This window comes from Nitrospirillum pindoramense (assembly GCF_007827955.1).
Taxonomy (GTDB): Bacteria; Pseudomonadota; Alphaproteobacteria; order Azospirillales; family Azospirillaceae; genus Nitrospirillum; species Nitrospirillum amazonense_B.
In genome coordinates, this window is the sequence record NZ_VITR01000014.1 from 57,246 (window position 1) to 112,738 (window position 55,493).

The 55,493-nt window shown below is 68.5% G+C and carries 52 protein-coding genes (1 of these 52 only partly in view); 21 read left to right on the plus strand and 31 right to left on the minus strand.

Annotated elements, in window-relative coordinates; all coding sequences use genetic code 11:
• The 6 genes from FBZ90_RS21320 to FBZ90_RS21345 all read left to right on the plus strand — a co-directional run.
• Positions 1-587, plus strand: partial view of a type 1 glutamine amidotransferase domain-containing protein gene (locus FBZ90_RS21320; protein WP_145735007.1) — the 3' portion only. Its footprint begins 94 nt before the window's first position; only the last 587 of its 681 coding nucleotides appear in the window; its start codon lies off the left edge, out of view; its stop codon occupies positions 585-587.
• Positions 588-635: 48 nt separating this feature from the next.
• On the plus strand, positions 636-1,736 hold the full coding sequence (locus FBZ90_RS21325) for an NADH:flavin oxidoreductase/NADH oxidase (RefSeq protein WP_145735008.1): 1,101 nt from the start codon (positions 636-638) through the stop codon (positions 1,734-1,736).
• 153 nt (positions 1,737-1,889) lie between these two features.
• Complete coding sequence (locus FBZ90_RS21330) at positions 1,890-2,192, plus strand: putative quinol monooxygenase (RefSeq protein WP_211102239.1); 303 nt, start codon at positions 1,890-1,892, stop codon at positions 2,190-2,192.
• A 115-nt stretch (positions 2,193-2,307) separates the two neighbouring features.
• Complete coding sequence (locus FBZ90_RS21335; RefSeq protein WP_145735009.1) at positions 2,308-2,685, plus strand: ACT domain-containing protein; 378 nt, start codon at positions 2,308-2,310, stop codon at positions 2,683-2,685.
• Positions 2,686-2,758: 73 nt separating this feature from the next.
• Complete coding sequence (locus tag FBZ90_RS21340) at positions 2,759-3,040, plus strand: type II toxin-antitoxin system RelE/ParE family toxin (protein WP_145735010.1); 282 nt, start codon at positions 2,759-2,761, stop codon at positions 3,038-3,040.
• 13 nt (positions 3,041-3,053) lie between these two features.
• A complete protein-coding gene (locus tag FBZ90_RS21345; protein WP_145735011.1) occupies positions 3,054-3,362 on the plus strand; it encodes a HigA family addiction module antitoxin in 309 nt (102 codons plus the stop codon).
• A gap of 79 nt (positions 3,363-3,441) precedes the next feature.
• On the opposite strand, the gene FBZ90_RS21350 is transcribed toward FBZ90_RS21345, so the two are convergent.
• The 3 genes from FBZ90_RS21350 to FBZ90_RS21360 are packed head-to-tail and all read right to left on the minus strand — an operon-like array spanning position 3,442 to position 6,271.
• The gene (locus FBZ90_RS21350) at positions 3,442-4,377 is read right to left on the minus strand and encodes an electron transfer flavoprotein subunit alpha/FixB family protein (protein ID WP_145735012.1); all 936 of its coding nucleotides are present in this window, start codon (positions 4,375-4,377) and stop codon (positions 3,442-3,444) included.
• A 2-nt stretch (positions 4,378-4,379) separates the two neighbouring features.
• The gene (locus FBZ90_RS21355; RefSeq protein WP_145735013.1) at positions 4,380-5,129 is read right to left on the minus strand and encodes an electron transfer flavoprotein subunit beta/FixA family protein; all 750 of its coding nucleotides are present in this window, start codon (positions 5,127-5,129) and stop codon (positions 4,380-4,382) included.
• Between the two features lie 14 nt (positions 5,130-5,143).
• Positions 5,144-6,271: an acyl-CoA dehydrogenase gene (locus tag FBZ90_RS21360; protein WP_145735014.1), complete on the minus strand. Its 1,128-nt coding sequence runs from the start codon at positions 6,269-6,271 to the stop codon at positions 5,144-5,146.
• A gap of 134 nt (positions 6,272-6,405) precedes the next feature.
• Between FBZ90_RS21360 and FBZ90_RS21365 the strand changes: the two genes are divergently transcribed.
• A complete protein-coding gene (locus tag FBZ90_RS21365; RefSeq protein WP_186455971.1) occupies positions 6,406-7,419 on the plus strand; it encodes an AraC family transcriptional regulator in 1,014 nt (337 codons plus the stop codon).
• Here the strand turns inward: FBZ90_RS21365 and cheB are convergent.
• The 8 genes from cheB to FBZ90_RS21405 all read right to left on the minus strand — a co-directional run bounded on the left by cheB (position 7,416) and on the right by FBZ90_RS21405 (position 18,968).
• Positions 7,416-8,474, minus strand: coding sequence for a chemotaxis-specific protein-glutamate methyltransferase CheB (gene cheB, locus FBZ90_RS21370; RefSeq protein WP_145735016.1), 1,059 nt, complete (start codon positions 8,472-8,474; stop codon positions 7,416-7,418). The genes FBZ90_RS21365 and cheB overlap by 4 nt on opposite strands.
• A 12-nt stretch (positions 8,475-8,486) precedes the next feature.
• A complete protein-coding gene (locus tag FBZ90_RS21375) occupies positions 8,487-10,733 on the minus strand; it encodes a hybrid sensor histidine kinase/response regulator (protein WP_145735017.1) in 2,247 nt (748 codons plus the stop codon).
• 10 nt (positions 10,734-10,743) lie between these two features.
• Positions 10,744-12,360, minus strand: a complete 1,617-nt coding sequence (locus tag FBZ90_RS21380) for a methyl-accepting chemotaxis protein (protein WP_145735018.1) — start codon at positions 12,358-12,360, stop codon at positions 10,744-10,746.
• Positions 12,361-12,448: 88 nt separating this feature from the next.
• Positions 12,449-13,066 carry a chemotaxis protein CheW gene (locus tag FBZ90_RS21385; RefSeq protein ID WP_186455972.1) on the minus strand — a complete coding sequence of 206 codons (618 nt, stop codon included), beginning with the start codon at positions 13,064-13,066 and terminating at the stop codon, positions 12,449-12,451.
• A gap of 33 nt (positions 13,067-13,099) precedes the next feature.
• Positions 13,100-14,581, minus strand: a complete 1,482-nt coding sequence (locus FBZ90_RS21390) for a CheR family methyltransferase (RefSeq protein WP_145735020.1) — start codon at positions 14,579-14,581, stop codon at positions 13,100-13,102.
• The gene (locus FBZ90_RS21395; RefSeq protein ID WP_145735021.1) at positions 14,562-15,089 is read right to left on the minus strand and encodes a chemotaxis protein CheW; all 528 of its coding nucleotides are present in this window, start codon (positions 15,087-15,089) and stop codon (positions 14,562-14,564) included. Before FBZ90_RS21395 ends, FBZ90_RS21390 begins: the two co-directional genes overlap by 20 nt.
• On the minus strand, positions 15,082-17,151 hold the full coding sequence (locus FBZ90_RS21400) for a response regulator (protein WP_145735022.1): 2,070 nt from the start codon (positions 17,149-17,151) through the stop codon (positions 15,082-15,084). Before FBZ90_RS21400 ends, FBZ90_RS21395 begins: the two co-directional genes overlap by 8 nt.
• Positions 17,148-18,968, minus strand: a complete 1,821-nt coding sequence (locus FBZ90_RS21405) for a response regulator (protein ID WP_145735023.1) — start codon at positions 18,966-18,968, stop codon at positions 17,148-17,150. The genes FBZ90_RS21400 and FBZ90_RS21405 overlap by 4 nt, the downstream gene beginning before the upstream one ends.
• A 312-nt stretch (positions 18,969-19,280) precedes the next feature.
• Here FBZ90_RS21405 and FBZ90_RS21410 point away from each other — a divergent pair, with 312 nt between their 5' ends.
• Positions 19,281-21,326, plus strand: coding sequence for a M3 family metallopeptidase (locus FBZ90_RS21410; RefSeq protein WP_145735024.1), 2,046 nt, complete (start codon positions 19,281-19,283; stop codon positions 21,324-21,326).
• Between the two features lie 153 nt (positions 21,327-21,479).
• Here FBZ90_RS21410 and FBZ90_RS21415 read toward each other — a convergent pair whose 3' ends face one another.
• From FBZ90_RS21415 to FBZ90_RS21440, 6 genes are all read right to left on the minus strand, one after another.
• Entirely contained in the window at positions 21,480-22,847 is a 1,368-nt protein-coding gene (locus FBZ90_RS21415; protein ID WP_145735025.1) for a GntT/GntP/DsdX family permease, read from the minus strand.
• Positions 22,848-22,970: 123 nt separating this feature from the next.
• A complete protein-coding gene (gene egtD / locus FBZ90_RS21420) occupies positions 22,971-23,939 on the minus strand; it encodes an L-histidine N(alpha)-methyltransferase (RefSeq protein ID WP_145735026.1) in 969 nt (322 codons plus the stop codon).
• Positions 23,936-25,276, minus strand: a complete 1,341-nt coding sequence (gene egtB / locus FBZ90_RS21425) for an ergothioneine biosynthesis protein EgtB (RefSeq protein ID WP_246130649.1) — start codon at positions 25,274-25,276, stop codon at positions 23,936-23,938. Before egtB ends, egtD begins: the two co-directional genes overlap by 4 nt.
• A 237-nt stretch (positions 25,277-25,513) precedes the next feature.
• Entirely contained in the window at positions 25,514-25,771 is a 258-nt protein-coding gene (locus tag FBZ90_RS21430; RefSeq protein WP_145735028.1) for a hypothetical protein, read from the minus strand.
• A gap of 122 nt (positions 25,772-25,893) precedes the next feature.
• Positions 25,894-26,169, minus strand: a complete 276-nt coding sequence (locus FBZ90_RS21435) for a hypothetical protein (protein ID WP_145735029.1) — start codon at positions 26,167-26,169, stop codon at positions 25,894-25,896.
• Positions 26,170-26,223: 54 nt separating this feature from the next.
• Complete coding sequence (locus FBZ90_RS21440) at positions 26,224-26,379, minus strand: DUF3309 family protein (RefSeq protein ID WP_145735030.1); 156 nt, start codon at positions 26,377-26,379, stop codon at positions 26,224-26,226.
• A gap of 200 nt (positions 26,380-26,579) precedes the next feature.
• Between FBZ90_RS21440 and FBZ90_RS21445 the strand changes: the two genes are divergently transcribed.
• The 8 genes from FBZ90_RS21445 to FBZ90_RS21480 all read left to right on the plus strand — a co-directional run bounded on the left by FBZ90_RS21445 (position 26,580) and on the right by FBZ90_RS21480 (position 35,451).
• Positions 26,580-26,771: a DUF3008 family protein gene (locus FBZ90_RS21445; RefSeq protein ID WP_145735031.1), complete on the plus strand. Its 192-nt coding sequence runs from the start codon at positions 26,580-26,582 to the stop codon at positions 26,769-26,771.
• Positions 26,772-26,833: 62 nt separating this feature from the next.
• Positions 26,834-27,229 (plus strand): hypothetical protein, encoded by a 396-nt coding sequence (locus FBZ90_RS21450; protein WP_145735032.1) that lies wholly within the window; start codon positions 26,834-26,836, stop codon positions 27,227-27,229.
• A 73-nt stretch (positions 27,230-27,302) separates the two neighbouring features.
• Positions 27,303-27,551: a hypothetical protein gene (locus FBZ90_RS21455; RefSeq protein ID WP_145735033.1), complete on the plus strand. Its 249-nt coding sequence runs from the start codon at positions 27,303-27,305 to the stop codon at positions 27,549-27,551.
• Complete coding sequence (locus tag FBZ90_RS21460) at positions 27,548-28,969, plus strand: TolC family protein (protein WP_145735034.1); 1,422 nt, start codon at positions 27,548-27,550, stop codon at positions 28,967-28,969. Before FBZ90_RS21455 ends, FBZ90_RS21460 begins: the two co-directional genes overlap by 4 nt.
• Positions 28,966-30,324, plus strand: coding sequence for a multicopper oxidase family protein (locus FBZ90_RS21465; RefSeq protein WP_145735035.1), 1,359 nt, complete (start codon positions 28,966-28,968; stop codon positions 30,322-30,324). The genes FBZ90_RS21460 and FBZ90_RS21465 overlap by 4 nt, the downstream gene beginning before the upstream one ends.
• A gap of 81 nt (positions 30,325-30,405) precedes the next feature.
• Positions 30,406-31,836: an MFS transporter gene (locus FBZ90_RS21470; protein WP_145735036.1), complete on the plus strand. Its 1,431-nt coding sequence runs from the start codon at positions 30,406-30,408 to the stop codon at positions 31,834-31,836.
• Positions 31,837-31,932: 96 nt separating this feature from the next.
• Entirely contained in the window at positions 31,933-33,645 is a 1,713-nt protein-coding gene (locus FBZ90_RS21475) for a flavin monoamine oxidase family protein (RefSeq protein WP_145735037.1), read from the plus strand.
• Positions 33,646-33,732: 87 nt separating this feature from the next.
• Positions 33,733-35,451, plus strand: coding sequence for an alpha-keto acid decarboxylase family protein (locus FBZ90_RS21480; RefSeq protein ID WP_145735038.1), 1,719 nt, complete (start codon positions 33,733-33,735; stop codon positions 35,449-35,451).
• A gap of 125 nt (positions 35,452-35,576) precedes the next feature.
• On the opposite strand, the gene FBZ90_RS21485 is transcribed toward FBZ90_RS21480, so the two are convergent.
• Positions 35,577-36,521, minus strand: a complete 945-nt coding sequence (locus FBZ90_RS21485) for an NAD-dependent epimerase/dehydratase family protein (protein ID WP_145735039.1) — start codon at positions 36,519-36,521, stop codon at positions 35,577-35,579.
• Positions 36,522-36,781: 260 nt separating this feature from the next.
• Between FBZ90_RS21485 and FBZ90_RS21490 the strand changes: the two genes are divergently transcribed.
• On the plus strand, positions 36,782-37,432 hold the full coding sequence (locus FBZ90_RS21490) for a TetR/AcrR family transcriptional regulator (protein WP_145735040.1): 651 nt from the start codon (positions 36,782-36,784) through the stop codon (positions 37,430-37,432).
• Here the strand turns inward: FBZ90_RS21490 and alkB are convergent.
• From alkB to FBZ90_RS21510, 4 genes are all read right to left on the minus strand, one after another.
• Complete coding sequence (gene alkB / locus FBZ90_RS21495; RefSeq protein ID WP_145735041.1) at positions 37,427-38,080, minus strand: DNA oxidative demethylase AlkB; 654 nt, start codon at positions 38,078-38,080, stop codon at positions 37,427-37,429. The genes FBZ90_RS21490 and alkB overlap by 6 nt on opposite strands.
• A gap of 8 nt (positions 38,081-38,088) precedes the next feature.
• Positions 38,089-38,838: a DUF72 domain-containing protein gene (locus FBZ90_RS21500; protein ID WP_145735042.1), complete on the minus strand. Its 750-nt coding sequence runs from the start codon at positions 38,836-38,838 to the stop codon at positions 38,089-38,091.
• Positions 38,839-38,974: 136 nt separating this feature from the next.
• Positions 38,975-39,832, minus strand: coding sequence for an S-formylglutathione hydrolase (fghA, locus tag FBZ90_RS21505; protein ID WP_145735043.1), 858 nt, complete (start codon positions 39,830-39,832; stop codon positions 38,975-38,977).
• A 65-nt stretch (positions 39,833-39,897) separates the two neighbouring features.
• Complete coding sequence (locus FBZ90_RS21510) at positions 39,898-41,007, minus strand: S-(hydroxymethyl)glutathione dehydrogenase/class III alcohol dehydrogenase (RefSeq protein ID WP_145735044.1); 1,110 nt, start codon at positions 41,005-41,007, stop codon at positions 39,898-39,900.
• A gap of 165 nt (positions 41,008-41,172) precedes the next feature.
• On the opposite strand from FBZ90_RS21510, the gene FBZ90_RS21515 reads away from it, so the two are divergent.
• Positions 41,173-42,114 (plus strand): LysR family transcriptional regulator, encoded by a 942-nt coding sequence (locus FBZ90_RS21515; protein WP_145735045.1) that lies wholly within the window; start codon positions 41,173-41,175, stop codon positions 42,112-42,114.
• A 125-nt stretch (positions 42,115-42,239) separates the two neighbouring features.
• Here FBZ90_RS21515 and FBZ90_RS21520 read toward each other — a convergent pair whose 3' ends face one another.
• From FBZ90_RS21520 to FBZ90_RS21550, 7 genes are all read right to left on the minus strand, one after another.
• Entirely contained in the window at positions 42,240-42,473 is a 234-nt protein-coding gene (locus FBZ90_RS21520) for a phage tail protein (protein WP_145735046.1), read from the minus strand.
• Positions 42,474-42,676: 203 nt separating this feature from the next.
• The gene (locus FBZ90_RS21525) at positions 42,677-43,768 is read right to left on the minus strand and encodes an ATP-binding protein (RefSeq protein ID WP_145735047.1); all 1,092 of its coding nucleotides are present in this window, start codon (positions 43,766-43,768) and stop codon (positions 42,677-42,679) included.
• Between the two features lie 13 nt (positions 43,769-43,781).
• The gene (locus FBZ90_RS21530; protein ID WP_145735048.1) at positions 43,782-44,471 is read right to left on the minus strand and encodes a response regulator; all 690 of its coding nucleotides are present in this window, start codon (positions 44,469-44,471) and stop codon (positions 43,782-43,784) included.
• A 33-nt stretch (positions 44,472-44,504) separates the two neighbouring features.
• A complete protein-coding gene (locus tag FBZ90_RS21535; RefSeq protein ID WP_246130651.1) occupies positions 44,505-45,923 on the minus strand; it encodes an efflux transporter outer membrane subunit in 1,419 nt (472 codons plus the stop codon).
• Positions 45,923-49,072, minus strand: a complete 3,150-nt coding sequence (locus FBZ90_RS21540; protein ID WP_145735049.1) for an efflux RND transporter permease subunit — start codon at positions 49,070-49,072, stop codon at positions 45,923-45,925. The genes FBZ90_RS21535 and FBZ90_RS21540 overlap by 1 nt, the downstream gene beginning before the upstream one ends.
• Before the next feature lie 6 nt (positions 49,073-49,078).
• Positions 49,079-50,242 (minus strand): efflux RND transporter periplasmic adaptor subunit, encoded by a 1,164-nt coding sequence (locus FBZ90_RS21545; RefSeq protein WP_246130653.1) that lies wholly within the window; start codon positions 50,240-50,242, stop codon positions 49,079-49,081.
• 207 nt (positions 50,243-50,449) lie between these two features.
• Positions 50,450-51,628: an MFS transporter gene (locus FBZ90_RS21550; RefSeq protein ID WP_145735051.1), complete on the minus strand. Its 1,179-nt coding sequence runs from the start codon at positions 51,626-51,628 to the stop codon at positions 50,450-50,452.
• Here FBZ90_RS21550 and FBZ90_RS27955 point away from each other — a divergent pair.
• The 3 genes from FBZ90_RS27955 to FBZ90_RS21560 all read left to right on the plus strand — a co-directional run bounded on the left by FBZ90_RS27955 (position 51,627) and on the right by FBZ90_RS21560 (position 53,715).
• Complete coding sequence (locus FBZ90_RS27955; RefSeq protein ID WP_186455973.1) at positions 51,627-51,776, plus strand: hypothetical protein; 150 nt, start codon at positions 51,627-51,629, stop codon at positions 51,774-51,776. The genes FBZ90_RS21550 and FBZ90_RS27955 overlap by 2 nt on opposite strands.
• 98 nt (positions 51,777-51,874) lie before the next feature.
• Positions 51,875-52,669, plus strand: a complete 795-nt coding sequence (locus FBZ90_RS21555; RefSeq protein ID WP_145735052.1) for an SDR family NAD(P)-dependent oxidoreductase — start codon at positions 51,875-51,877, stop codon at positions 52,667-52,669.
• A 20-nt stretch (positions 52,670-52,689) separates the two neighbouring features.
• On the plus strand, positions 52,690-53,715 hold the full coding sequence (locus FBZ90_RS21560) for an alpha/beta fold hydrolase (protein ID WP_145735053.1): 1,026 nt from the start codon (positions 52,690-52,692) through the stop codon (positions 53,713-53,715).
• A 32-nt stretch (positions 53,716-53,747) separates the two neighbouring features.
• Here the strand turns inward: FBZ90_RS21560 and FBZ90_RS21565 are convergent, their stop codons facing one another.
• The gene (locus FBZ90_RS21565; RefSeq protein ID WP_145735054.1) at positions 53,748-54,113 is read right to left on the minus strand and encodes a hypothetical protein; all 366 of its coding nucleotides are present in this window, start codon (positions 54,111-54,113) and stop codon (positions 53,748-53,750) included.
• 99 nt (positions 54,114-54,212) lie between these two features.
• Positions 54,213-55,325 (minus strand): glycoside hydrolase family 43 protein, encoded by a 1,113-nt coding sequence (locus FBZ90_RS21570; protein WP_145735055.1) that lies wholly within the window; start codon positions 55,323-55,325, stop codon positions 54,213-54,215.
• Positions 55,326-55,493: the final 168 nt, after the last annotated feature.

Sequence of the window (55,493 nt, forward strand, 5' to 3'; positions counted from 1 at the left end):
ACGTCTTCAAGGACGCCGGGGCGACCGTCACCCTGGCCTCGCCCAAGGGCGGGCAGCCGCCACTGGACCCCAAGAGCAGCGATCCCGGCTTCCAGACGGACGCCACCCGCCGGTTCGAGGCGGACGCAGCGGCGAAGCAGGCCCTGGCCAATACCCGGATCTTGGCCGAGGTCGGACATGAGGGCTTCGACGCGGTGTTCTATCCCGGCGGCCACGGCCCGCTGTGGGACCTGGCGAACGACGCCAACTCCATCCGCCTGATCGAGACCACCATCGCGGCGGGCAAGCCGGTCGCCCTGGTCTGCCACGCCCCGGGCGTGCTGCGCGACGTGAAGGCGGCGGACGGCACCCCCCTGGTGCAGGGCCGCGCGGTCACCGGCTTCACCAACAGCGAGGAAGAGGCCGTGGGCCTGACCAAGGTGGTTCCCTTCCTGGTTGAGGACATGCTGACGGCCAAGGGCGGCGTCTACAGCAAGATCGGCGACTGGCAGCCCTACGCCGTTCAGGACGGCCTGCTGATCACCGGGCAGAACCCGGCCTCGTCCGAAAAGACGGCCGAGTTGTTGCTGGCGGCGCTTCGAGGCTGATCGCTGCCCCCTAATCCCATACCGTTCCCGTTCATCCGGAGCTTCCCCATGCCCACCTTGTTCGATCCCCTGAAGATCAAGGACATCACCCTGCGCAACCGCATCGCCGTGCCGCCGATGTGCCAGTACAGCGCCACCGATGGTCTGCCCAACGACTGGCACCTCAGCCACTATGCCACCCTGGCCCGCGGCGGTGCCGGTCTGGTGGTGGTAGAGGCCACCGCCGTGGCGCCGGAGGGGCGCATCACCCCGGCCTGCACCGGCCTGTGGAACGACGCGCAGGCCCAGGCCTTCGTGCCGGTCGTCCGCGCCATCAAGGCGGCGGGCGCCGTCCCCGGCATCCAGATCGGCCATGCCGGCCGCAAAGCCAGCGCCAACCGCCCCTGGGAGGGCGATGACCATATCGCCGAGGGCGATCCGCGCGGCTGGGGCACCATCGCGCCGTCGGCCATCGCCTTCGGCGCCAACCTGCCCAAGACCCCCAAGGCCATGACCCTGGACGACATCGCCCGGGTGCGGGAGGAGTTCGTGGCCGCGGCCAAGCGCGCCCGCGATGCCGGCTTCGAATGGTTGGAGCTGCACTTCGCCCACGGCTATCTGGCCCAGAGCTTCTTCAACCGCGACGCCAACCAGCGCACAGACCAGTACGGCGGCAGCGCCGAGAACCGGGGCCGCTTCCTGGTGGAAACGCTGGCCGCCGTGCGCCAGGTCTGGCCGGAGCACCTGCCCCTGTCCGCGCGCTTCGGCGTCATCGAGTATGACGGCCGGGATGAGGAGACGATGGCGGCGTCCATCGCCCTGACCCGCCGCTTCCGCCAGGAAGGGCTGGACCTGCTGAGCGTCAGCGTCGGCTTCTCCACGCCCAAGGGCAATGTGCCGTGGGGCCCCGCCTTCTTGGCGCCCATCGCCGCCCGCGTGCGTCAGGAGGCCGGCATCCCCGTTTCCTCCGCCTGGGGTTTCGCCAACCCCGAGGTCGCCGACCGCGCGGTGCGGGAGCAGCAGCTGGACCAGGTGCTGGTCGGCCGCAACCACCTGGCCAACCCGCACTGGCCTTACGCCGCCGCCTTGAAGCTGGGGATCGAGCGCCCGTCCTGGGTGCTGCCCGCCCCCTACGCCCACTGGCTGCAGCGCTACGCCGTCGAAGCCTGAACCAACAACGGCGGCATGGGAGGACCCATGCCGCCGTAGGACGCGACCGCGTCCGCCGGAGATTTCCGGGGAGCCGAAGGCGGACTGGAAATCGAGGATAAGCCCAGCCGGCGGATGCTGGCGCCCGGCGCCTGAGGGCGCAAATGGAGTTAGATGATGAGCATTTCCCTAATCGCCACCGTCACGCCCAAGCCCGAAGCCGTGGATAAGGTGGAAGCGCTGATGCGCGACCTGACCGGCCATTCGCGCGCGGAGCCGGGCAACCGCCGCTACGACCTGTTTCGGGGCACGGACACGCCGGTCCGCTTCCATGTGTTCGAGATCTATGCCGATGAGGCGGCCATCGAGGCCCACCGTGCCAGTCCGCACTACACCGCCTTCCGCGCGGCGGTGGGCGACCTGCTGGCCGAGGCGCCGGTGGTGGTAGCCGCCACTCCGGTGGACACGGTGGAATAAGGCGCGGGGCGGTGGCCGGGTGTGGCCGCCGCCATCCCCACCTGTAAGATGGGGGACTTTCCGGTAAGGTGGCGCCGTCATTGGCGCCACCGCTTCGTCATTCGGAAAGCACCCCATGGGCATCACCCTGCAGCACCTGGATGGCCGCTACGCCATCGTCCAATTTCCGCCCGATACCCCTATCCCCGCCTGGTGGGAGGGCGAGGGCTTCACCGCCCTGGCCCGGGATGATGAGGAACTGTCGCTGATCTGCCGGGAAGAGCGGGTGCCACAGGACGTGAAGGCTGATCGTGATTGGGTGTGCCTGAAGTTCATCGGCCCCTTCGCCTTCGACCAAGCGGGCATCCTGCTGTCCGTCATCCGCCCCCTGTCGGAGGACGGCATCGGCATCTTCGTCACCTCCACCTTCAACACCGACCATTTGATGGTGAAGGCGGAGAACCGGGACCGTGCGCTGTCGCTGCTGCGGGCGGCGGGGCACGTCGTATCATAGAAAGATACGCGCGGCCCTTGTTCCATGTATCTGTCCATGATACATGATTGACCCTGGCCTATAAGCGGCGGCGATGATCAGAAGCACCAAAGGCAAGCTTAGCCAGGAACTGCTGGCCGGCACCTTGACCAAAGGCTTTCCCGCCGACTTGGTGCGCACGGCGCAGCGGAAGCTGGCGATCATTCATGCCGCGGCCACTGTGGAGGATCTGCGCGTTCCCCCCGGCAATCGCTTGGAAAAATTGTCTGGAGACCGTGAAGGCCAGCATTCCATCCGGATCAACGACCAGTGGCGCGTGTGCTTCCGCTGGGAAGGCCGTGATGCCTACGATGTTGAGATTGTCGACTACCATTGAACGGATAGGCCCCATGACCACCGATGCCCTCATCACCATGCGCCCCATCCATCCCGGCGAAGTCCTGCGGGAGGAGTTCATGGAGCCCCTGGGCCTGACGGCGGGCAAGATCGCCAAGGCCTGCGGCGTCCCCCGCACGCGGATCGAGCGGGTGGCGACTGAGCAGACGGAGGTCACGGCGGATACCGCCCTGCGCTTGGCCAAAGTGCTTGGTACCACTGCAGAGTTCTGGCTGAACCTGCAGACCACCCACAATTTGGCGGTCGCCCACCAAAGCGTGGACCTGTCGGCTGTGCAGGTGCTGCACCACGCAGCGGAATAAAATTGGCCGGGTGCCCTTGCGAGCGCCCGGCCAGGTCACGGTGTTATTCCTTGAAACTTAAAGAGAAACTGAAGCGACCTCAGACCTGGCCGGTCAATTCCGGCACGGCTTTGAACAGGTCGGCGACCAGGCCGTAGTCGGCCACCTGGAAGATGGGCGCCTCCTCGTCCTTGTTGATGGCCACGATGACCTTGCTGTCCTTCATGCCGGCCAGGTGCTGGATGGCGCCCGAAATGCCGACGGCGATGTACAGCTCCGGCGCCACGATCTTGCCCGTCTGCCCGACCTGGTAGTCGTTGGGCACGAAGCCGGCGTCCACCGCCGCGCGGCTGGCGCCCACGGCCGCGCCCAGCTTGTCGGCCAGGGCCTCCAGCAGCGGGAAGTTGTCGCCCGACTGCATGCCCCGGCCGCCCGAGACGATGACGCGGGCGCTGGTCAGCTCCGGCCGCTCCGACTTCGACACTTCCTGGCTCACGAACGTGGACAGGCCGGCATCCGCCGCACCCGACACGGCCTCGACCGCAGCACTGCCGCCCGTGGCCGCCACCGCCTCGAACGCCGTGCCGCGCACTGTCGCCACCTTCACCGGGTCGGACGACTGCACGGTGGCGATGGCGTTGCCGGCGTAGATCGGCCGGGTGAAGGTGTCCGCACCCTCCACCCCGGTGATGTCGCTGATCTGCGCCACGTCCAGCAATGCTGCGATGCGCGGCGCCACGTTCTTGCCGAAGGTGGTGCTGGGCGCCAGCACATGGCTGTAGCCGCCGGCCTTCACCAGGTTCACCACCAGCGGCGCCACGTTCTCCGCCAGGCCATGCGCCAGCTCGGCGGCGTCCGCCGTCAGCACCTTGGCCACACCGGCGACCTGGGTGGTGGCGTCAGCCACGGCACCCACGCCCTGACCGATGACCAGGACGTGGACGTCGCCGCCCAGCTTGGCGGCCGCCCCCAGCGTGGTCAGCGTCGGGGCCTTCACGCCCTCCACCGAGGGCTCAGCAATCACAAGAGTCGTCATGGTCAGATCACCCGCGCTTCGGTCTTCAGCTTGGCCACCAGCTCCTCGACGGAGCCCACCTTCACCCCGCCGGCGCGCTTCGCCGGCTCCGCCACCTTCAGCGTCTTCAGGCGCGGCGTCAGGTCCACACCCAGGCTGGCCGGGTCCACCGTCTCCAGCGGCTTCTTCTTCGCCTTCATGATGTTGGGCAGCGAGGCGTAGCGCGGCTCGTTCAGGCGCAGGTCGGTGGTCACCACCGCCGGCAGCTTCAGCTCCACCGTCTCCAGACCGCCGTCGATCTCACGCGTCACGGCAACGGTTCCTTCCGCCGGCACCACCTTGCTGGCGAAGGTGCCCTGGGCCCAGCCCAAGAGGGCCGCCAGCATCTGGCCGGTCTGGTTGGCGTCGTCGTCGATGGCTTGCTTGCCCAGGATCACCAGGCCGGGTTGTTCCTTCTCGGCCAGCGCCTTCAGCGCCTTGGCCACGCCCAGCGACTGCGTCTCCGCGTCCGTCTGCACCAGGATGGCGCGATCCGCACCCATGGCCAGCGCCGTGCGCAGCGTCTCTTGCGCTTGGCTCGGCCCCACGCTCACCACCACGATCTCGGTGGCCTTGCCCGCCTCTTTCAGGCGCACAGCCTCCTCAACCGCGATCTCGTCGAACGGGTTCATCGACATCTTGACGTTGGCCGTCTCCACACCCGTGCCGTCCGCCTTCACGCGAACCTTCACGTTGTAGTCAACGACCCGCTTGACCGCGACCAGCACTTTCATCGCTTACCGATCCTTTAGAGGTTGCGGGAAATCACCAGCTTCTGGATATCGCTGGTACCCTCGTAAATCTGGCAGACGCGCACATCGCGATAGATGCGCTCCACCGGGAAATCCTCGACATAGCCATAGCCGCCCAGGGTCTGAATGGCGTCGGAGCACACGCGCTCCGCCATTTCCGACGCGAACAGCTTGGCCATCGACGCCTCCTTCAGGCAGGGCTGGCCCGCCTGGCGAAGGCTGGCAGCATGCAGCACCAGCTGGCGCGCCGCCTCGATGCGGGTGGCCATGTCCGCCAGGCGGAAGGCCACGGCCTGATGCTCGATGATGGCCACGCCCATGCTGGTGCGGCCGCGCGCGTAATCCCGCGCCGCCTCGAACGCGGCCTGGGCCATGCCCACCGCCTGCGCCGCGATGCCGATGCGCCCGCCTTCCAGGTTGGCCAGGGCGATGCGATAGCCTTGGCCGGGTTCGCCCAGCAGGGCGTCAGCCGGCACGCGGACGTTATCGAACACAATCTGCGCCGTGTCGCTGCAACGCTGGCCCAGCTTGTGTTCCAGCCGGGCCACGGTATAGCCGGGCGTGTCGGTCGGCACCAGGAAGGCGGAGATGCCCTTCTTGCCGGCGGCCGGATCGGTGACGGCGAAGACAAGGGCCACGCCAGCGTTCTGGCCATTGGTAATGAACTGCTTGGCGCCGTTGATGACCCAATGGTCGCCATCGCGCACGGCGCGGGTCTTGAGCGCGGACGCGTCGGAGCCCGCCTGCGGTTCCGTCAGGCAGAAGGCACCCAGCATCTGGCCGGTGGCCATGGCCCGCAGATAGCGGTCCTTCTGCGCCGGGGTGCCGAACTTCAGGATGGGGGCGCAGCCGACGGAGTTGTGCACGCTCATGATGGTGGAGATGGCGCCGTCGCCGGCCGCGATCTCCTCGATCGCCAGGACATAGGACAGGATATCCGTGCCGGCCCCGCCCCATTCCTCGGGCACCAGCATGCCCATCAGGCCCAGTTCGCCCATGGCCCTGATCTCTTCGGCCGGGAAGGCGCTGGTGCGGTCACGCTCCGCCGCCCCGGGGGCCAGCCGCTCCCGGGCGAAGGCGCGCGCCATGTCGCGCACCATGGCCTGTTCCTCGGTGATCACCATCGGGACGCTTCCTCCACATTCTTGGGGCCGGCTTGCCAGCCGCGATCACACTAGACATGATCGAACCAATCGGGAATGACCAACCGGATCAAATCCGGTGATCGTTTTTGTCAATCCGTCTTGGGTGTGGTCGCGTGGACAAGTTCCTTCAGGACAAGAACAGTGTCGCCCCCTATTTCGTGGCGGCGGCGCTGGCCTGCGCCACCGCGCGCGGCCTGGACGCCACGCCCCTGCGGCGCAAGGCCGGGTTGGATGGCGTCCCCGCCGGCGCCCGTGTGCCGGTGACCACCTACGGTACGCTGCTGCGCCTGCTGGCCCAGGTGATGGATGACGAATTCTTCGGCCTCGACACCCGTCGCATGAAGATCGGCACCTTTTCCGTCATCTGCCTGCTGGCCTTGGGTGGCCGGGATCTGGGCCGGGCACTGGATCTCGCCTGCCGGGGATACAATAGCGTTTTCGACGGCATCCGGGTGGGCCTGCGCCGCCAAGGCCGCCTGGCCTGCCTGGAGATCCGCCCCACCGTCCCCGACGCGCCCTTGGCCTTGTTCGCGCAAGAGACGCTGATGACCTATCTGCACGGCCTGGCCTGCTGGCTGGTGCGGCGGCGCATTCCCATCGACGCCGCCGATTTCATCCCCCCGGCGCCACCGCATGCCGAGGAATACCGCGTGGTGTACAGCTCCACCCTGCGCTTCGGCCAGGAGGCCGCCCGCCTGTGGTTCGACGCCGCCCTGCTGGCCCTGCCGGTGGCGCAGGACGCGCGCACCGCCGTCACCTTCCTGAACCGCGCGCCGGAGAATTTCCTGGTGCGCTATCGCAATCCCGACAGCTACGCCCGCCGCGTCGCCCAGTTGCTGGACCGCCGGCCCCCCGCGGCTTGGCCGGATTTCGACAGCGTCGCGCGCACCCTGCGCTGCTCCCCCGCCACGCTGCGCCGGGGGCTGCGGCAGGAGGGTCGCCCCTTCCAGGCCATCAAGGACGAATTGCGCCGACGCGCGGCCGAAGCGGCGCTGGCAGCGGGGACGGAAGCCATCCCCGACCTGGCGGCCCGCCTGGGCTTTGCCGAGACCAGCGCGTTCCACCGCGCGTTCCGTAAATGGACGGGGCTGGCGCCCGGCGCCTTCCGGGCGCAGCGGCAGGCCTAGCTCTCCTCCACCTTGCGGGTCAGCGTGACGAGACGCGCGGCGATATCGGACGGCTTCAGTACGGCGGTGGCGCCACCCAGGGCGATGGCGGCGCCGGGCATGCCGTGGACGATGCTGCTTTCCTTGTCCTGCGCGAAGGTGACCGCGCCGGCGTCACGCATCTCACGCAATTCCACCGCCCCGTCCACGCCCATGCCGGACAGCAGCACCCCCACGGCGCGGGCCCCATGCACCCGGGCCACGGAACGGAAGAAGTGCGACACGGCGGGCCGGGCGCTGTTTTCCGGCGGCCCGTGATCCAAGGTGATGGCGCCGTCCGCGCCCAGACCCATGTGGGCGTTGTCGGGCGCCAGGTAGAAGTGGCCGGGGCGGGGCACCTCCCCCGCCTTGGCGACCTGCACCGGCAGGGCGGAGCCTCCGGCCAGCCACTCGGCGAAGCCGCCGACGAAGCCGGGGGAGATGTGCTGGACCGCCATCAGGGGAATGGGGAAATCGGCGGGCAGGCCCGCCAGGATGGCCTGCAAGGCCACCGGCCCGCCGGTCGAGGCCCCGATGGCAATGACCGCGGGCCGCACGCCGCCAGGCAGGCTGGTCTCCGGCATGGGGCGGGCCACGGCCGGACGGGGCAGCTTGGCCGGGTTGGCCCAGCGCCGCACCACCTTGACCTCGGCCATCAGGCGCACGGTCTGCGCCAGGTCCGCCGCTTCAATGGCCTGGCGGGGATGGCCCAGCCCCACCGGGCGGTGGACAAAGGCCACGGCGCCGGCGTCCAGGGCGCGGAAGGTGGCCGCCACCTGGTCGCTCATGGTGCTGCTGACCACCACGATGGGGCAGGGCGTTTCCTCCATGATGCGCCGGGTGGCGGCGAGGCCACCCAGGCGCGGCATGTGGATGTCCATCGTCACCACATCGGGACGATGGCGGGCCACGGCCTCCACCGCCTGAAGGCCGTCGATGGCGGTGGCCACCACCTCGATATCGGGTTCAGCCGACAGGATGGAAACCAGATATTCGCGCAGGGTGGGTGAGTCTTCGGCGACGACGACCCGGATCATGAGAGGCTTTCCTTAAACCAAATGACTGACGATTTGCAGCAGGTTGCCCTGGTCGAAACTGTCCTTGACCAGATAGGCGTTGGCGCCGGCATCGATCCCCCGTTCCTTGTCCTCGCGTGAGCCCAGCGAGGTGATCAACACCACCGGCAAGTCCGCCAGCTTGGCGGCCCCGCGCACCTTGGCGGTCAGCTCGAACCCGCCCATGCGCGGCATTTCCACGTCCGACACCAGAAGGTCGAACTCCTCCCCGCCGGTCAGGACCGCCCAGGCGTCGACCCCGTCCACGGCGGTGCGCACCTGATACCCCGCCGCTTCCAGCAGGTTCTTGAATAGCGTGCGTGCAGTAATGCTGTCTTCTGCAATCAATATGGACTTTTTGCGTGACACGGTCACCGTCGACCGTGGGGTGGCCGGCGCCTGGGCCGCCCCCGCCAGCAGGTCGGCGACATTCAGGATCAGCGCCACCTCTCCCGTCGCCAGGACGCTGGCGCCGGTGACATAGGGGGCCCGAGCCAACTGCGGCCCCAAGCCCTTCATCAGCACCTCCTGCTCATCGCGCACGCGGTCGACGATGAAGGCGGTGGCCTGCCCGCCCCGGCTGAGCACCGCCACCGTGTGGTGGCTGGGCGGCGCCTGGACGGCGCGCGCCGGTAAGAGGCCCAGCACATCCGCCAGGCGCACCAGGCCCAGCGTGCGCCCGTTCAACACCACCGTCTCGCGGTTCTCCACGGTGGCGATGGCGCCCTGGGCGATGCGGGCCACCCGTTCCACACCCCCGGTGGGCAGGATGAAACAGGCGCCCTCCACCTCCACCAGCACGCCGCGGAAGCTGGCCAGGGTAACGGGCAAACGGATGCGGAAGACGGTACCCAGGCCGGGCGTCGATTCCACCGCCAGGCTGCCGCCCAGCCGCTCCACCTTTTCCTGCACGATGGCCAGGCCCAGCCCCCGGCCGGCCACGTCGGTCAGCAGACCGCTGGTGGACAGGCCGGAATGGAAGGCCAGCGCGCGGGCCGCGTCGTCGTCCAGCGCGGCCGCGGCCTCCGGCGTCATCAGCCCCTGCTCCGCCGCCGCCAGGCGCAGCCCGACCACGTCGAAGCCGCCGCCGTCGTCGGCGATGGCGATCTCCGCCCGTCCCCCCTCCGTCTGGGCCACGGTGATGGCGAGGGTGCCCCGGGCCGATTTGCCGCGACGCTCCCGCAGCTCCGGCGGTTCGATGCCATGGGCGATGGCGTTGCGCACCAGGTGCAGCAGCGCGTCCTTCATCTCCTCCTGGATACGGCGGTCGATTTCCAGGTCCCCGCCCCGGATGACCAAATCCACATCCTTGCCCTCGGCGCGGGCCAGGTCGCGCACCAAGGGCGCCATGGGATCCAGCAGCACCGATACCGGCACCATCAGCACCTGCTTCGCCTCGTCCAGCAGGCTGTCCAGCATCTTGCCCAGGATGCGCACGTCCTGGCGACCGGCGTTGGCCAGCTGGGCGATGCGACCGGACAGCCAACGCAGCGTGTCGCCCTGTTGCTTCAGCAGGCGGACGGTGGGGCTGTCCTCCCCCTCCTCCACCACGCGGCGGCGGGCCCGCTCGTGGGAGCGCACGCGCTCCGCCACCTCCGACGCCAGCCCCCCCAGTTCCGCGACCTGGCGACCGGCGGCCAGCCGGGCGGACACCAGCTCCTCCGCATGGCGCAGCAGGGCATCCACCTTGGCCGTGGCGATGCGCAGGGTGGGGCGGCTGCCGACGCGCGGCGTGTCCAGGGCCGGCACGTCGGGGGCCGGCGTTTCCGTTCCCCGCTCCGAAGCCGGTGAGGCGGACGGGGCGTCCGGCGGTGTCAGGACCGGCATCGCCGTCGCCGGTTCTTGCCCCTCGGCATAAGCGTCCAGGGCCGCCACCAGAACGTCCTGGTCCGGCCCGGCGGCCAGGCTGCCGTCCAGCAGGCCCCGTACACGGGCATACCCCTGATGCAGCAGGTCCAGGCCGGCCGGAGTCAGCGCCAGCCGCCCGCCCTTCAAGGCCGCGAAGACGCTTTCCATGGCGTGGCACACGGCCACCACCGCGCCCAGATTCACGGCGCGGGCCGCCCCCTTGAGGGTGTGCACCTCCCGGAAGGTGGTCTCCACCAGCTCCTGCGCGCGGTCGCGCGGCGGCGCCTGTTCCAGGGCCAGCAGTCCGGCGGCGATGGCGGAGAGGTGCTCCTCCGCCTCCACCTCGAACATGGCCAGCAACCTTTTCAGGAGCTGATCGTCCGACTGGCTCATCCGCCGGTCCTCAGGCCTGGTACTGGCCGGTGACGGTCTTCAGCTTATGCCCCAGCTCATTCAGGTTGTGGGCGGCGGTCTCCGCCTGCTTGGTGGCGTTCATGTTCTGCATGCTGGCCTGCTTGATGTTCTCCATGGCCAGCGCCACCTGGTCGATGCCCACCTGCTGCTGCTGGTTGGAGGCGGCGATCTGGGTGGCCGCCTGGGTCGCCACGGCGATGCTCTGGGCCAGGCGGTCGATGGCCTCGCCCGCCGCCACCGACTGCTTCACGCCGGCATCCACCGCCTTACTGCCCTGCTCGGCCGCCAGCACCGCCGTGGCGGTGGCCTTCTGGATGTCGCCCAGGATGGACCGCACCTGGGTGGTGGCCTGCTTGGACTGTTCGGCGAGGCTGCGCACCTCCTGCGCCACCACGACGAAGCCCTTGCCCTGCTCGCCCGCGCGGGCCGCCTCGATGGCGGCGTTGACGGCCAGCAGGTTGGATTGCTCGGCCAGGTCGTTCACGGTCGCCACGATCTCGCCGATGGCCTGGCTCTGCTCGCTCAGCTGCATCACGGCCTCGGCGATGGCCATGATCTGCTCACGCACCTTGGTGATGCCGTCGATGGACTGTTCCACCGCCTGCTTGCCGTTCTGGGAGATCTGGGCCGTGCTCTGCGCCGTCTGCGAGACGTAGAGCGCCTTCTCGCTGGACACCTGGGAGGTCTTCTTGACCTCCTCCATGGTGGCGCTGGTCTGGGCCAGGGCGGTGGCCGTCTCGGCCGCGCTTGCGGCCACCTGGGCGGTGATGGTCACGATCTGGCTGCTGGCCGTGCCCAGCACGGTGGTGCCTTCGCGCAGGTCGCGCATCAGCTGGCGCAGGTTGCCGGCCATGGCGTGGAAGGTGCGGCCCAGGCTGCCCACCTCGTCACCCCGGTCGCTGACCTCGATGGCGCCGGCCACCGTCAGGTCGCCCGCGCCGATGCGCTCCGCCGTGGTGGTGATGGCGCGCAACGGCGTGGCGATGTTGCGGCCCAGGAACAGGCCCGCCACCACCACGAACACCGCCGCCAGCAACGTGCCCCCGGCGATGACCAGGACAGTGCTCTCCGCACTGGCCGCCGCCGCCGTCTCCCGCGCGCGCAGCAATTCGCCCTCGCCCGCCTGCATGGTGGCGACGATGCGGCGGATGTCGTCCATCGACTGCTTGCCGCGGTCCGTCAGCACCACCGCCTTCGCCGCGTCAAAGCCCTGCAGGCGGCGCAGGTCGATGGTATCCTTCAGCTCCGTCACCTTGTCCTTTAGAGGGACGCGCAAACGCTCCAGGTTCTGCTGCTGCACCGGGTTGTCCTGGGTCAGCGTCGTCACCGTCTGCAACACCTGCTCCAGGGTGTTCATGCCCTGGCGATAGGGTTCCAGATAGCGCTCCTCCCCCGTGACGAGATAGCCGCGCTGCCCCGTCTCCATGTCTTGGACGGCGGTCAGCAGGCTGAGCAGGCGGGCCTGCACCTCATAGGAATGGGAGCGGAGCGAGGTGGTTTCCGTCAGCTGACGAATGTTGCCGTAGGAGGTGGCAGCCACCACGAGAAGAATGAACAGGACGCTGCACAGGCAGATCCAGATTTTCATTCCGACAGAATACTTCATGACCGGCGCTCCCGAGGGGCTGTGCGTGGACCGTGATTTTGGGACGGGGCTTGGTGGGTGACTGGGCGCGTGCTCGGCCGCATGGGGCTCAGCCCGACCTTGTGGCCAGCCGGCCGTCAACAACGAGGGCGGGATCGGCCACCAACCGCCGGGCGTCCAGCAGGGCCAGGTGCGGGGGCAGGACGCCCGCCAGATAATGGCGTTGCCGGCCGGCCAACACCGCCGGCGGTGCCTGCACCTGGGCGCGCGGCATCCGGGAAACGCCAACGATGGCACTGACCAGCAATCCCAGGCCGCCGGCCGGCTGCCCCGGCGCTTGCGCCTGGGCCAGCACCACCACCCGGCGCAGTTCCGCCGGCGCCACCGGCGCCAGGCCCAGCAGGCGGCCGAGATCGACCAGGGGCAGCACCTGGCCGCGCACGGTGGTCAGGCCGGCGATGAAGGGCGGCGCCTTGGGCACGGCGGTCAAGCCGTGCAGCGCCATCACCTCCGCCACGGCCGCGGTTTCGAAGGCGTACCGCTCCGTCCCCACCGTGAATTCCATCAGTTCCAGGAGATCGCCTTCGTCGCTCAGCACGGGCGGCTTGGCCAACTCCAGCCCACGCCGGTGCAGGACGCGCCGCGTCGTCTCCTCATCCGGGACCCAACCACGTTCCAGCGTCGCCGCCCAAGCCGCCAGCCGGCGATGGGCGCTGTCCCAGTCCATGCTCCGTCTCTCCGTGGCCTGGTTCCCCATGCCTTAGCCCTCCCCGGCGGGATCGCCACCCAGCGCCGCATGGGCGTGCGCGGCGACATCCATGAGCCGTCCCACGGTCATGCCTTCAAGGTCCGGCAGGATGTCATCCGGGCGGTGTCCCTGCAAAAGCCCCATGATGTTGCGGTAATGCTTGCGGGCGTCGCGGATGCGGCCCTGGCTGCGCGCCAGGTTGGCCATGGCCAGATGCGTGGCGATGGACTGGGGCGCCAGGAACAGCGCGCGCTGCAGCGACATGGCCGCGGCGGCGGCGTCCCCCCGCTCCTGCTGGATCATGGCCAGCAGGTGGTGGGCTTCCGCGCTGACGCGGTTATGGTTCAGCACGCCCTGGCACCAATGCGCGGCCTCCGCCAGATGGCCCTGGTTGGCGTAGCACCGCGCCAGCAGCAGCATGGCCGCCTCATCCGCCGGCGCCACGGCCAACCGGGCCTCCAGTCCCTCAACGGCGTCGCCATACCGGCCCAGGTCATACAGCGCGCGGTAATGGGCCAAGGTCGGGACCGGCGGCCTCACGGATACGACGGGCGGCAACGGCGCCGCTGGCACGGGAGTGGGCACAGGCGCGGGCATGGGCGGGGAATGCCGGTGGACCGGCGGCGGCGCGGGTGCGGGCAAGGACACCTTGCGATAGACCGTCGCCCCGTCGAACGGCACGAAGGTCAGGGGGGTGAACAGGGTGGGCGCGCCGTCCACGGAGCTGGGCAGCAGCCAGCCATTGTCCACCAGGGCGTGCGACAGGCGCCGCACCACGCGGCCCGCCTGATCGGCGTTGAAATACATGAGGACGTTGCGGCACAGGATGACGTCCATGGCGTTGGTGTTGCTTTCCAACGCCGGGTAGGGATCGTCCATCAGGTTGTGGTAGGCGAAGGTCACCATGCGGGCGATGTCGGGGCTGATGCGGTGGCGCCCGCCCGGCAGCGCGGTGAAGTAGCGGCTGCGCAGCGCCGGGTCGACGCCCCGGAACGACCATTCACCATACGTGCCCTCGGCCGCACGGCGCAGGAAGCGCGGGTTCACGTCCGTGGCCAGCAGCGTGATGGTCCAGGCGGAGCGGTCGGGCAACAGCGTGTCCAGCAGCATGGCCAGGCTGTACGCCTCCTCCCCCGTGCAGCAGGCGGCACTCCATATCCTGAGGGCCAGCGTACCGGCCGCCCGCCGCTCCGCGATGAGATCAGGCAGGATGTTCTGGCCCAGAATCTCGAAGCTGCGGGGTTCGCGAAAAAAATAGGTTTCCCCCACCGTCAGCTGGCCGGCCAGCGCCTCCAGCTGCGTCCGGTCAAGCGCGCCCGCCGACAACCAATCGCGCACGGCCGCCACGGTGTCGGGATAGCCCAGCTCCACCGCCGCCCGTTCCAGGCCACGCTCCATATCCATCCAGCGGTCAGCCGGGAAATACAGGCCGATGCTGGCGCTCAACCGGTCGGACATGGCGGAGAGCAGGGTATCAGGCAGGGTGCGATGCATCCGCCCCCCCTGTTTCCCCTATGGCTGGCCCCTTCGCACTGGCCAGCGCGGCCGACAGCTGCTCCTCCTCCGCCGCCGACAGGAAGCGATCGAGGTCGTGGATCAGCAGCAGGCCATCGGCCAGCCGCACCACGCCGACGATGGCGTCGTCCGTGCCGGGCACCAGGCCCTGGGCCGATACCCAATCGAGGGGTGCTGCGGCCACCGTGCCCACGACGCTGTCCACCAGCAGGACGACGGTCCGATAGGGCCCGCGCGCTACGATCATGTGGTCGCTGAGCGACAACGGCCGGGAGTCCAGGCCGAAGCGGCGGCGGACATCCATGACCGGCACCACCTGTCCCTGCAGGTTGATGACGCCGCGCACCAGGCCCGGCGCCCCCGGCAGGGGTGTCACCGCCACGGCACGCACCGCCCGCTCGACCATGGCCAGCGGCAAGCCATAGGCTTGGCCGTCCAGATCGAAGCGCAATAGCGGGGCGCCGGTGCTCTGGCCCGGATCAGCCATGGGCGTCCCCTTCACTTGTCCCTTCACCGGCCAGATCCTGGGGCGGAAGGCCAACAGTGGCCGCCGCCTTCAGCAACTCCTCCAAATCCACGGGCTTGCTGAGGAAGGCATCCAGGCCCGCGGCGCGGCACCGCTCCCGCTCCTCATCCGAGACACCGGCGGTCAGCACCACCAGCGGCGGCAGGGGGCGGTCCGGGGCGCGGGGAAGCGCCCGGATGAGGGTGATGGCTTCCAGCCCGCCCATACGGGGCATGTGCATGTCCATGAACACCAGGTCATAGGTGCCGGTGTCCACCGCCCGCACGGCGGCGGCGCCATCGTCCACGATCTCGACCTCATGTCCGGCGCTGCGCAGGACGGTGGACACCAGAACCTGGGTGGAGCGGTCATCCTCCACCAGCAGGATGCGGCGGCCCGCCGCCGGCCGTTGCGGCGGCCCCGCCACCCCTTCGGCGGGCGGGGCCACCGGCGCCGCCGCCGGCAGGGTGAGCGGCAGCTCGAACCAGAAGCGGCTGCCCTGGCCGGGCGCGCTGTCCACCCCGATGCGGCCGTCCATATGCTCCACCAGCCGGCGGCAGATGGCGAGCCCAAGGCCGGTACCACCGAACCGGCGGGCCGTCGTCTCATCCACCTGGCTGAATTCCTCGAACAGGCCGGACAGACGTTCCGCCGGGATGCCGATGCCGGTGTCGGTCACGGACACACGCAGGCGCGAGGGCTGCCCCTCCGGGCCTTGGGGGTCAGGCAGGACCTCCGCCGCCAGGTCGATGCCGCCGGTGGCGGTGAACTTCACCGCGTTGGTCAGCAGGTTGAGAACGACCTGCCGCAGGCGGGTCGGGTCGCCCATGACCCTGGCCGGCACGGTGGCGGCCACCGCCGTGCGGAACGCCAAGCCCTTGCCTATGGCGGAGGGCTGCACCAGGGCCGCGCAATCCTCCACCAGGGCACGGACATCCAGCGGCAGGTTTTCCAGAGTCAGCCGGCCGGCCTCGATCTTGGACAGATCCAGGATGTCATCCAACAAGCCCAGCAGGGTGCGGCCGGCGTCCGCCTGCAGGGTCAGCAGGCGGTGCCATTCCCCCGGGCTGACCCCGCCGCGCAACAGCAGTTCGGAAAACCCGATGACGCCCGTCAGGGGGGTGCGCAATTCATGGGCCACGGTCGCCAGGTAACGGGACTTGGCCTCGTTGGCGAGGTCGGCTGCCTTGCGCGCCGCCAGCAGGTCACGGGCGGTGGCGGCCAGATCCTCCGTCCGCTCCGCCACGCGGCGCTCCAGGGTCGCATGCGCCTCGCTCAAGGCCCGCTCCGCCTCCTTGGCGGCGGTGATGTCACGGGCGATGGTGACTAGGCCTTCCGTCCCCCCCTCGCCATTCTTGAAGGTGGACCGCACGACGGAATGCCAGCGGTGACCGGCGGCATCATGGGGCGCCTCGGCGACGACGATGCCGGCCTCAAGCGCCGCCCGGTCCGCCGCCTCGCGCGCGGCGGCGTCCGCCACGCCCATCTCCGCGTCCGTGCGGCCGATCAGGTCCGCGGGGTCGCCCAGCCCCAGGGCCTGGGCGTGGGCCCGATTGCCCCGCAGGTAACGCAGGTTCCTGTCTTTGAAGGAGATGGCGTCCGGCACGCTGTCCATCAGATGGGACAGCAGCCGACGCTCCTCCGCCAACGCGCGGCGCACGGCACAATGCTCCGCCGCCTCGCGGATCAGACGGCGCAGGCGCTCGGGCGTCCAGGGCTTGGGCAGGTAGCCGAAAATCTGGCCGGCGTTGACGGCCGCCCCCAGGGCGTCGATATCGGTGTAACCGGTGATCAGCACCCGGGTCGCGTCCGACAATTCCCGCGCCCAGCGCAGGAACTCATGGCCCGCCACGCCCGGCATGCGCTGGTCGGAAATGATGACCACCGGCGCGATGTCATCATCCTCCAGCATGGCGCGCGCCGTCAGCGGCGACGTGCTGGTCAGGACGTTGAACTCATCCTCCAGCGCGTCGGCCACCGCCATCAGCACCTCCGGCTCATCATCGACCACCATGACGGTGGGAAGCTGCTGGCCGTTCATCATGCACTCCCCGGCGCCGCGTGCGCCGCTTGCCCCGGCGCGGTATGCGCCGCCTGCGCGGGACCGGACGGGGCCGGCGCGTCCGCCGACGCCCCGTCCAGGGGTATCTCGATCACCACCTCGGTACCCTGCCCCTCTTCACTGTGGAATTCCAAGCGCCCGCGATGGCGTTGAATGATGCTATAGGAAATTGAAAGGCCGAGGCCAGTGCCGGAACCCACCGGCTTTGTGGTGAAGAACGGCTCGCAGATGCGGTCGCGGATGGCCGCGGGAATGCCGTGGCCGGTGTCGCGCACGGACAGGCGGAACATTGGGCCATTCCGGGCCGTTTCCAGCGTGATGGTCCCGGCCCCGTCGATGGCGTCGATGGCATTGCCCACGATGTTCATCAGCACCTGGTTCAGGGGCCCCGGCTGGCAGGTGATGCGCTTCGGACCCGCGTATTTACGCTCCACCACGATCCGTTCCGACAGCTTGTGCTGCAACAAGGTCAGCACCGATTCCAGGCTGTCCTCGATCTCCACCTCCTTCACCTCCGCCTCATCCAGGCGGGAGAAGGTGCGCAGCTTCACCACCAGATCCTCGACCCTGTCGATGCCCAGGCGGGTGGCGGCCAGCCGCTGCCGCATCTTTTCCAGGTCGCGCCCGCCCTTTTCCGACAGATGCCCCTGGATTTCCGGTGTGATGTTTTCCAGGCAGCGGGCGATGGTGCCCAGATGGTTGCCGACAAAGGCCAAAGGGTTGTTCAGCTCATGCGCGATGCCGGCCACCAGCGCGCCGAGGGAGGCCATCTTGGCCGCCTGAACCAACTGAGACTGGGTGTCCTGCAGTTCGCGATAGGCCTCCTCCAGCTCCGCGTGGGAACGCTCCAGCGCCTCCGCCATGGCGGCGCGCTCCTGGGCGATACGGCGTTCGTCCCGCGTCCGCTCCAGCTCCAGCTCCTTATCCCGGAATTCGCTGGTGATGCGCAGGTTCTCCTCATGCAGGAACTTGCGGCGCAGCAGGGCACGGATGCGGGCTTTCAGGATTTCACTTTCGCTGGCCTTGCCCACGAAGTCGTCGGCGCCGGCCTCCAGCCCGCGCATCATGTCTTCCTTGTTGTCGCGGGACGTCAGGATGATGATCTGGAACAGCCGGTCATGCTGGCGACGCATCCGGTCCAGGTGCTGGCACAATTCCGTGCCGCTCATCTCCGGCATGACCAGGTCGACGACGATGCAGTCAAACTTCTCGCGCTCGATGCGGTCCAGGGCCTCGCGTCCACCGGACACGCCCACCACCTCGTGCCCGTCCTCCTGCAACTGGGCGGTGATGAAGAACAGGTAGGTCGGGCTATCGTCCACCACCAGCAGGCGGCTGCGGCGCATCGCCACCGGAGCCAGGCCGGGGACTGTCCCCCCAGCCGCCCCGACCGTGGTCTTGCGCAGCAGGGCCGCGACCCGGCTCAGCAGGATATCGATGTCGGCGGACTTGGGCACATAGGCGTCGGCGCCGCTGTCATAGCCCTGGCGCTCCCGGTCCGCGGCGTGGCTGTCGGTCAGCATCAGCACCGACAGGCCGCGGGTGCGCAAATCCAGGCGGACCCGGCGGACGAACTCATCCCCGTTCATGCGGGGCAGGTGGTAGTCGACCAGCGCCAGGTCCGGCATTTCCCGGCCCAGATGGTCCAGCGCGCTTTCGGCGTCACCGCAAACGGTGACGGACCAGCCCTGGCCTTCCAGGGTCATTTGCAGGCGCAGGGCTTGGGTCGGTGAATCCTCGACCAGCAGGATACGGTGGCCAGCGGTCGTTGGCGCGGTGATGTCGGAACCCGCCGTCATGGGCCGGCCCGGTCATCCACCCGGCCGGACGCGCTGTGATGTTCCACCAAATCCGCCTCCAGGCCCGAACCGCGCCATCGATCCGCACGGCATCGCGCCCCACGGGTCAGTCGGGAAAATGCCGGTTTCCCCAACCATTTTCCACCATTCCCGTAACTAGCCTATTAACAGGCGCGTCGTGGGTACCCCGGCCGGGGGCAGCGGCCTCGGCGCCCTGCTCGGCCACCCCCTCTCCCAATTGCGCAGGCGGCATCCCATATGGGATTCTGGTTCCGACATCCGCCGTCTTAGATCAAGGACTTGAGCGCATCCATGACCATCGCCCCAACCGCCCCGGAAGCCGCCGCCGACAACCCGCTGCTGGTCCCCGCCGGCCTGCCCGCCTTCGACGCGGTGAAGCCGGAACACGTCGCCCCGGCGCTGGAGGCCGCCATCGCCCGGCACGACGCCGTGGTGCAGGCCATCGTCACGGGTGACGACCGCGGCTTCGACGCCGTCTGCCGCGCCATGGAAGCGGCGGAGGCGGAGCTGTCCGACCTGTGGGCCACCGTCAGCCATCTGCACAGCGTGGCAGACACGCCGGAACTGCGCGCCGCCCACGCCGCCGCCCTGGAACGCCTGATCGGCTATTCCTCCGCCGTCGCGCAAAACCCGGAGCTTTATGCCGCCTACGCCGCCGTGGACCAATCGGCCCTGGGCCCGACGGAGCGGCGCCTGGTGGACCTCAGCCTGCGCAACTTCAAGCTGGGCGGCGTCGCCCTGCCCCCGGCCGAACGGGACCGTTTCGCCGCCCTGCAGGTGGAACTGGGCCGGCTGCAGACCGCCTACAGCAGCGCGGTGCTGGACGCGACCGAGGCCTGGGTGGAGCACATCACGGATGAGGCCCTGCTGGCCGGCGTGCCGGCGGGGGACAAGGCCATGCTGGCCAGCCTGGCGGCGGCGCGCAACCTCGACGGCTGGCTCGTCACCCTGCACCAGCCGTCGGTGCGCGCTATCCTGACCTACGCCGACAACCGCGACCTGCGCGCCCGCGTCTACCGCGCCTATGGCACGCGGGCGTCGGACCAGGGCCTGAAGCCAGAAACGCTGGACAACAGCGAGCGCATGGGCGCCATCCTGGCCTTGCGGCGGGAGGCGGCGGCGCTGCTGGGCTTCAAGGACCCGGTGGACCTGTCGCTGGCCACCAAGATGGCGCGCTCAGGCGCGGAGGTCGTGGACTTCCTGCGCGACCTGGCCCGCCGCGCCCGCCAGCCGGCGCTGGCCGACAAGGCGCAGTTGGAGGCCTTCGCCCGCGACACCCTGGGCATCACGACGCTGCAGCCCTGGGACAACGGCTATGTCGCGGAAAAGCTGCGCCAGGCCCTGCACAACGTCGACGACCAGAAGGTCAAGGCCTACTTCCCCCTGCCCCGGGTGCTGAACGGCCTGCTGGGCCTGCTGCGCGACGTCTTTGGCATCACCCTGGCGGAACAGCCGGCCCCGGTCTGGCATCCGGACGCGCGCTACTACACCCTGTCGCGCGACGGCGTGCCCTTCGCCGGCCTGTACATGGACCTGTACGCCCGCACCGGCAAGAAGGGCGGGGCGTGGATGGCGGTGTGCCGCGCCCGCCTGAAGGGCCAGGACGGGACGCAGTTGCCCGTTGCCTACCTCAATTGCAACTTCGCCCCGCCGGCCGGCGGCAAGCCCAGCCTGCTGAGCCATGGCGACGTGCTGACCCTGCTGCATGAGATGGGGCACTGCCTGCATCACGTGCTGAGCGAGGTCGACTATCCCTCCATCAGCGGCGTCACCGGGTTCGAATGGGACGCGGTGGAACTGCCCAGCCAGTTGCTGGAGAACTTCGCCTGGGACCGGCAGGTGCTGCGGTCCATGTCCGGCCATGTCGACACGGGCGAGCCCCTGCCCGACGACCTGTTCGACGCCATGCTGGGCGCCCAGCGCTTCCAGGCGGCGCTGGCCCTGCTGCGCCAGGTGGAGTTCGCGCTGTTCGACCTGCAGATGCACCTGGACGCCGGCATCACCGACGCCCAGGGCATCCAGGCCCTGCTGGAACGGGTGCGGGCGGAGGTGGCGGTGCTGACCCCGCCGGAGTGGCACCGCTTCGCCCACGCCTTCACCCACATCTTCGCGGGCGGCTACGCGGCGGGCTATTACAGCTATCTCTGGGCGGAGCGGCTGTCGCTGGACGGCTTCGGCAAGTTCCTGGAAGGCGACAGGGCGGCGGCCGGCGAGGCCTTCCGCACCCAGGTCCTGGCCGTGGGCTCCTCCCGCCCGGCGCTGGACAGCTACATCGCCTTCCGGGGCCGGGAACCGCAGAACGACGCGCTGCTGAAGCGCTACGGCCTGGCGGCTTAAGCGGTGCCCTCAGACGGCGGGCGCGGCCATCCGGCCGCTTGCCTTCCTCACTTTCCAGTCCGCTACGCTCCCCGGAAAGCTCCGGCGCCCGCAGTCGCGGGCTACCAATGGCGCGAGAATATTCCCGCGCCATTGGCTTTCTTGCAGCCAAGGTCAGAACAGGTGGCTGGCCGCCAGCACCAGGATCAGGCCGGTGACGGAGACGATGGTTTCCATCACCGACCAGGTCTTCAGCGTGTCGGCGGTGCTGAGGCCCAGGTAGTTCTTCACCAGCCAGAAGCCTGGGTCGTTGACGTGGGAGAAGAACAGCGACCCCGCGCCCACAGCCAGCACCAGCCATTCCGGCGCAACCCCGGATGTCCCCGCGACGGCGCTCAAGGCGCCCGACGCGGTGATGGTGGCGACGGTGGCCGAGCCGGTGGCCAGGCGGATCAGCACGGCGATGCCCCAGGCCAGCACGATGGGTGAGACCGCCCCCTGCTGGGCGATACGCGCCAGGGTGTCCGCCAATCCGGCCTCCACCAGCACCTGCTTGAAGGCGCCGCCACCGGCGATGCTGAGCAGGATGCCGGCCGCCGGGGCCATGGCCTGATGCCACAGCGCATCCCAATCGACGACAGTCCTATCCCCATGAGCCCCGTTCCACCGGCCGCGCCGGGGCGCGAAAAAGACCGCCAGCGCCACCAGATTGGCCAGCAGCAAGGCCACCGGCGGCGCCCCCAGCAGGGCCAACACAGGGTTCTGGCCCAGGGCTGGCACCGCCTTCGCGGCGATGAGCACAACCGGCAGCAGCACGACGGCCAGCGCCACCCAAGGGGACGGCAACGGCGTAGGGTACGCCTTGCCCGTCGTGCCACCGGTGATATGGGACGCGGCGACATGGGGCACGATCAGGCCGGCGAACACCGGCCCCGCGAGCACCGCGATGGGCAGGCCCAGCAGCACGCCCAGCACCAATGTCGGGCCGACGCCGGCGCCCAATTGGTCGACGGCGATGATGGGCCCGGGATGGGGCGGCACCAGGGCGTGCAGCACCGACAGACCGGCCAGGGCCGGCAGCATCAGCCGCAAATGCTGTCGGCCGTCACGGTCGCCACTCCCACGGCCCCCCCTCAGGGGCAGCGCCGCGATGATGGGCAGCAGCAGGACGACCCCCGTCTCGAAAAACAGGGGCAGGCCCAGGACCAGCGAGGCCAGCAGGCAGCCCCAGGGCCGCCAGCGCGGCCCCACCGCCCCCACCGTGGCCCCGGCCAGGGAAGCGGCGGCACCCGACAGTTGGAGCATGGTGCCCAGGGTAAGGCCTAGGGCCACCACCAGGCCAGCCCCGCCCATGATGTCGCCGAAACCCTTCTGCACGGCGCCGATGGCGCGATCCGGCGCCATGCCCCGCGCCACCGCCAGGGCCAACGCCGCGCACAGCAACGCCAGGAAGGGATGCAGCTTCAGCCGGATGATGAGGACCACGGCCAAGACTATGCAGCCGCCCGCGGCCAGGATCAGCCAAACATCGCCGCCTAGCACGCGGTCGCCCCGCGCGATCGGGGACCGGTACCGCCCAATGCCATCGCTTATCCTTCCAGGCTGTTCACTCCCGGACCGGAGCTTCGTTGGCGGAAGCGCTTTTGTCCACCGGTTCCCTTAACCTTATGGAGCCGACAGCCAGTGCAGGCTGAACAGGCCCTCCGGATCCACCCAGACCTTGGTGGGCTCGAACCCGGCGGCCCGCGCCATGTTCTGGAAGGTGGCGGGCGACAGCTTGTAGGAATCCTCGATGTGGATGCGTTCGCCGGCCCGGAAATGGAAGAAGCGGCCGGCCACGGCGGCCCGCTGTTCCCGCTGGCTGATCAGGAAGATCTCGATCTTCGACTGATCCTCGTTGAAATAGGCGTAATGGCGGAAGCCCGAGAGGTCGAAGGTGCCGCCCAGCTCGCGGTTGATGCGGGCCAACAGGTTCAGCGAGAAGGCGGCGGTGACGCCGGCGCTGTCGTTATAGGCGGCCTCCACCACGGAGATGTCCTTCGGGATGTCCACGCCCACCAGCATGGCGCCACCCGGCAACAGGTGGGCGCAGCGGGCCAGGAAGGCGGTGGCCGCCACCGGCGTCAGATTGCCGATGGTGGACCCGGGGAAGAAGCCGATGCGCCGCCGCCCGATGGTGGGCAGCGACAGGGTCTGCTGGGTATAGTCGCCGCAGACGGCGGTGATCTCCACTTGCGGCATGTCCAGCGCCAGCGCCGCCGCCTCGCGGATCAACTGGTCGCGCGAAATGTCGATGGAGACGTAAGAGGCCGGGCGGTCCAGGGCGTTCAGCAGCAGCCGACTTTTGCGGCCGTCGCCGGTACCGAATTCCACCACCTGCGCCTCCGGCCCCGCCAAGGTGGCGATCTCCTCGCCATACCGGCGCAGCATGCCGAGTTCCGTCCGGGTCGGATAATACTCCGGCAGTTCGCAGATACGCTCGAACAAGGCGGCGCCGGTGGCGTCATACAGGTATTTGCAGGGGATGCGGCGGATGGGGTGCGATAGGCCCGCCAGCACATCGTCACGGAAGCTGGCCGCGGCCGGCTCAAAGTCCATGAAGCTCACACGGTCGATCACGTCCGTCACGATCATGGCGTCCTCGCAAGTCGAATGCCGGAGAATTGCCAGCGCGCGGCCGGCGGGAAGAAATTGCGGTAGGTTTTGCGGATATGGCCGGCCGGCGTGGCGCGCGAGCCACCGCGCAGCACCATCTGGCCGCTCATGAACTTGCCGTTGTATTCACCGATGGCACCCTCGGGCGGGCGATAGCCGGGGTAGCCGGTGTAGGGACTGGCCGTCCATTCCCAGACGTCGCCGTAAAAGCCGGCCACGGCGCGAGGGTGGAAACTGTCGTCGTCCGCGTGGGCCGTGCCGGGGCCCGTAACGGGTTCGCCGGCCGCGATTTCCCACTCCGCCTCCGTTGGCAAGCGGGCGCCGGACCAGCGCGCCGCCGCCCACCGGGCATAGGCGTCGGCCTCGTAATGGCTAATGTGGCAGACGGGATCGTTGGGATCGACGGGGCGGACGCCGGACAGGGTGCCCACATGCCAGGCCCCTTCCTCCCCCCGCCGCCAATACAAGGGCGCCTGCCAGCCTTGGGCCTGCGCCGCAGCCCAGCCATCGGACAGCCAAAGGTCCGCCCGCCGGTAACCGCCATCCTCCATGAAGGCCAAATAGTCGGCATTGGTGACGACGCGGTCGGCGATCTCGAACGCCTCCAGCCAGACCTTATGCCGTGGTCCTTCGTTGTCGAAGATGAAGTCCGTCCCACCGCCGGCGCTGCCAACGGCGTAAAGGCCGGACGGCATCCCCCGCCAGACGATGTCATCGACCCCAGGGGCCACCACCGGAGTGGGCGGCGGAAAGACGGGGGGCGGGAACGGGTGCGTCAGCAGCGCATGCTTGATATCGGTGATGATCAGTTCCTGATGCTGCTGCTCATGCTGCAACCCCAGTTCCAGCAAGGCTGCGGCGTGGGCGTCGATGCCCCCGGACAACCATGCACCCATGGCCTGGTCGACATGGTCACGATAGGCCATCACCTGCGCCACCGTGGGGCGGGACAGCAGGCCGCGCGCCGCGCGGGGCCACCGCTCGCCCACACCGTCGTAATAGGAATTGAAAAGGTAGCGGAACGTGGGATCGAACGCCCGGTACCCCGGCACCAACGGCGTCAACAGGAAGGTCTCGAAGAACCAGGTGGTATGAGCCAGGTGCCATTTGCTTGGGCTGGCGTCGGGCATGGATTGCAGGGTCTGGTCTTCCGCTGTCAGTCCCTGGGTTCGGGCCACCGTCTCCTCCCTGACGGCGCGATAGCGCGCCTGCGGGTCGACGTGCCGGCGGTGCCCGGTGGGCGGCAGACCTGGCAGGGGCGTCGGGGCCCCAACCGATGGCGACGTGTCGGCGGGGACCGGGGCGGCGGTAGGCACGGATGTCATCCCCCTTGGTGGTGCATTATTGGTGGCGGGGCCCGGGTGGCGGGACCCCGGGTGGCAGAGTCAGCGTCAGTTGACCATGGCTGCGGCCCCGAATATTGCACGCAGAGCGCGCAAACGCCCGGGACCGACGCTTCCCCAAACCAGATAGGCCCCAAACCAGATAGAAGGACCCGCCGACATAAGCGAACGGCCCCGGAATACCGGGGCCGTCGCCGAACATGGGAAAGATCAGCGGCTGCACAGCCGCGCCAGGATGAAGCCGGCGGCACCGGCCAGGGCGATGGCCGTCAAGGGCCGCGCCGCCACGCGGGTGCTGACCTCCTGAACGGCCTGGTCGCCCTTGGCCTTGGCCAAATCGGCCGCGGCATAGGCGCCTTCCCGCACCGCGTCGTAGGCGGTGCGTCCGACCTTGCTGGCGGCGGCGGCGGTATCCGCCGCGATGTCCGAGGCCTTGCCGGTCACGTCGTCGATGCTCATGCTCGCCATGGGTTTGCTCTCCTTATCATCTCCGGGAACGGGATCCGGAAGTTGGGCCCGATGGTGGTAAACCCCATTGAGCCCCTGATGGTTCCGACCGAATGGCTTGGGGCCGTGACAGCAACTGGCCGTCAGCCCACCTTGGCCGGCCCACCGGGGCGGTGCAGGCCCTCCAGCGCCGACAAGGCGTCGCAGACCGCCTTCATCTGTTCCGCCGTCTGGCCGGGCGTCGCGCCGGTCATGCTTTCCTCCGACGCCACCATCAACAGCTGCAGGTCGTGCTCCCAGTGGCGCAGCAGGTTGATCTTCTGCTCCCGCGTGAACTGGTCGGACACGACGATGTCATGGGGTCGTTCAAAATGGCTGGAAACGTCGCCCAGCAGGCGACCGATGTCCTGATTTGTCATCTTGCCCTCAGGCAGCGCTTTGGACGGGAAACGGGTTCGGGGGCAGGGCCTCGGTCACGCTCTGCCGGTCAACACCAGGACCAGCACGACGATCAGCACCAGGCCCAGCAGGCCGCTGGGGCCATACCCCCAGCCGCTGCTGTAGGGCCAACTGGGCAACGCGCCAATCAGCAACAGGACCAAAATAACCAACAGGATGGTTCCGATCATGAAAGCCTCCCCAACAGGATTGCGCGGTTAGTCGCTGGCCTTTTCAACCGGGGCGGCGGTCGATTGTTCCCACCCCGCCTCCGGAACCGCCCCGGAACAGGTTTCCCAGAGGGCCCGCCAACGGTCCTGAGCCGGGGTGGAACAAAGGCGACAGGGGCCTGATTTCCCATTGGCCTTGCACTTCGACGAAAGGGAGCGTCATGCCCGCCAAATCCAAATCCCAGCAAAAGGCCGCCGGGGCGGCATTGGCCGCCAAGCGGGGGGACATCAAGGAAAGCGACCTGAAGGGCGCCTCCCGCTCCATGGAAAAATCGATGAGCGAGGGGGAGTTGCGCGACCTGGCCTCCACCAAGCGCAAGGGCAAGCCGGAACACGCGCGCGATAAGGGCTGAACCTCCGGGCTACCAGGCCCTTCACGCTTGCCCGCGCCGCCGAGGACGGTATAGTCGACGGCATGATCCGGTCGTCCCTGCCCTTCCTGCTGGCGTTCCTGACCCTCGTGGCCGTGGTCACGGGCTGGTCGGGCGGCGCGTGGGCGCACGACTGCATGCAGCATCCCCAAATGGCGGTGGCCACCCCTCACCAGGGGCACGCGCACTCTTCCGCCGTTCCCACCCCTCGGGCGGTCGCCGCCGCCGCGCATGGTTGCCATCAGGCCGCCGATTGCTGCTGCGTCGGCGGCATGGCCGGGTGCGCCGCCGCCTGCGTGGGCGCGCTGGTGCCCGCCCCCCTTCCGGACGCGGGGCGTTCCGCCGCCAAGTCCGTCCTCTTGCCCTCGGGGGATGCCGGAGGCGCGGGCCTGGCCCTGGCCCCGGCCTTGGGACCGCCCAGAGCGACCGCTTTCGCCTGACGCCCCGGGGTCGGTTCAGCCAACCCGGCGGCGTCGCCACGCGACCGCGGTTCCCATTTCCCCGAGATTTCCCATGCCCAGAATGTTTGCGCGTGCCGCCCTGCTGGCTGCCGCCACGGGGTGCGCGCCCATGACGGCGCCCCCCTTGCCCTTCGGCCCGGGCCCCAGCGCGGCGGACGCCGGCGCGCCGGCGACCCCTTGGTCCCGTCCGGCGCCCCACCCCACCGCCCCCCTGTCCACCCAGCCGCCGGCGGACGCGCCCCCCATGCCCGCCATGCCGGGCATGGATCACGGCCAGCACCAGGGACGGGATACGCCATGAGCGCGCGGTCAATGAAGCGGCTGGCGCCGCTGGTGATGGCGGGCGTGCTGGCCGGCTGTGCCACCGTGCCGCCGGAGGCCGGCTTTCCCGATGTGCAGAAGCGGCTGGAGGATCGCCTGCCGCAGCGCGCGGCCTGGAACCGGGACAGCGCCGCCGACGCGGAAGCGGCGAAGGCGGTGGCCACGCTGCTGGAAAAGCCGCTGACGGCGGACGGCGCGGTGCAGGTGGCCCTGCTGAACAATCCCGGCCTGCAAGCGACCTACGAGGATTTGGGTGTGGCCCAGGCCGACCTGGTCCAGGCGGGGCTGCTGCGCAACCCGCTGCTGTCCTTGGCCAGCGAGTTTCCCCTGAAGGGGCAGAACAGCGGCGCCGAGCCGCCCAAGCTGACCTTCAGCGTGGTCGCCAATTTCCTGGACCTGCTGTGGCTGCCGGCCCGGCGCAAGGTGGCGGCGGAGCGGTTCGAGCAGGTGAAGCTGACCGTCAGCGCCGAGGTGCTGGACCTGACGGCGGAAACCCGCGCCGCCTACCTGCGCCATCGCGCGGCCCTGGAGGAGGCGCGGACCCTGGACCAGGCGCTGGAGGCGGCCCAGGCCGCCTATGACCTGATGGTCCGCCTGCACCAGGCCGGCAATGTCAGCGAGCGGCGCCTGGCCACCGAGCAGGCGGTCCTGGAGGACGTCCGGGCGGAGAGCATGAACGCCGCCGGCGAAGTCACGGCCACGCGGGAGACGCTGAACCGCCTCATGGGGCTGTGGGGGCCGCAGGCGCGGTGGAGCGTCGACGGCGACCTGCCGCCCCTGCCGCCGCGCGAGCCGGACCTGACGATGGTGGAGGCGACGGTGATCGCCGGAAACCTGAAGCTGGCAGCAGCCCGGCGGACGACGGCGGCCAAGGCCGCGGGCTTGGGCCTGACGGATGCCAGCCGCCTGTGGACGGACGCGGAGCTGGGCGTGGGCGGTGAGCGGGAGACCGACCGCTCCCTGGTGCTGGGCCCCTCCCTGACCCTGGCCCTGCCGCTGTTCGACCAGGGCCAGCCGGCCGTGGCCAAGGCGGAGGCCGAGTACCGGCAGGAGGCGCGCCGCACCCTGCAACTAGCCGTGGACCTGCGGTCGGAAGCGCGGGAGGCGCGCGACCGCCTGGTGCGCGCCCGCGACCTGGCGGACCATTACCTGCACACGGTATTGCCCCTGCAGGACCGCTTGGTCGGTCTGGGCATGGCCGAATACAACTACATGCTGACCAGCCCGTTCGAGGTCATGGCCGCGCGCCAGGCCCGCCTGACGGCCTACCGCCGCTATATCGACGCGGTGCGCGACTATTGGCTGGCCGACGGCGACCTGATCCGCCTGGCCGGCGGCCGACAGACCATTCCCCCGTCCAACACCAATGAAGCGGCCCAGCCGGGAGGCCCGTCATGACCAGTCATCTACCCTGGGGCCGCCGCCAGCTGCTGAAGTCCGCCGCCCTGCTGGGGGGAGCCGGAGCCCTGTTGCGCGGCACGCCGGCAGCGGCGCAGGACCATGCGCATCACGCCAGCCCGGCCGCGCCGGCACCCGCCGCCCGCACCATGGGCATGGACAAGAAGGCGGTGGCGGCATCCGTCACGCCGCCGCGTCCGCCCAAGCGGGTGCCCGGCACCGACCGCCCGGCCACCATCACCCTGAACGGCAGCACCCTGCCCCATGTCCTGAAGGACGGGGTCAAGGAATTCCACCTGACGGCGCACGAGTTCGAGCAGGAGTTCGCGCCCGGCTTCAAGGTCAAGGTCTGGGGCTACAACGGCAGCAGCCCCGGCCCCACCATCGAGGCGGTGGAGGGCGACCGGGTGCGCATCCTGGTCACCAACAAGCTGCCCGAAGCCACCAGCATCCATTGGCATGGCGTGCTGCTGCCCTCGGGCATGGACGGGGTCAGCGGCCTGTCGGCACCGCCCATCCCACCGGGGGAAACCTGGGCCTATGAGTTCACCCTGCGCCAGCACGGGACCCAGATGTACCACCCGCATTACGATGAGATGGTGCAGATGGCCGTGGGCATGATGGGCATGTTCATCATCCACCCCAAGGACGCGGCCGTGGGCCAGGTGGACCGCGACTACACCATGATGCTGCACGCCTGGGCCATCCACCCCGGCACCTCGCGCCCCGACCCGGCGGTGATGCTGGAGCATGACACCTGGACCATCAACGGCCGCGTCTTCCCCGCCGTGGAGCATCTGGTGGTGAAGACCGGGCAGCGGGTGCGCCTGCGCATCGGCAACGTGTCGATGCATGAGCACCCCATGCATATCCATGGCCACCACATGTGGGTGACCGGCACCGATGGCGGCATGATCCCAGAGGGCGCGCGCTGGCCGGAAACCACCATCCAGGTGCCGGTGGGCACCACCCGCACGGTGGAGTTCGTGGCCGACAACCCGGGCGACTGGGCCTTCCACTGCCACAAGAGCCATCACGCCATGAACACCATGGGCCACGACATCCCCAATTTCCTGGGTGTCAGCCAGGGGGAGGTGGCGCGGCGCCTGGGCGCCCAACTGCCCGGCTACATGCCCATGGGGGAACGGGGCATGGGCGACATGGGCCCCATGGCCGGCATGATGCCCGGTCCCGCCAACACCCCGCCCATGATGACCGGCACCGGCCCCTACGGCGGCCTGGACATGGGCGGCATGGTGACGGTGATCAAGGTGCGGGACGAGGTCGCCGCCGACTACCGCGATCCCGGCTGGTACCGGGTGCCCAAGGGTACTATGGCCTGGAAGGTGGGGTGAGCTAAAAGCAGGGGACGGGGACGGGACGGCGCGCCATAGTCGGCCCCGTCCCCCTTCCCGGTTCCCGCCTGGTTCCCCTCCATGACCGACAGTCCCGCCGTCGCCCGGGGCCGCCACGCCCAAGCCGTCACCTATCTGGTGGCCGGCGCCTTCTTCATGGAACTGCTGGACGGCACGGTCATCGCCACCGCCATGCCGCAGATGGCGCGGACCTTCGGCGTGGCGCCGGTGGACATGAACATCGGCATGACGGCCTATATGCTGGCTTTGGCCGTGTTCATCCCCATCAGCGGCTGGGTGGCCGACCGGCTGGGGCCGCGCACCGTGTTCGGCGGCGCCATCGCCCTGTTCACGCTGTCGTCCCTGCTGTGCGGCCTGAGCCAAGGCCTGTGGAGCTTCACCGCCGCCCGCGTGCTGCAGGGCCTGGGCGGGGCCGCCATGGTGCCGGTGGGGCGGCTGATCATCCTGCGCATCACCGAGAAAAAGGACCTGATGCGGGCCATCGGCACCACCGTGTGGCCGGGCCTGGTGGCGCCGGTGCTGGGGCCGCCGCTGGGCGGCTTCATCGTCACCTACGTCGATTGGCCCTGGATCTTCTTCCTGAACCTGCCCCTGGGCCTGCTGGCCCTGGCGCTGACCATCGCCTGGGTGCCCAAGGAACGGCCGGCCGGCGCGCGGCCGCTGGATTTTGGCGGCTTCCTGTTGTCGGGCACGGCGCTGGTGGCCCTGGTTTTCGGCCTGGACACGGTGGGCCAGGGATCGCGAGCGCCCCTCCAGGCCATGGCCGGGGTCGGCCTGGGCCTGGCGCTGGCGGTCCTGACGGTGCGCCATTGCCGCCGCCATCCAGCACCCCTGTTCAAGCTGGACGCCCTGCGCCTGCCGACCTACGCCGTCGCCGTTTGGGGCGGGTCGGTGCAGCGCGTCGCCATCGGCACCGTGCCCTTCCTGACGCCACTGCTGTTCCAGACGGTGCTGGGCCTGAACGCCTTCCAGTCCGGCACCCTGGTGCTGTGCATCTTCGCGGGCAACCTGGCGATGAAGCTGGTCACCAGTCAGGTGCTGCGCCGCTTCGGCTTTCGCCGAGTGCTGCTGGCCAACGGGGTGCTGATGTCCCTGTCGCTGGCGGCGTGCGGCCTGTTCACGCCCGCCACGCCCAAGACGGTGGTGGGCGTGGTGCTGTTCCTGGGCGGCCTGTTCCGCTCCATGCAGTTCACCAGCATCAGCACCATCCAGTTCGCCGACGTGCCCAAGGAGGAGGTGTCGGCAGCCAACACGCTGGCCGCCATGCTGGGGCAGCTGACCTCGGGCCTGGGTGTGGTCGCGGGCGCCCTGGCGCTGAACCTGGGGGCCTTTCTCCGGGGTCATCCCCAGGGGCACGCCGACCTGATCGACTTCCGCAACGCCTTTTTGGTCATGGGCGCGGCCGTGCTGTTCAGCCTGTATGACGCCTGGAGACTGGCGCCGGACGCCGGGCGGGGCGTGAGCGGCCACACTGCTGCAAATGCTCGTTAACGAAGCATTGATTTTCACTTTACTCGCATAACGGGTATCTTCCCCCGATCGTTCGCTGGCCTCACGGTGCGGCCGGCGCCCTTGGGAGGATATCGGATGAGCAAGATCCTGGACGTGGCGGTGATCGGCGGCGGTGTCGCCGGCACCTACTGCGCCTGGCGCCTGACGGGGCCGCAGGGCCTGAAGGAAGGTCAGCGGCGCGTGGCCCTGTTCGAATACAGCGACCGCATCGGCGGTCGGCTGTACACCAAGACCTTTCCCGGCATGCCCAATGTGGCGGCCGAGCTGGGCGGCATGCGCTACATCGTGCCGGAGAAGGACGACCCCACCTCCAACCAGCCCATGGTCAGCAACCTGATCGAGGCGCTGGACCTGCCCAGCCATGTCTTCCTCATGGGCAACCCCGAGAAGGGTGCCGATGGCCAGCCCATCGGCGAGAAGGAGAATATCCTGTACCTGCGGGGCAAGCACCTGCTGGTCAAGCAGCAGTCCGACCCCGCCCAGGTGCCCTACAACCTCAGCTGGAACGAACGCGGCAAGACGGTGAACGACCTTCAGGTCTTCGCCATGAACCTGCTGGTGCCCAACAACCAGAACCTGAGCCTGGAACAGTGGATGGAGACGCGGGTCTACGGCCACCCGCTGTACACCTACGGCTTCTGGAACCTGATGTCGCAGACCCTGAGTTCCGAGGCCTACCAGTTCATGAAGGACGCCGGCGGCTATGACGCCAACGTCGCCAACGCCAACGCGGTGGCGCAGCTGCCGGCCACGGAATACGCCAACACCGACGGCTTCCGCGCCATCACCGGCGGCTATCAGCGCCTGCCCCTGACCCTGGCGGAGCAGGCGGCCGAGCAGGGTGCCGAGATCCACATGAACCGGCGCCTGGCCAAGATCGAGAAGGACGCCGATGGCCATTACAAGCTGACCTTCATCGTCACCGAGACCCGCGTGGTCGACACCGATTTCGGCGGCGTGCATGAGGAGACCAAGGACAAGGAGGGGGTGCTGCCGGAAATCGTGCACGCTCGCGACATCATCCTGGGCCTGCCCCGCCGCTCCCTGGAACTGATCGACTGGGAGGGGTGGGATCAGAAGGGCGTGAAGGAGATGCTGTCCAGCGTCCTGATCCAGGACGCCTTCAAACTGCTGCTGGCCTATGATTATCCGTGGTGGCGGGCCATGAACCTGGTCGCGGGCCGGTCCATCACCGACCTGCCGGTGCGCCAGATCTATTATTTCGGCACGGAAGAGGACCAGCCGGGCGGGGAGAAGGGCAACACCCGTTCGCTGCTGATGGCCTCTTACAACGACATCACCACCGTCCCCTTCTGGAAGGGCCTGGAGCACGGCCCGCCCTTCATCGGCCGCCGTCCGAAGAACGTGACGCCACTGGCCAAGGAAGAGGCGGCCACCACCGGCGACGATCAGCGCGTGGTGCCCCTGGCGGAGTGCATCGCCACCGACGCCATGGTGTCCAGCGCCCACCGCCAGATCCTGGAGGTCCATGGCCTGGTGGACGTGGATCAGCCCTATTCCGCCATCTACCACGACTGGTCGGGCGACCCCTACGGCGGCGGCTGGCACGAATGGAAGGCCGGCTTCCGCTACAACCTGCTGATGCCCAAGATCCGCCAGCCGCTGGCGGCGGAGAAGGTCTACATCTGCGGCGAGGCCTATTCCAACAACCAGGGCTGGGTCGAGGGCTGCCTGCAAACGGCGGAGCATGTCCTGCGCGACAAGTTCCATCTGCCCTGGCCGGAGTATCTGACGGGCCTGCCGCCGGAAAAGATCCTGGGGCCCTGACCGTCCGTCTCCGCGCCGTCACGGGGGCCGCGGCACCATCGGCCGCGGCCCCCCAACCCATTCCCACGCCCGAAGGGTGCCGTTGCCATGAACCCCTTGCCCGACCATTTCACCGTCAGCGACTACCTCATCCAGCGCCTCTATGAGGTGGGGTTGCGCGACGTGTTCACCGTGCCTGGCGACTATGTCGCCCGCTGGTTTGATTACATCGACGATCCGGCCCGCAACCCGGACACGCCCCTGACCCGTCTGGGCTGCCGATCGGAGCTGGAGGCCGGCTATGCCGCCGACGCCTACGCCCGCCTGCGGGGCGTGGGATGCGCCGCCGTCACCTATGGCGTGGGCGCCTTCTCCCTGGTCAACCCGGTGGCGGGATCGTATGTGGAGCGGCTGCCGGTGGTCGCCATCTCCGGCAGCCCCGGCACCGCCGCCACCGACCGGCCCTTCGCCCGCACCTACAAGATCCTGCTGCATCACGCCACCGGCAACTACCGCGCCGACCGCGACGCCTATCAGCACATCACCGTGGCCGCGGAGATCATCCGCGACGCGGCGCACGCCCCGGCGGAGATCGACCGCGCCCTGGGCCTGGCGCTGGCCTACAAGCGCCCCGTCTACCTGGAACTGTGGCGCAATCTGTGGGATGCGGAGTGCGCCCGGCCCCAGGGTCCGCTGGCGGTGCCCAAATTGCCGCGTGACCAAGCGGCCATCACCCAGGCGGCGGCCGCCGCCGCCGCCCACATCACTGCCGCCGAAAGGCCCCTGTTCTGGGCCGGCATCGAGCTGCAGCGCTATGGCTTGCAGGACACCTTCCGGGACCTGCGCGTCCAGACCGGCCTGCCCTATGTCACCAGCCTGCTGGCCAAGAGCGTCCTGGCGGAAACGACGGAGGGCTTCGTCGGCACCTATACCGGGCCCTCATCCACCTATACGACCTATCAGACCGTGAAGGACGCCGACCTGCTGGTGGTGACCGGCGACCTGATCACCGATGATTACGAAGAGATCATGGAGGCCGATTTCGACACCATGATCGTGGCCTATGACAACAGCGTACGCATCGGCGCCGCCACCTACAGCGGCGTGCCGCTGGCCGATTTCCTGGCGGCCCTGGCCACCGCCCTGAAGGACCAGCCGGCGCGCCAGCCCTGGGCCACCAAGGGCCCCGCCACCATCGACCCGGACTACAGATCCTTCCCGCCCGACCTCATCACCTATGCCCGCTTCTTCCAGCGCATGGAGACATGGGTGGAGGCCGACATGACCCTGGTGCCGGATGAAAGCAGCAGCATGTATGTCAGCTGCAACATCCCGGTGAACCGCGCCAACGGCTTCGTCAGCCAGGCCGCCTGGGGCGCCATCGGCTATGCCTCGGCCGCCGGCTTCGGCCTGTCGGTGGCCGATCCCAGCGCCCGGCCGGTGGTGTTCGCGGGCGACGGCGGCTTCCAGATGGTGGCGCAGACCATCTCCAGCATGGCGCATTACGGCCGCAACCCGGTCGTCTTCATCATGGAGAACGCCATCTATGGCATCGAGCAGGCGCTGACCAACGCGGCGACCTACACCGATGACCAACCCTTCAACGCCTACAACAAAATCCCGAAGTGGGAGTATGCGGAGTTCGCCCGCGCCCTGGGCGCCAAGGCCGCCCGCGTCACCACGCTGGAGCATCTGGAACAGGCGCTGGCGGACGTGAAGGCCGATCCCACGCATGTCTGGCTGGTGCAGGTGGTGCTGCCGGAGCGGGACATCCCGTCGGAAATCCTGCGCCTGGCGACCAACACCCCGCCCAGCCCGGGTGAATGACCACCACGGCCGTCAGCGTGACGGGGGGTGGGCGGAGACGTCCACCCATCCTTGTGAGATGGTTCGCGGGCGACCGGCACCGATCCTCGGGACCGGCCGCCCTCCGATCTTAGGCCGGCCCGGCCTTACAGGGTGGCGAGCGCGGAGACCACCAGGCCATCCACCGTGCCGTCATGGCGGAAGCCGGCGGCATCGGCCGCCGGCGTCGCCAAGGGGGGATAGGCGCCGAACGCGGCCTCCAGTACCGCATCGGGGACGTAATCGACAAGGCCGGCATCCGTACCGGCGCGCCGGGCGATGGCGTCAACCAGTTCCCCCATGGGAACGCGCAGCGCGGGCAGGGTCACGGCGCCAGGCAGCAGCGCGCCGTCGACGGTGGCGGCGTGCAGCAGATTGTCGACGCAGCGGTCCAGCGACATGGCCCAAATGGTGGCGCCGGGCGACACCGGACAGGTATAGGGCCGCGCCGCCGCAAGGGCATGGAACACATCGCTCATGAAGGCCGACTTCAGGCCCGAGGCCCCGCCCGGCCGGGCCAGAATGCCGGACAAGCGGATGGCCACGGGATCGACCACCCCGCGCCGGCGGTAGTCGTCCAAGGCCAATTCCACCATGCGCTTGTGCGTGCCATAGGTCATGGCCGGCTGCGGCGGCGTGGCGTCATCCACCAGCGTCGGCAGGGGATGGCCCAGGACGGCGATGGTGCTGGTGTACACCACGCGGGGTGGCGGTTCGCCCCCGCCCCTGGCGTCGGCCACAGCCTCGATCAGGGACAGCGTACCGTCGAGGTTCACCTTGCGCGACAGCGCGGGGTCGCGCGTCGCCGCGCCCCCAGGCAGGGCCGCCAGATGGAACAGCACATCGGCCCCGTCCGCCACCAACCGGGCCCGCACGGCCGGGTCCGACAGGTCGCCCGCGACCCGGGACACGCGGACGTCATCGCAGATGGGCGGATCGAGGTCGGCCAACACCAGTCGCTCCACCACCCGACCGTCCAGGCCCTGAGCCAGAAGGCGGCGCGCCAGATGGCGGCCGACGAAGCCACCGGCACCGGTCAAGATGATCCTCATGGGGGCGCCCTTTCGCCACTGGTTCGGTCCGGCCCGCACGATAGCCCCAGGCGGGATCGGTGGCATAAACGATAGGATGGAGGGGAGGTATCGGCGGCGCCGAAGGATCATCCACCATCGGCGTATATCCGCGCAGTAGGCGACACCGCCATGATCTTGCCACTGTAGGAAGAGTTAATGCATCTGCCCCGGTGCGTCGGGGTGACCGCGCCATTAGTAATGGCGCCTTTCCGGGATGAACGACAGACGCGGCTAAGCAAATGGCTGAAAAGACACTAAAGCCTGGTACCGAATTATTGACGCGGGTGCGCCAGGCCTTTCTGACTTACGGCTACAGCGATCTCACCATGGTGGATCTGGCCGAAGCCTGTGGCTTCACGCGCCGCGCGCTGTACCATTATTTCCGCAACAAGGAAGACGCCTTCAAGGCCAGCACCTGGCATGAGAACACCATGCTGATCCGCGCGGGGCTGGAGGCCGGGGGCCGCGTGCGCCAGGCAGGCGGCAGCGCCCTGGACATCATCACCGAGGTCATGGACGTGCGCTATGGCTACGCCCGCCGCGTCCTGGCCAAGTCGCCCCATATCATCGACCTGACGGCGGAGGTACTGAAGCGCTGCCGCGACCAGATGGTCGAGGCGGCGGCCCATTTCCAGTCCCTGCTGGAAAAGCTGCTGCGGGAACTGGAGGGGGAAGGCCTGCTGCGCCTGGCGCCGGAGTTCACCCACGCCATGGCGGCGCAGACCCTGTCCGATGGCGGCCGCGCGGTGACCCAGGACCTGTCGGCCGTCCCGGATGACATGCTGACCACCCATTATCGCGCCATGTGCCGCGCCGTGCTGTACGGCTGCGCCACCCTGCCGGCCACCCTGCCGGAAAGTTCCGTCCGCTCGTCGCGCGCCAGCCTATAGCGCCCGGCGCAGGGTCAGGTTCAAGCGCCGCGCGCCCAACAGCGGATGCGCCCCGTCCTTCAGCGGCAGGATGCCGTGATGGAACAGGCGCGAGGGGCCACCCCAGACCACGACATCGCCATGGGCCAAGGGGATGCGCCGGACGGGATCCGTGCGCTTCAGCCCGCCGAACTGGAAGGTCGCGGACAGGCCCAGGGATACCGAGACGATGGGATGGCCCCTATCCCGCTCATCCCTGTCCTGGTGCAGCGTCAGCCGCGCCCCCGGTTCGTAGCGGTTGACCAGGCAGGCGTCCGGGTGGAAGCCGGGATAGCCCGCCTCTTCCGCTGCCGCCTGGGCAAGATCGCGCAACACGCCCGGCATCGCGGGCCAGGGCCGGCCGGTCATGGGATCGTCGGCGGCGTAGCGATAGCCATGCCGATCGGTGACCCAGCCGGCGGCGCCGCAATTGGTCATGGCGACCGACATTTCAAAGCCGCCGGGCGTCACCATGTGGCGGAAGGGGGCCGCCTCCGCGACCTGATCGACAGCAGACAGCAGCGCTGGAACCAGGGCCAGCGCCCAGCCGCGCAGCGCCACGGCGCCCGGCCCCAGCCCCTCCCGCGCCGGCGGGCTTGGCTCCAACCCCGCCAAAAGGTCGGCCGGCATCGGTCGCCTCAGCCCAGGCGCTCGATCAGGGCCATGGCGGCGGCGGGATTGCGCACCTTGTGGCCGCTGATGACGTAGAGGTAGACGTCCTTGCCGTCCGACGCCCAACTCTTGGCCTTCTGCGCCCAGGCATCCAGGGCGGCCTCGCTGTAGCCCTTCTCCTCCCCCTCCGTCGTGCCCATGATGCGGGCATAGGTGAAGGGGGCGGTGTCCACCTCGATTTCCGGATAGTCGCTGTCGGCGGCATGGATGACGGCGACACCGTGCCGGCGCGCCAGCGCCGCGAACTGCGGATCGCGGAAGCTGTCGTGCCGCACCTCCACCGCGTGGCGCAGCGCCCGCCCCCCGGCCTCGGCCGGCAGGGCGGCCAGGAAGGCGCCGAAATCCTCGGGGTCGAACTTCTTGGTCGGCATGAACTGCCAATTGATGGGGCCCAGCTTGTCCTTCAGCTCCAGCACGCCGCTGTCGATGAAGCGCCGCACGGACTCCGCCGCCTCCGCCAGGACGCGGCGATTGGTGGTGAAGCGCGGGCCCTTGAGGGCGAAGACGAAGTCGTCCGGCGTCTCATCATGCCACTTGGCGAAGCTCTCGGGCTTTTGCGAACCGTAATAGGTGCCGTTGATCTCGATCGAGGTCAGCTGGCGGCTGGCATATTCCAGCTCGCGCTTCTGCGTCAGGCCATCGGGGTAGAAGGCGCCGCGCCACGGCTCGTACGTCCAGCCGCCGATGCCCACGCGGATCCGGCCTTGCTTCGCCATCGTTGCCTCCCCTCGCCTGTATCGCCCAGACCCACCGGCCTGGACCGTTTCGCCGCCGCCCGACATGAAACGGGCGGCCCCGCCATAGGTGGGGCACGCCCGGGAAACGTCAACGGTGCTGGAAGACAGAACGCGCTCAGGCCTTCAGCCGTTCCGCGTGCCATTCCAGATGGTCGCGCATGAAGGTGGAGATGAAGAAGTAGGAATGGTCGTACCCCTCCTGCAGCCGCAGGGTCAGGGGAATGCCGGCGGTGGCGCAGGCCTGGCGCAGCAGTTCCGGCCGCAGCTGGTTTTCCAGGAAGCTGTCGGCCGTGCCCTGGTCCACCAGCAAGTCGGGCACCCGCGCGCCGTCCTCGATCAGGGCCACGGTGTCATGCCGGCGCCAGGCGGCCGGGTCATCGCCCAGATAGCCGGGCAGCGCCTTGTGTCCCCACGGCACCTGGGTGGGCGCCACGATGGGCGCGAAGGCGGAAACGGACTTGAACCGGCCGGGATGGCGCAGCGCCACGGTCAGGGCGCCGTGACCGCCCATGGAATGGCCGGTGATGCCCTGGCGGTCCATGTCGACGGGGAAGTTGGCGGCCACCACCTCCGGCAATTCCTTGGTCACGTAGGACCACATGCGGAAATGTGGCGCCCAGGGCGCCTGCGTGGCATCGACGTAGAAGCCCGCCCCCTGGCCCATGTCCCAGGCGGTGTCATCGGCCACGCCCTCGCCCCGGGGGCTGGTGTCGGGGCAGACGATGATCAGGCCCAGGTCGGCCGCCGCCTGGCGGAACTCCCCCTTGTCGGTGACGTTGGCGTGGGTGCAGGTCAGGCCCGACAGGTACCAGACCACGGGCAGCTTAGCGCCACCCCCCTCTGCTGCTTGGGCCACCTGTGGCGGCAGGAAGACGCTGAACACCATGGGCGTGCCGGTCTCGGTCGAGGCGTGGCGATAGACGCCCTGGGTCCCGCCGTGGCTGCGGCTGGTGGATACGGTCTCAAGGGTCATGGGGTGCCTCCAGACATGAGAAGACCGGGCGCGGCGGCCGCGCCCGGTCCTGACGATGGATCAAATCAATACACCACCACCGAGCGGATGGACTCGCCGGCGTGCATGAGGTCGAAGCCCTTGTTGATCTCATCCAGGCTGAGGGTGTGGGTGATCATCGGGTCGATCTGGATCTTTCCGTTCATGTACCAGTCGACGATCTTCGGCACGTCGGTGCGGCCGCGGGCGCCGCCGAAGGCCGACCCCTTCCACACGCGGCCCGTCACCAACTGGAAGGGACGGGTGGAGATTTCCTTGCCGGCCTCGGCCACGCCGATGACGACGGACACGCCCCAGCCGCGATGGCAGGCTTCCAGCGCCTGGCGCATCACCACGGTGTTGCCGGTGCAGTCGAAGGTGTAGTCGGCACCGCCCTCGGTCAGGGCAACCAGGTGCTGGACGATGTCGCCCTCCACCTTCTTCGGGTTCACGAAATGGGTCATGCCGAAGCGGCGGCCCCATTCCTCCTTGCTGTCGTTGATGTCGACGCCGACGATCTTGTCCGCGCCCACCATCTTGGCGCCCTGGATGACGTTCAGGCCAATGCCGCCCAAGCCGAAGACGACGACGTTGGCGCCGGGCTCGACCTTCGCCGTCTTCACCACCGCGCCCACGCCCGTGGTCACACCGCAGCCGATGTAGCAGGAGGTGTTGAAGGGCGCGTCCTCCCGGATCTTCGCCACGGCGATTTCCGGCAGCACCGTGAAGTTGGAAAAGGTGGAGCAGCCCATGTAGTGGAAAATGGGCTGGCCCTTGTAGCTGAAGCGGCTGGTGCCATCGGGCATCAGGCCCTTGCCCTGGGTGGCGCGGATGGCGGTGCACAGGTTGGTCTTGCCGGAGAGGCAGGACTTACACTGGCGGCATTCCGGCGTGTACAGCGGAATGACGTGGTCGCCCGGCTTCACACTGGTGACGCCCGGCCCCACCTCGCGCACGATGCCGGCGCCTTCATGACCCAGGATGGAGGGGAACAGCCCCTCGCTATCCAGGCCGTCCAGGGTGTAGGCATCGGTGTGGCAAATGCCGGTCGCCATGATCTCGACCAGGACCTCGCCCATCTTCGGGCCTTCCAGGTCCACTTCCACGATTTCCAGGGGCTTCTTCGCCTCGAACGCCACGGCGGCACGGGTCTTCATGGGTGCGTTTCCTATCTGGTGCAGGATTAATGCCGGCACGATCCCCCGCCCAAGTAAGCGCCCGGGGCGGGAGAGGCCGGTCCGTGAGCCGCCACCTTACGCCAAGGTGGGCGGTTTCGTCCGCCCGACTATAGTATCGCTTTCCCTGGCAACGGTGTTCTTTCCATGCTCATCGAGAACCTGACCGACATCACCATCTTCATCCGCGTGGTCGCCACGGGCAGCCTGTCGGCGGCGGCGCGGGAGCTGGACCTGTCCTTGGCGGTGGTGTCCAAGCGGTTGGCGCGGCTTGAGGAACGGCTGGGCGTGCGCCTGGCCAACCGCACCACCCGGCGCTTCAGCCTGACGGATGAGGGTTTGGAGTTCCATGAGCGCTGCGTGCGCATCGTGGCCGATTTGGAGGAGGCGCAGGATCTGGTGGCCAGCCGCCGCCGCGCCGCCACCGGCCTGCTGCGGGTGACGGCCACCGCCGCCTTCGCCCGCCGCCACATCGCCCCCCGCCTGCCCCGCTTCCACGCCCAATATCCCGACGTGCGGGTACAGGTGCTGGTGACCGACACGGTGGTGGATTTGGTGGAGGCCGGCATCGACGTCGCCATCCGCCAGGCGGCCCTACCCGACAGCAGCCTGATGGTGCGCTTGCTGGCGCCCAACTACCGCGTCCCCTGCGCCGCCCCGGCCTATCTGGCCCAGCATGGTGAGCCGGCGACGCCGCAGGATCTGCTGCACCACCACTGCATCGTCATGGGCGACCCGCCCATGTCCACTTGGCGCTTCTACTGCCGGGAAGCCGAGGGGGAGCCGGTGGCCGTGGAAATCCGACCCCTGATCCAGACCAACGATGGCGAGGTCGGGCATGCCGCAGCCCTGGCCGGGTCCGGCATCGTCATGAAATCCATCTGGGACATCTGTGACGACCTGGCCACCGGCCGGCTGAAAGGCCTGCTGCCGCGCTACCACTCCCCGGCGCCCGCCATCCAGGCCGTCTACCCCGCCGGCCGCCACGCCGCCGCCAAGCTGCGCGCCTTCCTGGATTTCTTGTCGGCGGAACTGAAGGCCGATCCGTGCTGGGATGTGGCCAATCGAGCGCCACGAAAAGACCAGTGATGGCAGCCGCCGGCGTTAAGTCAGATATGGCCGGCCATCGCCTAATCTGTCCTCAAGCCGCCGAACGCCCAATGGAGTCTCCTCCATTTGGATGATCTGCTTCAATAATGTTTCCCAGATGCGGGTTACGGCATCTCACCCGAGACGGCAATGATCCATTGGGTGCCCGGGGGGGCGGTCTTGTTCAGCGATGGCAACTGGAATTGGCCCGCGCCGATGTTGCCGCCGAACTTGACGCCTATGACCGCAAAGAGCGCCTGGTTGAGGGCGGCGGAGAGGGCCTGACCGTTACAGTATTCCCAGCCACGGGGAAGCGACTGGCCAGCCCACAGGACGATCGTACCGATGATTGGTTCCATAAAGAATTCCCCTGATCAAAATACCATTCAAGGGCTGTATATTAGATTTTCATTCAACTTAATCAACGTAATATTTTGACATATTCCATCTATAGAAGTCATGATTTGCCACTTTCTATCATAAGCAACAGACCCAGGCCCAGGCAGATAAAAATCTGCAGGCAAACAGACCCAGCTTCGCCACTAGCTACAATACACCGCTGTCACGCCCCCGCCGGCAGCCTGATCTCAAAGGCCACGCCCTGGGGCGTCACCGGCTCCGCGCGCACGTCGCCGCCGTGGGCGCGGGCGATGGCTTGGACGACGGCCAGGCCCAGGCCGGTGCCGCCGCTGATGCGGGCGCGGGATTCATCGGCGCGCCAGAAGGGATCGAAGGCGTGGGTTTCCATGCCCGGGGGCAGGCCGGGGCCCTCATCCACGACGCGCAGGACGACGCTGGCGCCCTCCAGGCCGGTCGTCACCTGGGCCCGGCCGGGGGCGGCGTAGCGGCGGGCATTCTCCAGCAGGGCCAGCAGGGCCTGGCGCACGCGGGCGCCGTCGGCCGAGACCTGGACGGGCCGCAACTCCGTCTCGATGGCCAAGCCGGCGGCGGCGCAGCTGGGCCCCACCAGCGCCACCACGGCCGCCGCTTCCGCCGCCACGTCCACCTGGTCGCGGCGCAGTTCCAGGCGCCCGCTTTGCGCCAGGGTCAGCAGCTTCAGGTCGTCGACGATGCGGGTCAGCAGGTCGACCTGCCCGACCAAGCCATGGAACGCTGCTGTGTCGGGGGTGAAGACGCCATCTGCGTAACCTTGCAGGCGGCCCCGCAGGATGGTCAGCGGCGTGCGCAGCTCATGCGCGATGGCGACGTTCCAGGTGCGCATCTCGATGACGGCGCGTTCTAGCTGCGCGGCCATGGCGTTGAAGTCTTGGACCAGTTGCCGGGTTTCCTGGAAGGCGCTGGCGTCCACCTGGGCGCGCGCGGTCAGGTCGCCGCCGGCGATGCGCTGCGCCGCTCCGGCGACGGCGTCCAGGGGGGCGATCAGCCGGCGGGCGAAGCGCACCGCCACCCGGGCAGCCAGGGCCACGCCCAGCATGCCCAGCACCGCCGTGACCGTCCAATCCATCACACGCTGCCAGATCCCCGGCGGATGGTGGAGGACCTCGGGCCACAGGCGGAAGACCACGGTGAAGAAGGTGGTGATGCCCGCGGTCATAAGCACCAGCGCCAGGCCCGTGACCGCGGCCATGGACAGCACCAGCTGGCGGTTCAGGCCGGTGATTCGCCGCAGGCCCCAGAAATCCCCCAGTCTCATGGTCATCCCCCCGTCAGAGCGGCGGGCCCAGGCGATAGCCCACGCCCCGCACCCCTTCCATGAAACCGCCGGCCCCGGCTGCCTGCAGCTTGCGCCGGATGTTGCTGGCATGGCTGTCGATGGTGCGCTCCAGCGTGTCGCCTTCCGGCAGGCAGGCGTCGATCAGTTCCGCCCGGGTGAAGGCGCGGGTGGGGGAGCGCATCATGTGGGCCAGGATGCGGAACTCCGTCAGCGTCAGATCCAGCCGGCCCCGCCCCGCATCGGTCGTCACCGTGGCCATGTGGGCGGTGAGGTCCAGTTCCAGCGGCCCCAGGCGCAGCAGGGTCTGACCTTCGGCCGACCGGGTGCGGCGCAGCACGGCCTTGACCCGGGCCACCACCTCCAGCGGGTTGAACGGCTTCACGATATAGTCGTCGGCGCCGATGCGCAGGGCCTGCAGCTTGTCCAGGTCCTCGCTCAGCGCCGTGACCATGATGACGGGCGTGTCGCCCCGCCGGCGCAGCTCCGCCAGCACCTCGTAGCCATCCACCTTGGGCATCTTGACGTCCAGGATGACCAGGTCGGGCGGCAGGGCCCGGTGCAGGTCCAGCGCCACCTGGCCGTTGATGGCGGTGACGGTGCGCAGGCCCTCCCGCTCCAGATAGCCTTGCAGGATGCTGGCGATCTCGGGCTCGTCCTCGGCAATCAGCACCAGGGAACTCATCGCGTCACCCCCTCACCGCCGTCTCCGGCGGGGTCATTTGATGCCGCCGCCCAGCACCTGGTACAGGGTGACCAAGTTGCTGGCGTCCGTCAGGCGGACCGAAACCAGGGTCTGCTGCGCGGAATACAGGGTGCGTTGCGCGTCCAGGGCGTTCAGGTAGCTGTCCGCCCCTTGCGCGTAGCGGGCCTGGGACAGGTCATAGCTGGTCTGGGCGCTGCGGACCGTGGCCTGCTGCGCGTCCAGCTGTTCGGCGATGGTACCACGGCGGGCCAGCGCGTCCGCCACCTCCCTGAATGCGGTCTGGATGGTCTTCTCGTACGTCGCCACCGCCGCCTGCTGCGTGGCCTTGGCATAATCCAGGTTGGCCTGGTTGGCGCCATTGTCGAAGAGGGGCACTGAAACGGACGGCGTGAAGCTCAGCGACTGCGACCGGGCCTGGAACAGGTTGCCGAAGGCGGAACTGGCGAACCCGGCCGCCGTCGTCAGGCTGACGGTGGGGAAGAAGGCGGCGCGGGCGGCCCCGATATTGGCGTTGGCCGCCTTGAGGCTGTGTTCCGCTGACAGCACGTCCGGCCGGTTCAGCAGCACGTCGGTGCTCATGCCCGCCGGCAGGGCCGCCAGGGTGAAGACACGGCCCTCGACCCCGTCCGGCAGGCGGGCGGGGTCCACCGGCGCACCCGTCAGGATCTCCAGCGCGTTCAGATCCTGTGCCACCTGGGTGGTATAGCTGGCGACGTTGGCGCGCGCGGTCTGATAGACGGTGTCGGCCTCCGCCGCATCCAGCCGGGTGGCGACACCGTTGGTGAGGCGCTTGCGCGTCACCTCCGCCGAGCGCTGGGCGCTTTCCATCGTCGTCTGTGCGATACGCAGCAGGCTCTTGTCGGCGGCGTAGGTGATGTAGGCGGTGGCGACCTCGGAAATGAGGCTGATGCGGGTGGCCCGCGCCGTTTCCTCCTGCGCCAGATAGGTTTCCAGTTCGGCCCGGGTCAGGCTGGCGACGCGGCCGAACAGGTCAGCCTCGAAGGCGCTGACGCCGATGCCGGCGGACAGCGACTTGGTCTCCCGCCGCGTACCGCCGGCGCCCGTGCGGCTGTAGCCGGCGCTGCCCGTGGCATCCACGGTGGGCAGCCGCGCGGCGTCCTGCACCTGATACTTGGCCCGGGCGGCCAGCACGTTCTGCACCGCCACCCGCAGGTCCCGGTTGTTGTCCAGCGCCTGGCCAACGACAGCGCGCAGGTCGGCATCAACGAAAAAGTCCTGCCACCCCGTCTCCGCCGCTGCCTTTTCCGTCGCGCCCTTCGCCGCTGCCGGCGGGGCATAGGCGCTGCCCTTGGGCCAGGCGGCTGGAACCGGGGCGGCCGGGCGTTGGTAATCCGGGTCCAGGGAAATACAGCCCGTCAGCAGGCCCAGAACCAACAGGGACGGGGCGCTACGCATAAGTCCGCGCGTCATCACACGCCCTCCGACTGGGTATCTTCCTTGGGCCCGCCACCATGCTTGCCGGCCAGGTCGCCGCCGAACAGCTTGCGCACCAGGACGTAGAACAGGGGCACGAAGAAGATGGCCAGCACCGTGGCTGAGACCACGCCGCCCACCACGCCGGTGCCGATGTCGTTCTGGCTGCCGGCCCCGGCCCCGGTGGCCAGCGCCAGGGGCAGCACGCCGGCGACGAACGCCAGCGAGGTCATGAGGATGGGGCGCAGGCGCAGACGCGCGCCTTCAATGGCGGCGCGCACCGTGGGCACGCCCCGTTTCTCCGCCGCCTCCGCGAACTCCACGATCAGGATGGCGTTCTTGGCCGACAGGCCGATGGTGGTCAGCAGGCCCACCTGGAAATAGATGTCGTTGCTGAGGCCCCGCAGGGTGGCCGCCGTGACGGCGCCCAGGACGCCCAGCGGGATGACCAGCAGAACGGACACCGGGATGGACCAGCTTTCGTAAAGCGCCGCCAGGCAGAGGAAGACCACCAGAATGGACAGGGCGTACAGCATGGGCGCCTGGCCGCTGGACAACCGCTCCTGATAGGACAGGCCGCTCCACGACAGGCTGGTGCCCGGCGGCAACTGACCCACCAGCCTCTCCATGGTGTTCATGGCGTCGCCGGAACTGGTGTCACCCGCCGCGGCACCCTGGATTTCCAGGGCGGCCAGGCCGTTGAACCGCTGCAACTGCGGCGGCCCCATCTCCCAGCGGGCCTTGGCGAACGCGGTGAAGGGCGCCATGGTGCCGCTGGAGCCCTTGACGTACCAGGCCGCCAGATCTTCCGGCGAGGAGCGATAGGGCGCGTCGGCCTGGACATAGACGCGCTTCACGCGCCCCCGGTCGATGAAGTCGTTGACGTAGTTGGACCCCCACGCCCCGCTCAGCGTGCTGGTCACATCGCTGATGGACAGGCCCAGGGCCGTCGCCTTGGCCTGGTCGATGTCGATCTTCAGCTGCGGCGTGTCGTCCAGGCCGTTGGGACGGACGGCCTGCAGGGTCTTGTCCTGCGCCGCCAAGCCCAGCAGCTGGTTGCGGGCGGCCATCAGGCCGGCATGGCCCAGGGTGCCGTTGTCCTGCAGCCACATGTCGAAGCCGTTGGATTGGCCCAGGCCCTGGATGGACGGCGGGATGAGGGAGAAGATTTGCGCGTCGCGGACGCTGGACAGGCTCTTGGTCGCGCGGGCGGCGATGGCCTGCGCCTTGTTTTCCGCCCCCGGCCGCAGGCTCCAATCCTTCAGGGCCAGGAAGGCCATGCCGGCGTTCTGGCCCGACCCGGCGAAGCTGAACCCGGCCACGGTGAACAGCGTGCGCACCGTGTCCTTCTCGTTCTCCAGGAAATACTTCTCGATGGCGCGGGACACCTGGTCGGTGCGGGCGTAGGTGGCGCCCACCGGCAGGGTGTACTGCACCATGATGCTGCCCTGGTCCTCATCGGGCAGGAAGCTGGTCGGCAGGCGGACGAACAGCAGGGCCATGGCGCCGACGATGACCCCATAGGTCAGCATGAACAGGGCCGGCCGGCCGATGATGCCCCCCAGGCGGCGGGCGTAGCCGTCCTGCCCCCGATCGAAATTGCGGTTGAACCAACCGGCCAGGCCCTTGGTATGGCCGTGGCCATTGGGCTTGAGCAGGGTGGCGCACAGCGCCGGCGACAGCACCAGGGCCACCACCACCGACAGGGCCATGGCCGAGACGATGGTGACGGAGAACTGGCGGTAGATCACGCCCACGGAACCGCCGAAGAAGGCCATGGGCAGGAACACGGCGGACAGCACCATGGCGATGCCCACCAGCGCGCCGGTGATCTCATCCATGGACTTGGCCGTGGCCTCGTACGGGGACAGCTTCTCCTCGCGCATGATGCGCTCGACGTTCTCCACCACCACGATGGCGTCGTCCACCAGCAGGCCTATGGCCAGCACCATGGCGAACAGGGTCAAGGTGTTGATGGAGTAACCGGCCGCCGACAGCACGCCGAAGGTGCCCAGCAGCACCACGGGCACGGCGATGGCCGGGACCAGCACCGCCCGCCAGCTCTGCAGGAAGACGAACATCACGATGACCACCAGGATGATGGCCTCGATCAGGGTCTTGATCACCTCATGGATGGACAGCTTCACGAAGGCGGTGCTGTCGCGGGGATAGGCGATCTTGTAGCCGGCGGGGAAGTTGTGGGCCATGGCCTCCACCTTGGCCTTCACGGCCGCGGCGGTCTTCATGGCATTGGCGCCGGAGGCCAGCTGCAGGGCCATGCCCGAGGCCGGGTGGCCGTTCAGCCGGGTGCTGACGCTGTAATCCTCGTTACCCAGTTCCACGCGCGCCACGTCGCTGAGGTGCACGGTGGCGCCGTCGGTCAACGTCTTGACGATGATGTTGCGGAACTGGTCCGGCGTCTGCAGCCGGGACATGGCGGTGACGGTGGCGTTCAGCTGCTGGGTGGCGGCGGAGGGCCGGGCGCCGATCTCACCCGCCGTCACCTGGGTGTTCTGTGCCTCGATGGCGGACTCGATGTCCGACGGCATCAGGCCATAGCTGTGCAGCTTGTGCGGGTCCAGCCAGATGCGCATGGCGTACTGCGAGCCGAACACGCGGGTGGCGCCCACGCCGCTGACGCGGCTCAGCGGGTCCTGCAGGTTGCTGACCAGGAAGTCGGCCACATCGGCGCTGGTCGCCTTGTCCGTCTCGTCATAGACGGCGACGACCATCAGGAAATCGGTCTGCGCCTTGGCGACGGTGATGCCCTGTTGCTGCACCTGGGTGGGCAGGCGGCTGGTGGCCTGCGACACCTTGTTCTGCACCTGCACCTGGGCCACGTCGGGGTTGGTGCCCTGCTCGAACGTCACGCTGATACTGGCGTCGCCGTCGGAGCTGCTGCTGGAACTGAAGTACAGCAGGTGGTCGATGCCGGTCAGCTGCTGTTCCAGGACCTGCACCACGCTGCTCTCCACCGCCTCGGCCGAGGCGCCGGGGTAGGAGGCGCTGATCGAGACGGAGGGTGGGGCGATGTCCGGGTATTGCGAGATCGGCAGGGTGAAGATGGCCAGCACGCCGAACAGCATGATGACGATGGCGATGACCCAGGCGAAGATGGGCCGGTCGATGAAATAGCGTGCGAACATGGCGCCTTACTTCCCGCTGCCCGATGTGGGCGCCTTGGCGGACAGGTCGACCTCCACCGGCGTCACCGCCTGGCCGACCCTGGCCTTCATCGACCCCTCGACGATCAGGCGGTCACCCTCCTTCAGGCCATCGGTTACCAGCCACTTGTCACCCACCGTGCGGTCCACGGTCAGCACGCGTTGCTCCACCTTGTTGTCGGCGGTCACCACCAGGGCGATGGGGTCGCTTTTGGGATTGCGCGACACGCCCTGCTGCGGCGCTAGGATGGCGTTGGGCATCATGCCCTGTTCCACCGTCGCGCGCACATACATGCCGGGCAGCAGCATTTCCTCCGGGTTGGGGAACAGGGCCCGCAGGGTCACGGCGCCGGAGTCCTGATCCACCGACACCTCGGCGAACTTGAGCGTGCCGGGCGTGGGATAGGCCGTCCCGTCCTCCAGCTTCAGGGTCACCTGCGCGTCCCCCTTGCCCAGGCCGCCGGAAATCAGGCGCCGCTTCAGCGCCGTCATCTCCATGCTGGATTGGGTGATGTCGACGTAGATGGGGTCCAACTGGGTGATGGTGGCCAGCGCCGTCGTCTGGTCCGCCGTCACCAGCGCGCCCTCCGTGATGCTGGACCGGCCGATGCGGCCACTGATGGGGGCGGTGATGCGGGTATAGTCCAGGTTCACCTTGGCGGCCTTTACCGCCGCCCGGTCGGCGACGATGGTGGCCTGCCCCTGCTGATAAGCGGCGCGGGCGTCGTCGTAATCCTGGCGGCTGACGCCCTCGACCTTCACCAGTTCGGCATAGCGCTCGGCCTTGGATTTCAGGCTGATCAGGTTGGCCTCGGCGTTAGCCAGGTTCCCCTGGGCCTGCTCATAGGCCGCCTCATAGGGTGCCGGGTCGATCTGGTAGAGCAACTGGCCGGCCTGGACCAGGGCGCCCTCCTCGAACAGGCGCTTCTGGATGATGCCGGCCACCTGCGGCCGGACGTCGGAGACGCGATGGGCGCTGGTGCGGCCCGCCAGTTCGGCCTTCAGCGGCACCGTCTGGGTGTGCAGGACGACGTAACCCACCTGCGGCGGCGGTGGGGCCGCCGCCTCCTGTTTCTTGTCGCACGCCGTCAGGACCAGCAGGCTCAGCAGGGGGGCGACCACAGGGGCCGAAAAACTCAGTCGCTTCAACATCTCGGTCGTCATCCTGACGGTTACGGCGGCCATGGAATGATGGGCAGCCCGGCGCCCACGCCACCGGGTGGCGGGGCCAGGATAGCAAAATGGCCAGTAATCCGAGATGGGGTACGCGAGCTTCGTGGAGATTATGTGGAGGGCCGGTCCACACGGCGTGGGCCGGCCCCTTCCGATCTCATTTTCCAAATCACCCTAAGGCATTGGTCAGCACGATGCCGCCGCCACCTTCAGGCTGGCCGCCGCGCGCCGGTCCTGGGCCCAGCCCAGCAGGGCCAACAGCAGGCCGCCGCCGGCCACGGCCGCGCCGGCGAACGCCACCGCCTCATAGCCATAGCCGCCGTCGATCACCAGGCCACCCAGGAAGGCGCCGCCAGCGTTGCCCAGGTTGAAGGCGCCGATGTTGAGCGAGGCCGCCAGGTTGGGGGCATCACCCGCCTTTTCCAGCACCCGCATCTGCAGGGGCGGCACGGTGGCGAAGGCGGCCACGCCCCAGACGAACAAGGTGGCGATGGACGTCACCGCGTTGTGCATGGTGACGGAAAACACGGCCAGCACCAGGCCCAGCGACGCCAGCACGCCGACCAGGGTGGGCATCAGGGCCCGGTCCGCCAGCTTGCCGCCCAGCACATTGCCCAGGGTCAGGCCCAGGCCGAAGACCAGCAGGGCGCTGGTGACGGCGGTGGGCGACAATCCCGCCGCATGTTCCAGGATGGGGGTGATATAGGTGAAGACCAGGAACACCCCGCCGAAGCCCAGCACCGTGGTGGCCAGCGCCACCAGCACGGCCGGCCGTTTCAGCACCGCGATCTCCGCCGCCAGGCTACCCTGTTCCGACGCCGCCACCGGTGGCACCAGCGCCGCCACGGCAGCAGCCGCCGCCAGGCCCAGGCCGGCCACGGCCCAGAAGGTGGCGCGCCAGCCGAAATGCTGGCCGATCAGGGTGCCCAACGGCACGCCCAGGATGTTGGCCAGGGTCAGGCCGGTGAACATCAGGGCGATGGCGCTGGCCCGCCGCTCCGCCGGCACCAGGCTGGCGGCAACGACGGAGCCGATGCCGAAGAAGGACCCATGGGTGAAACTGGCGACGATGCGCGCCACCATCAGCAGGGTATAGCTGGTGGACAGCGCGGCCAGGACGTTGCCAACGATGAACAGGCCCATCAGGCTGATCAGCAGGACTTTTCGCGGCAGCTTGCCCGTGGTCAAGGTCAGGATGGGGGCGCCGACCACCACGCCCAGGGCGTAGCCGGAAATGAGCAGGCCGGCCATGGGGATGGAAACGCCCAGGTCCGTCGCCACATCGGGCAGCAGGCCCATGATGACGAATTCCGTGGTGCCGATGGCGAACGCCGCGGCCGCCAGGGCGAAAAGGGGAAGGGGCATGGCTATCACTCCGCCTCGTGCGCTCGGCCGCAGGGGAAAAATCGCGTCGGCGGCCTATCTGTTTGGTGTCGTCCACACCCTCGCCCCTTTCGCGTCTGCGAAAAACGGGATGGTTATGGAAGCACTCTTCACGTTTTGGAAAGAGTGACTTGGCAACGGCGCCCATTCTTGCACCTCGCCGCCGGTGCTACATCAAGGGCCATGCACGGCGCCGCATCCGACGCCCTTCCTGATGGAGAAAAGATTATGCAGATCGACTTGAAGGGCCAGACGGCCATCGTCACCGGTTCCACCGCCGGCATCGGCTTCGCCATCGCCCTGGGGCTGGCCAAGGCCGGCGCGTCCCTGATCCTGAACGGCCGCAGCCAGGCCACCGTCACCGCCGCCGTGGCCAAGCTGAATGAGCTGGTGCCCGGCGCAGACGCGCGTGGCGTGGCCGCCGACGTCAGCACGGCGGAGGGGGCCGCCGCCCTGCTGGAGGCGATGCCCCAGGCCGACATCCTGGTCAACAACGCCGGCATCTTCGAGCCCAAGGACTTCTTCGAGACGCCGGATGAGGACTGGACCCGCATGTTCGAGGTCAACGTCCTGTCGGGCGTGCGCCTGTCCCGCGCCTATCTCAAGGGCATGCTGGAACGCAACCAGGGCCGTGTCATCTTCATCTCTTCCGAATCCGGCCTGAACATTCCGGTGGAGATGATCCACTACGGCTTCAGCAAGACGGCCCAACTTGCGGTGTCGCGTGGCCTGGCCAAGCTGACGCGCGGCAGCAAGGTCACCGTCAACGCCGTCCTGCCCGGCCCCACCCTGTCGGAAGGGGTGGAGGCCATGCTGAAGGAGCAGGTGGCCAAAACCGGCAAGCCGATCGAGGAGGTCGGGGCCGACTTCGTGCGCGCCTTCCGCCCCACCTCGCTGATCCAACGGACCGCGACGGTGGAGGAGGTGGCGAACATGGTGGTCTACACCTGCTCCCCCTTCGCCTCCGCCACCAACGGCGCCGCCTTGCGCGTCGATGGCGGCGTGGTCGACTTCATCGCCTGATCCGGAAAGGGCCATCCTTCATGCGGCGTCTTGCTTGCCTCGCCCTGGCGGCCGTCCTGGCCGCCAGCCCCGCCGCCGTCACCACGGCGGGGGCGTCCACCATCGCCCCAGCGACAACGGAGCCCATCGGCATCGCGCTGGAAGGATGGCCCTATCCCTTCCCCGTCAGTTATTTCGAGTTCGTGGCGGAGGGGCAGACCCTGCGTCAGGCCTATATGGACGTGGCGCCCACCGGCAAAGCGAACGGCCGCGTGGCCCTGCTGTTCCATGGCCGCAATTTCCCCGCCAGCTATTGGGACACGGTCATCCGCGCCTTCGCCGCGGATGGCTACCGCGTCATCGCCACCGACCAGATCGGCTTCGGCAAATCCTCCAAGCCCGACCTCCCCTACAGCTTCGACTTTTTCGCCGCCAACACGGCGGCGCTGTTGGACAGCCTAGGGATCAGCCAAGTCGATCTGGTGGGCCATTCCATCGGCGGCATGCTGGCCGCCCGTTTCACCCGCACCTATCCGGAGCGGGTGCGCCGGCTGGTGCTGGAGGCGCCGGTGGGGTTGGAGGACTACCGCATGACCGTGCCGCCGGTCAGCGACACCTTCCTCTATGACCGTGAATACGCCCTGTCTGCCGACGCCTACCGCGACTTCCTGAAGAACAGCTATTCCCTATCCGTGCCGGTGGCGGAGATCGAGCCCTTCGTCAGCTTACGCGAACGGCTGAAGGCCAGCGGCGAGTATCCGCGCTGGGTTAAGTCCTTCATCAAGTCCTATCAGATGATCCACGACCAGCCGGTGGTGCATGAATACCCGCTGATCGCCACCCCCACCCTGTTCATCATGGGCTCCGCCGACCACAACGCGCCGGGCAAGCCCTACACCACCAAGGAATTGGGCGCCGGCATGGGTCACAACGCCGACAACGCCAAGGCCATCGCCGCGACCATGCCCAGCGCCCGGGTGGTGGTGTTCAACGGCGTGGGCCATCTGGTCCACCTGGAACGGCCGGACGCGTTCAACAGGACGGCGCTGGAGTTTCTGGACCAATAGCTCCTGGACCGGCAATTCCCGGCCGACCGGAATCACAGGTCGTCGTAGAGTGTGCCCTCTTCCTGGGATCGCGGCGCCGGACGGGCCGGCGCCTCCTGCCGCGCGCCGCCAGCCCGTGCCGCCGCCGCATCGGCGCGCACGGCGGCCAGGGGCCGGTCATCCACCATCACGTCCTCATCGGTGTCCGGGCCGGGATCGCTCTCCGGCTTCAAGCCGGCGTTGCGCAGCCATTCCCCGCACCAGTCGGTGGACAGGGTGGTGGGGAAGACGCCGGCCGGCGCCCGGTCCGTCACCACCGGCGGATAGCGCCGGCACTGCCCCTTGGGCCCCCGCTCCCTCACGCCGCCGCCCAACCAATGGCGGCAGGTATAGCAAATCTCGGAACGGCGGACGGCCATGGGACGAGGCTTTCGGCTGCGGACCTTGTGCTCACCGTTATAACATGGCCCCGGCCGCGAATGGGAAGGGTGGACGGTGCCCGCCCTTCCCACCCCCAATCACGGCACGAAGGGATCGATAGTCTGGATGGTGCCGTCGGCGTTGAAGTGCATCTCCGTCACCTTGACGTTGCGCAGGTGGTTTTTGCCGCTCAGCTGGTTGTCGGCGTAGAACAGCCAGGTCTTGCCGCCCCAATCGACAATGGAATGATGGGTGGTCCAGCCCTGGACCGGCAGCAGGAAATGGCCCCGGTACTTGAACGGGCCATACGGGTTGTCGCCGGTGGCGTAGGCCAGGAAATGGGTGTCGCCGGTGGAATAGGTGAAGTAATAGGTGCCGCCGCGCTTGTACATCCACGACGCCTCGAAGAAGCGCCGCTCGTGATCGCCGCCCAACAGGGGCTTGCCGTCCTCGCCCAGGATGACGACGTCGCGCGGCTTTTCCGCGAAGGTCTTCATGTCGGGGGCCAGCTTGGCGACCTTGGCGGTCAGCGCCGGCTTGTCATCCTGCTTCAGGTCGGTATCGCCGATGCCGGCGTCATAATGGCCCGTGGCCCACTTCTGCAACTGGCCGCCCCAGATGCCGCCGAAATACATATAGCTGCCGCCGTCGGTGTCGGTGAACACGGCCGGGTCGATGGAAAAGCTGCCGGGGATGGGCTGCGGTTCCGCCTTGAACGGGCCCATGGGCTTGTCGCCGGTGGCGACGCCGATATGGAACACCCCCTGCTTATCCTTGGCGGGGAAGTAGAGGTAATAGGTGCCGTTCTTGTAGGCCGCGTCAGGCGCCCACATGAACTCCTTGGCCCAGGGCACCTGCTCCACCGACAGCGCCACGCCGCCGATGGTCACCGGCCCGCCAATCTTGTCCATGGACAGGACGCGGTAATCGCGCATGGCGTACTGGCTGCCCAAATCGTCATCGGGGATGCCGGCATCGATGTCGTGGCTGGGGTAGACGTAGATCTTGCCATCGAAGACATGCGCCGAGGGATCGGCCGTGTAAATCTCCGTCACCAGGGGCTGGGACAGGAAATGCTTGCCGTTCAGGGCCACCGGATTCTGGCCGGCCGGTTGGACAGCAGCATCCGCCGGCTTGTCCTGGGCCAAAGCGACTGGGGCGGCGCACAGCACGCCAAGGATGGGCAAGGTGAAACCGAGCACGCGACGCATTGATCCTCCCGATATTCTTATGCTTGGCGTTATGGCCGCACGTTACCGCTAACATTGGCGGTTTACAAGGACATCCCCCGGTTGATCCGAGGGGTGGCGGGCCTGAAGGGCACGGGCGGTTTACCAGCTCAGGCTGTGTGATTTCCGTCCCATTCAACGCCAATATGC

Bases quoted from the DNA above. Each gene is read 5' to 3' on its own strand.
- FBZ90_RS21325 (WP_145735008.1), top strand. From the start codon at position 636: ATGCCCACCTTGTTCGATCCCCTGAAGATCAAGGACATCACCCTGCGC.
- FBZ90_RS21330 (WP_211102239.1), top strand. From the start codon at position 1,890: ATGATGAGCATTTCCCTAATCGCCACCGTCACGCCCAAGCCCGAAGCC.
- FBZ90_RS21335 (WP_145735009.1), top strand. From the start codon at position 2,308: ATGGGCATCACCCTGCAGCACCTGGATGGCCGCTACGCCATCGTCCAA.
- FBZ90_RS21340 (WP_145735010.1), top strand. From the start codon at position 2,759: ATGATCAGAAGCACCAAAGGCAAGCTTAGCCAGGAACTGCTGGCCGGC.
- FBZ90_RS21345 (WP_145735011.1), top strand. From the start codon at position 3,054: ATGACCACCGATGCCCTCATCACCATGCGCCCCATCCATCCCGGCGAA.
- FBZ90_RS21350 (WP_145735012.1), bottom strand. From the start codon at position 4,377: ATGACGACTCTTGTGATTGCTGAGCCCTCGGTGGAGGGCGTGAAGGCC.
- FBZ90_RS21355 (WP_145735013.1), bottom strand. From the start codon at position 5,129: ATGAAAGTGCTGGTCGCGGTCAAGCGGGTCGTTGACTACAACGTGAAG.
- FBZ90_RS21360 (WP_145735014.1), bottom strand. From the start codon at position 6,271: ATGGTGATCACCGAGGAACAGGCCATGGTGCGCGACATGGCGCGCGCC.
- cheB (WP_145735016.1), bottom strand. From the start codon at position 8,474: ATGATCCGGGTCGTCGTCGCCGAAGACTCACCCACCCTGCGCGAATAT.
- FBZ90_RS21375 (WP_145735017.1), bottom strand. From the start codon at position 10,733: ATGAGCCAGTCGGACGATCAGCTCCTGAAAAGGTTGCTGGCCATGTTC.
- FBZ90_RS21380 (WP_145735018.1), bottom strand. From the start codon at position 12,360: ATGAAGTATTCTGTCGGAATGAAAATCTGGATCTGCCTGTGCAGCGTC.
- FBZ90_RS21385 (WP_186455972.1), bottom strand. From the start codon at position 13,066: ATGGACTGGGACAGCGCCCATCGCCGGCTGGCGGCTTGGGCGGCGACG.
- FBZ90_RS21390 (WP_145735020.1), bottom strand. From the start codon at position 14,581: ATGCATCGCACCCTGCCTGATACCCTGCTCTCCGCCATGTCCGACCGG.
- FBZ90_RS21395 (WP_145735021.1), bottom strand. From the start codon at position 15,089: ATGGCTGATCCGGGCCAGAGCACCGGCGCCCCGCTATTGCGCTTCGAT.
- FBZ90_RS21400 (WP_145735022.1), bottom strand. From the start codon at position 17,151: ATGATGAACGGCCAGCAGCTTCCCACCGTCATGGTGGTCGATGATGAG.
- FBZ90_RS21405 (WP_145735023.1), bottom strand. From the start codon at position 18,968: ATGACGGCGGGTTCCGACATCACCGCGCCAACGACCGCTGGCCACCGT.
- FBZ90_RS21410 (WP_145735024.1), top strand. From the start codon at position 19,281: ATGACCATCGCCCCAACCGCCCCGGAAGCCGCCGCCGACAACCCGCTG.
- egtD (WP_145735026.1), bottom strand. From the start codon at position 23,939: ATGATCGTGACGGACGTGATCGACCGTGTGAGCTTCATGGACTTTGAG.
- FBZ90_RS21430 (WP_145735028.1), bottom strand. From the start codon at position 25,771: ATGGCGAGCATGAGCATCGACGACGTGACCGGCAAGGCCTCGGACATC.
- FBZ90_RS21435 (WP_145735029.1), bottom strand. From the start codon at position 26,169: ATGACAAATCAGGACATCGGTCGCCTGCTGGGCGACGTTTCCAGCCAT.
- FBZ90_RS21440 (WP_145735030.1), bottom strand. From the start codon at position 26,379: ATGATCGGAACCATCCTGTTGGTTATTTTGGTCCTGTTGCTGATTGGC.
- FBZ90_RS21445 (WP_145735031.1), top strand. From the start codon at position 26,580: ATGCCCGCCAAATCCAAATCCCAGCAAAAGGCCGCCGGGGCGGCATTG.
- FBZ90_RS21450 (WP_145735032.1), top strand. From the start codon at position 26,834: ATGATCCGGTCGTCCCTGCCCTTCCTGCTGGCGTTCCTGACCCTCGTG.
- FBZ90_RS21455 (WP_145735033.1), top strand. From the start codon at position 27,303: ATGCCCAGAATGTTTGCGCGTGCCGCCCTGCTGGCTGCCGCCACGGGG.
- FBZ90_RS21460 (WP_145735034.1), top strand. From the start codon at position 27,548: ATGAGCGCGCGGTCAATGAAGCGGCTGGCGCCGCTGGTGATGGCGGGC.
- FBZ90_RS21465 (WP_145735035.1), top strand. From the start codon at position 28,966: ATGACCAGTCATCTACCCTGGGGCCGCCGCCAGCTGCTGAAGTCCGCC.
- FBZ90_RS21470 (WP_145735036.1), top strand. From the start codon at position 30,406: ATGACCGACAGTCCCGCCGTCGCCCGGGGCCGCCACGCCCAAGCCGTC.
- FBZ90_RS21475 (WP_145735037.1), top strand. From the start codon at position 31,933: ATGAGCAAGATCCTGGACGTGGCGGTGATCGGCGGCGGTGTCGCCGGC.
- FBZ90_RS21480 (WP_145735038.1), top strand. From the start codon at position 33,733: ATGAACCCCTTGCCCGACCATTTCACCGTCAGCGACTACCTCATCCAG.
- FBZ90_RS21485 (WP_145735039.1), bottom strand. From the start codon at position 36,521: ATGAGGATCATCTTGACCGGTGCCGGTGGCTTCGTCGGCCGCCATCTG.
- FBZ90_RS21490 (WP_145735040.1), top strand. From the start codon at position 36,782: ATGGCTGAAAAGACACTAAAGCCTGGTACCGAATTATTGACGCGGGTG.
- alkB (WP_145735041.1), bottom strand. From the start codon at position 38,080: ATGCCGGCCGACCTTTTGGCGGGGTTGGAGCCAAGCCCGCCGGCGCGG.
- FBZ90_RS21500 (WP_145735042.1), bottom strand. From the start codon at position 38,838: ATGGCGAAGCAAGGCCGGATCCGCGTGGGCATCGGCGGCTGGACGTAC.
- fghA (WP_145735043.1), bottom strand. From the start codon at position 39,832: ATGACCCTTGAGACCGTATCCACCAGCCGCAGCCACGGCGGGACCCAG.
- FBZ90_RS21510 (WP_145735044.1), bottom strand. From the start codon at position 41,007: ATGAAGACCCGTGCCGCCGTGGCGTTCGAGGCGAAGAAGCCCCTGGAA.
- FBZ90_RS21515 (WP_145735045.1), top strand. From the start codon at position 41,173: ATGCTCATCGAGAACCTGACCGACATCACCATCTTCATCCGCGTGGTC.
- FBZ90_RS21520 (WP_145735046.1), bottom strand. From the start codon at position 42,473: ATGGAACCAATCATCGGTACGATCGTCCTGTGGGCTGGCCAGTCGCTT.
- FBZ90_RS21525 (WP_145735047.1), bottom strand. From the start codon at position 43,768: ATGAGACTGGGGGATTTCTGGGGCCTGCGGCGAATCACCGGCCTGAAC.
- FBZ90_RS21530 (WP_145735048.1), bottom strand. From the start codon at position 44,471: ATGAGTTCCCTGGTGCTGATTGCCGAGGACGAGCCCGAGATCGCCAGC.
- FBZ90_RS21535 (WP_246130651.1), bottom strand. From the start codon at position 45,923: ATGACGCGCGGACTTATGCGTAGCGCCCCGTCCCTGTTGGTTCTGGGC.
- FBZ90_RS21540 (WP_145735049.1), bottom strand. From the start codon at position 49,072: ATGTTCGCACGCTATTTCATCGACCGGCCCATCTTCGCCTGGGTCATC.
- FBZ90_RS21545 (WP_246130653.1), bottom strand. From the start codon at position 50,242: ATGTTGAAGCGACTGAGTTTTTCGGCCCCTGTGGTCGCCCCCCTGCTG.
- FBZ90_RS27955 (WP_186455973.1), top strand. From the start codon at position 51,627: ATGGCTATCACTCCGCCTCGTGCGCTCGGCCGCAGGGGAAAAATCGCG.
- FBZ90_RS21550 (WP_145735051.1), bottom strand. From the start codon at position 51,628: ATGCCCCTTCCCCTTTTCGCCCTGGCGGCCGCGGCGTTCGCCATCGGC.
- FBZ90_RS21555 (WP_145735052.1), top strand. From the start codon at position 51,875: ATGCAGATCGACTTGAAGGGCCAGACGGCCATCGTCACCGGTTCCACC.
- FBZ90_RS21560 (WP_145735053.1), top strand. From the start codon at position 52,690: ATGCGGCGTCTTGCTTGCCTCGCCCTGGCGGCCGTCCTGGCCGCCAGC.
- FBZ90_RS21565 (WP_145735054.1), bottom strand. From the start codon at position 54,113: ATGGCCGTCCGCCGTTCCGAGATTTGCTATACCTGCCGCCATTGGTTG.
- FBZ90_RS21570 (WP_145735055.1), bottom strand. From the start codon at position 55,325: ATGCGTCGCGTGCTCGGTTTCACCTTGCCCATCCTTGGCGTGCTGTGC.